At 61.9% G+C, this 56,282-nt stretch carries 53 protein-coding genes and 2 tRNA genes (1 of these 55 running past the window's edge); 23 read left to right on the plus strand and 32 right to left on the minus strand.

The window, feature by feature from the left end:
* Positions 1–618: helicase HerA-like domain-containing protein (locus tag AC2FME_RS00005; protein ID WP_496799270.1), on the minus strand; the 618-nt coding region annotated here is incomplete at its 3' end.
* A gap of 430 nt (positions 619–1,048) precedes the next feature.
* On the opposite strand from AC2FME_RS00005, the gene AC2FME_RS00010 reads away from it, so the two are divergent.
* The gene (locus AC2FME_RS00010; RefSeq protein WP_490360787.1) at positions 1,049–1,642 is read left to right on the plus strand and encodes an invasion associated locus B family protein; all 594 of its coding nucleotides are present in this window, start codon (positions 1,049–1,051) and stop codon (positions 1,640–1,642) included.
* A gap of 45 nt (positions 1,643–1,687) precedes the next feature.
* Here the strand turns inward: AC2FME_RS00010 and AC2FME_RS00015 are convergent, their stop codons facing one another.
* Genes AC2FME_RS00015 through AC2FME_RS00030 form a run of 4 tightly spaced genes read right to left on the minus strand, consistent with a single transcriptional unit; the run spans position 1,688 to position 5,932 of the window.
* A complete protein-coding gene (locus AC2FME_RS00015; protein WP_496799271.1) occupies positions 1,688–2,896 on the minus strand; it encodes a beta-ketoacyl-[acyl-carrier-protein] synthase family protein in 1,209 nt (402 codons plus the stop codon).
* A 9-nt stretch (positions 2,897–2,905) separates the two neighbouring features.
* Positions 2,906–3,163 carry an acyl carrier protein gene (locus AC2FME_RS00020; protein WP_149774345.1) on the minus strand — a complete coding sequence of 86 codons (258 nt, stop codon included), beginning with the start codon at positions 3,161–3,163 and terminating at the stop codon, positions 2,906–2,908.
* 32 nt (positions 3,164–3,195) lie between these two features.
* A complete protein-coding gene (lpxD, locus tag AC2FME_RS00025; protein WP_496799272.1) occupies positions 3,196–4,287 on the minus strand; it encodes a UDP-3-O-(3-hydroxymyristoyl)glucosamine N-acyltransferase in 1,092 nt (363 codons plus the stop codon).
* Positions 4,288–4,321: 34 nt separating this feature from the next.
* Positions 4,322–5,932 (minus strand): L,D-transpeptidase family protein, encoded by a 1,611-nt coding sequence (locus AC2FME_RS00030; RefSeq protein WP_496799273.1) that lies wholly within the window; start codon positions 5,930–5,932, stop codon positions 4,322–4,324.
* A 343-nt stretch (positions 5,933–6,275) separates the two neighbouring features.
* Here AC2FME_RS00030 and mepK point away from each other — a divergent pair, with 343 nt between their 5' ends.
* Entirely contained in the window at positions 6,276–6,845 is a 570-nt protein-coding gene (gene mepK, locus AC2FME_RS00035; protein WP_496678339.1) for a peptidoglycan L,D-endopeptidase MepK, read from the plus strand.
* A 139-nt stretch (positions 6,846–6,984) separates the two neighbouring features.
* Here mepK and AC2FME_RS00040 read toward each other — a convergent pair.
* The 10 genes from AC2FME_RS00040 to iscR form a co-directional block, all read right to left on the minus strand.
* Positions 6,985–7,061: transfer RNA gene (locus AC2FME_RS00040), tRNA-Arg, on the minus strand.
* A 77-nt stretch (positions 7,062–7,138) separates the two neighbouring features.
* Positions 7,139–8,359 carry a cysteine desulfurase gene (locus AC2FME_RS00045; RefSeq protein WP_496678338.1) on the minus strand — a complete coding sequence of 407 codons (1,221 nt, stop codon included), beginning with the start codon at positions 8,357–8,359 and terminating at the stop codon, positions 7,139–7,141.
* Positions 8,360–8,371: 12 nt separating this feature from the next.
* Positions 8,372–8,938, minus strand: a complete 567-nt coding sequence (locus AC2FME_RS00050; protein ID WP_496678336.1) for a Yip1 family protein — start codon at positions 8,936–8,938, stop codon at positions 8,372–8,374.
* Positions 8,935–9,420, minus strand: coding sequence for a YIP1 family protein (locus tag AC2FME_RS00055; RefSeq protein WP_496678335.1), 486 nt, complete (start codon positions 9,418–9,420; stop codon positions 8,935–8,937). Before AC2FME_RS00055 ends, AC2FME_RS00050 begins: the two co-directional genes overlap by 4 nt.
* Positions 9,420–10,700: a Fe-S cluster assembly protein SufD gene (gene sufD, locus AC2FME_RS00060; RefSeq protein WP_496678333.1), complete on the minus strand. Its 1,281-nt coding sequence runs from the start codon at positions 10,698–10,700 to the stop codon at positions 9,420–9,422. Before sufD ends, AC2FME_RS00055 begins: the two co-directional genes overlap by 1 nt.
* Positions 10,700–11,455 (minus strand): Fe-S cluster assembly ATPase SufC, encoded by a 756-nt coding sequence (gene sufC / locus AC2FME_RS00065; protein ID WP_496678332.1) that lies wholly within the window; start codon positions 11,453–11,455, stop codon positions 10,700–10,702. Before sufC ends, sufD begins: the two co-directional genes overlap by 1 nt.
* A gap of 48 nt (positions 11,456–11,503) precedes the next feature.
* Positions 11,504–11,701, minus strand: coding sequence for a hypothetical protein (locus AC2FME_RS00070; protein WP_496713544.1), 198 nt, complete (start codon positions 11,699–11,701; stop codon positions 11,504–11,506).
* Positions 11,701–13,221, minus strand: coding sequence for a Fe-S cluster assembly protein SufB (gene sufB / locus AC2FME_RS00075; RefSeq protein ID WP_496678328.1), 1,521 nt, complete (start codon positions 13,219–13,221; stop codon positions 11,701–11,703). Before sufB ends, AC2FME_RS00070 begins: the two co-directional genes overlap by 1 nt.
* An 18-nt stretch (positions 13,222–13,239) precedes the next feature.
* Positions 13,240–14,283: a cysteine desulfurase family protein gene (locus AC2FME_RS00080; protein ID WP_496678327.1), complete on the minus strand. Its 1,044-nt coding sequence runs from the start codon at positions 14,281–14,283 to the stop codon at positions 13,240–13,242.
* 51 nt (positions 14,284–14,334) lie between these two features.
* Positions 14,335–14,793 (minus strand): Fe-S cluster assembly transcriptional regulator IscR, encoded by a 459-nt coding sequence (gene iscR / locus AC2FME_RS00085; protein ID WP_496689335.1) that lies wholly within the window; start codon positions 14,791–14,793, stop codon positions 14,335–14,337.
* Positions 14,794–14,972: 179 nt separating this feature from the next.
* On the opposite strand from iscR, the gene AC2FME_RS00090 reads away from it, so the two are divergent.
* From AC2FME_RS00090 to AC2FME_RS00110, 5 genes are all read left to right on the plus strand, one after another.
* Positions 14,973–15,626: an alpha/beta hydrolase gene (locus AC2FME_RS00090; RefSeq protein WP_490360388.1), complete on the plus strand. Its 654-nt coding sequence runs from the start codon at positions 14,973–14,975 to the stop codon at positions 15,624–15,626.
* Positions 15,626–15,871 carry a hypothetical protein gene (locus tag AC2FME_RS00095; protein ID WP_490360389.1) on the plus strand — a complete coding sequence of 82 codons (246 nt, stop codon included), beginning with the start codon at positions 15,626–15,628 and terminating at the stop codon, positions 15,869–15,871. The genes AC2FME_RS00090 and AC2FME_RS00095 overlap by 1 nt, the downstream gene beginning before the upstream one ends.
* A 349-nt stretch (positions 15,872–16,220) precedes the next feature.
* Positions 16,221–16,556 (plus strand): DMT family transporter, encoded by a 336-nt coding sequence (locus tag AC2FME_RS00100; protein ID WP_496678323.1) that lies wholly within the window; start codon positions 16,221–16,223, stop codon positions 16,554–16,556.
* A gap of 74 nt (positions 16,557–16,630) precedes the next feature.
* Positions 16,631–18,448 (plus strand): translational GTPase TypA, encoded by a 1,818-nt coding sequence (typA, locus tag AC2FME_RS00105; protein WP_496799274.1) that lies wholly within the window; start codon positions 16,631–16,633, stop codon positions 18,446–18,448.
* Between the two features lie 302 nt (positions 18,449–18,750).
* Complete coding sequence (locus AC2FME_RS00110) at positions 18,751–19,704, plus strand: hypothetical protein (protein ID WP_496799275.1); 954 nt, start codon at positions 18,751–18,753, stop codon at positions 19,702–19,704.
* An 83-nt stretch (positions 19,705–19,787) separates the two neighbouring features.
* Here the strand turns inward: AC2FME_RS00110 and AC2FME_RS00115 are convergent, their stop codons facing one another.
* From AC2FME_RS00115 to recA, 4 genes are all read right to left on the minus strand, one after another.
* Positions 19,788–20,414 carry a transglutaminase-like cysteine peptidase gene (locus AC2FME_RS00115; protein WP_496712058.1) on the minus strand — a complete coding sequence of 209 codons (627 nt, stop codon included), beginning with the start codon at positions 20,412–20,414 and terminating at the stop codon, positions 19,788–19,790.
* Between the two features lie 346 nt (positions 20,415–20,760).
* Positions 20,761–21,048, minus strand: coding sequence for a DUF1330 domain-containing protein (locus AC2FME_RS00120; RefSeq protein WP_490360396.1), 288 nt, complete (start codon positions 21,046–21,048; stop codon positions 20,761–20,763).
* A 1-nt stretch (position 21,049) separates the two neighbouring features.
* A complete protein-coding gene (gene alaS, locus AC2FME_RS00125; RefSeq protein WP_496799276.1) occupies positions 21,050–23,722 on the minus strand; it encodes an alanine--tRNA ligase in 2,673 nt (890 codons plus the stop codon).
* 136 nt (positions 23,723–23,858) lie between these two features.
* Positions 23,859–24,923, minus strand: coding sequence for a recombinase RecA (gene recA / locus AC2FME_RS00130; RefSeq protein ID WP_496678314.1), 1,065 nt, complete (start codon positions 24,921–24,923; stop codon positions 23,859–23,861).
* Between the two features lie 303 nt (positions 24,924–25,226).
* On the opposite strand from recA, the gene AC2FME_RS00135 reads away from it, so the two are divergent.
* Complete coding sequence (locus tag AC2FME_RS00135) at positions 25,227–25,820, plus strand: gamma-glutamyl kinase (RefSeq protein ID WP_496799277.1); 594 nt, start codon at positions 25,227–25,229, stop codon at positions 25,818–25,820.
* Position 25,821: 1 nt separating this feature from the next.
* Here the strand turns inward: AC2FME_RS00135 and AC2FME_RS00140 are convergent, their stop codons facing one another.
* From AC2FME_RS00140 to guaB, 3 genes are all read right to left on the minus strand, one after another.
* Positions 25,822–28,113, minus strand: coding sequence for a hybrid sensor histidine kinase/response regulator (locus tag AC2FME_RS00140; protein WP_496799278.1), 2,292 nt, complete (start codon positions 28,111–28,113; stop codon positions 25,822–25,824).
* A 112-nt stretch (positions 28,114–28,225) separates the two neighbouring features.
* Complete coding sequence (locus AC2FME_RS00145) at positions 28,226–29,383, minus strand: RsmB/NOP family class I SAM-dependent RNA methyltransferase (RefSeq protein WP_496799279.1); 1,158 nt, start codon at positions 29,381–29,383, stop codon at positions 28,226–28,228.
* A gap of 33 nt (positions 29,384–29,416) precedes the next feature.
* On the minus strand, positions 29,417–30,865 hold the full coding sequence (gene guaB / locus AC2FME_RS00150; RefSeq protein WP_496678306.1) for an IMP dehydrogenase: 1,449 nt from the start codon (positions 30,863–30,865) through the stop codon (positions 29,417–29,419).
* 217 nt (positions 30,866–31,082) lie between these two features.
* Between guaB and AC2FME_RS00155 the strand changes: the two genes are divergently transcribed.
* The 4 genes from AC2FME_RS00155 to AC2FME_RS00170 all read left to right on the plus strand — a co-directional run bounded on the left by AC2FME_RS00155 (position 31,083) and on the right by AC2FME_RS00170 (position 36,159).
* Positions 31,083–33,125, plus strand: coding sequence for an ASKHA domain-containing protein (locus AC2FME_RS00155; protein WP_496799280.1), 2,043 nt, complete (start codon positions 31,083–31,085; stop codon positions 33,123–33,125).
* A gap of 24 nt (positions 33,126–33,149) precedes the next feature.
* Positions 33,150–34,007: a class I SAM-dependent methyltransferase gene (locus AC2FME_RS00160; RefSeq protein WP_496799281.1), complete on the plus strand. Its 858-nt coding sequence runs from the start codon at positions 33,150–33,152 to the stop codon at positions 34,005–34,007.
* Between the two features lie 110 nt (positions 34,008–34,117).
* Complete coding sequence (locus tag AC2FME_RS00165; protein ID WP_496799282.1) at positions 34,118–35,521, plus strand: sensor histidine kinase; 1,404 nt, start codon at positions 34,118–34,120, stop codon at positions 35,519–35,521.
* A complete protein-coding gene (locus tag AC2FME_RS00170) occupies positions 35,518–36,159 on the plus strand; it encodes a response regulator (RefSeq protein WP_496799283.1) in 642 nt (213 codons plus the stop codon). The genes AC2FME_RS00165 and AC2FME_RS00170 overlap by 4 nt, the downstream gene beginning before the upstream one ends.
* A gap of 63 nt (positions 36,160–36,222) precedes the next feature.
* Here the strand turns inward: AC2FME_RS00170 and AC2FME_RS00175 are convergent, their stop codons facing one another.
* The 3 genes from AC2FME_RS00175 to AC2FME_RS00185 all read right to left on the minus strand — a co-directional run bounded on the left by AC2FME_RS00175 (position 36,223) and on the right by AC2FME_RS00185 (position 38,559).
* On the minus strand, positions 36,223–36,999 hold the full coding sequence (locus tag AC2FME_RS00175; protein WP_496799284.1) for a hypothetical protein: 777 nt from the start codon (positions 36,997–36,999) through the stop codon (positions 36,223–36,225).
* Positions 37,000–37,190: 191 nt separating this feature from the next.
* Complete coding sequence (locus AC2FME_RS00180; RefSeq protein ID WP_496799285.1) at positions 37,191–38,084, minus strand: c-type cytochrome; 894 nt, start codon at positions 38,082–38,084, stop codon at positions 37,191–37,193.
* A gap of 7 nt (positions 38,085–38,091) precedes the next feature.
* Complete coding sequence (locus AC2FME_RS00185; RefSeq protein WP_496689585.1) at positions 38,092–38,559, minus strand: c-type cytochrome; 468 nt, start codon at positions 38,557–38,559, stop codon at positions 38,092–38,094.
* A gap of 86 nt (positions 38,560–38,645) precedes the next feature.
* Here AC2FME_RS00185 and AC2FME_RS00190 point away from each other — a divergent pair, with 86 nt between their 5' ends.
* The gene (locus AC2FME_RS00190) at positions 38,646–39,500 is read left to right on the plus strand and encodes a LysR family transcriptional regulator (RefSeq protein ID WP_496678288.1); all 855 of its coding nucleotides are present in this window, start codon (positions 38,646–38,648) and stop codon (positions 39,498–39,500) included.
* Positions 39,501–39,540: 40 nt separating this feature from the next.
* Here the strand turns inward: AC2FME_RS00190 and AC2FME_RS00195 are convergent.
* The 4 genes from AC2FME_RS00195 to AC2FME_RS00210 form a co-directional block, all read right to left on the minus strand.
* Positions 39,541–39,614 (minus strand) — tRNA-Gly (locus tag AC2FME_RS00195).
* 124 nt (positions 39,615–39,738) lie between these two features.
* A complete protein-coding gene (locus tag AC2FME_RS00200; RefSeq protein WP_496799286.1) occupies positions 39,739–40,803 on the minus strand; it encodes a methyltetrahydrofolate cobalamin methyltransferase in 1,065 nt (354 codons plus the stop codon).
* Between the two features lie 9 nt (positions 40,804–40,812).
* The gene (locus tag AC2FME_RS00205) at positions 40,813–41,739 is read right to left on the minus strand and encodes a methylenetetrahydrofolate reductase (RefSeq protein ID WP_496799287.1); all 927 of its coding nucleotides are present in this window, start codon (positions 41,737–41,739) and stop codon (positions 40,813–40,815) included.
* A 26-nt stretch (positions 41,740–41,765) separates the two neighbouring features.
* Positions 41,766–42,062, minus strand: coding sequence for a virulence factor (locus AC2FME_RS00210; protein ID WP_490360414.1), 297 nt, complete (start codon positions 42,060–42,062; stop codon positions 41,766–41,768).
* Between the two features lie 239 nt (positions 42,063–42,301).
* Here AC2FME_RS00210 and AC2FME_RS00215 point away from each other — a divergent pair, with 239 nt between their 5' ends.
* Together AC2FME_RS00215 and AC2FME_RS00220 are read left to right on the plus strand one after the other, a co-directional pair.
* The gene (locus AC2FME_RS00215) at positions 42,302–43,414 is read left to right on the plus strand and encodes a Ppx/GppA phosphatase family protein (protein WP_149774380.1); all 1,113 of its coding nucleotides are present in this window, start codon (positions 42,302–42,304) and stop codon (positions 43,412–43,414) included.
* Positions 43,414–44,130 (plus strand): RlmE family RNA methyltransferase, encoded by a 717-nt coding sequence (locus AC2FME_RS00220; protein ID WP_149774381.1) that lies wholly within the window; start codon positions 43,414–43,416, stop codon positions 44,128–44,130. Before AC2FME_RS00215 ends, AC2FME_RS00220 begins: the two co-directional genes overlap by 1 nt.
* Before the next feature lie 2 nt (positions 44,131–44,132).
* On the opposite strand, the gene AC2FME_RS00225 is transcribed toward AC2FME_RS00220, so the two are convergent.
* The 3 genes from AC2FME_RS00225 to AC2FME_RS00235 form a co-directional block, all read right to left on the minus strand.
* Positions 44,133–44,336: a hypothetical protein gene (locus AC2FME_RS00225; protein WP_496678283.1), complete on the minus strand. Its 204-nt coding sequence runs from the start codon at positions 44,334–44,336 to the stop codon at positions 44,133–44,135.
* Between the two features lie 97 nt (positions 44,337–44,433).
* The gene (locus tag AC2FME_RS00230; protein ID WP_496799288.1) at positions 44,434–46,353 is read right to left on the minus strand and encodes a multiheme c-type cytochrome; all 1,920 of its coding nucleotides are present in this window, start codon (positions 46,351–46,353) and stop codon (positions 44,434–44,436) included.
* Positions 46,350–47,216, minus strand: a complete 867-nt coding sequence (locus AC2FME_RS00235; RefSeq protein WP_496689576.1) for a YihY/virulence factor BrkB family protein — start codon at positions 47,214–47,216, stop codon at positions 46,350–46,352. Before AC2FME_RS00235 ends, AC2FME_RS00230 begins: the two co-directional genes overlap by 4 nt.
* A 170-nt stretch (positions 47,217–47,386) precedes the next feature.
* Between AC2FME_RS00235 and AC2FME_RS00240 the strand changes: the two genes are divergently transcribed.
* The 8 genes from AC2FME_RS00240 to AC2FME_RS00275 form a co-directional block, all read left to right on the plus strand.
* Positions 47,387–48,463, plus strand: a complete 1,077-nt coding sequence (locus AC2FME_RS00240) for an AI-2E family transporter (protein WP_496689575.1) — start codon at positions 47,387–47,389, stop codon at positions 48,461–48,463.
* Positions 48,464–48,603: 140 nt separating this feature from the next.
* Positions 48,604–49,581 (plus strand): AAA family ATPase, encoded by a 978-nt coding sequence (locus tag AC2FME_RS00245; RefSeq protein ID WP_496742273.1) that lies wholly within the window; start codon positions 48,604–48,606, stop codon positions 49,579–49,581.
* Positions 49,582–49,601: 20 nt separating this feature from the next.
* Complete coding sequence (locus tag AC2FME_RS00250) at positions 49,602–50,549, plus strand: DUF58 domain-containing protein (protein WP_496799289.1); 948 nt, start codon at positions 49,602–49,604, stop codon at positions 50,547–50,549.
* Entirely contained in the window at positions 50,546–51,019 is a 474-nt protein-coding gene (locus tag AC2FME_RS00255) for a DUF4381 domain-containing protein (RefSeq protein WP_496799290.1), read from the plus strand. The genes AC2FME_RS00250 and AC2FME_RS00255 overlap by 4 nt, the downstream gene beginning before the upstream one ends.
* Positions 51,019–52,002 carry a vWA domain-containing protein gene (locus tag AC2FME_RS00260; RefSeq protein WP_496799291.1) on the plus strand — a complete coding sequence of 328 codons (984 nt, stop codon included), beginning with the start codon at positions 51,019–51,021 and terminating at the stop codon, positions 52,000–52,002. The genes AC2FME_RS00255 and AC2FME_RS00260 overlap by 1 nt, the downstream gene beginning before the upstream one ends.
* On the plus strand, positions 51,999–53,501 hold the full coding sequence (locus AC2FME_RS00265; protein WP_496799292.1) for a VWA domain-containing protein: 1,503 nt from the start codon (positions 51,999–52,001) through the stop codon (positions 53,499–53,501). The genes AC2FME_RS00260 and AC2FME_RS00265 overlap by 4 nt, the downstream gene beginning before the upstream one ends.
* Positions 53,498–54,724, plus strand: coding sequence for a hypothetical protein (locus tag AC2FME_RS00270; protein ID WP_496799293.1), 1,227 nt, complete (start codon positions 53,498–53,500; stop codon positions 54,722–54,724). The genes AC2FME_RS00265 and AC2FME_RS00270 overlap by 4 nt, the downstream gene beginning before the upstream one ends.
* A 257-nt stretch (positions 54,725–54,981) precedes the next feature.
* A protein-coding gene (locus AC2FME_RS00275) for an arylsulfatase (protein WP_496712020.1) crosses the window boundary here: on the plus strand, positions 54,982–56,282 show its 5' portion. It continues 310 nt past the right edge of the window; the window shows 1,301 of its 1,611 coding nt (coding positions 1–1,301); the start codon lies at positions 54,982–54,984; the stop codon falls past the right edge of the window.

A 56,282-nucleotide genomic window follows, 5' to 3' on the forward strand; every position in this document is an offset into this window, starting at 1 on the left:
GAACAGGTTCGTGCCGCCCTGGTTCTCGAGCACCAGCAACCGGCGCTGGATCGCGCCGATCGAGGCTGTCGACACGTTGCCGTACCGCAGAGACAGCTGCGCGCGGTTTTCCCCGATCCAGACCAGCAGTGCCTGCAGGTCTTTCAGGTCAAGCAGGGGCATGCCCTCCTCGTCGGCGACGCGGAACGCGATGTTCAGGATGCCCTCCTGCGCCTCGCTCAGTTCCATCAGGCGCGACAGCAGCAGCGGCCCCATTTCGGAAACGGTGGTACGCACCGGGTGGCCCTGTTCGCCGAACAGGTCCCAGAACGTCACCGGACAGCGCTCATAGGCATAGTCCGAGAACCCGATCCGCGCCGCGCGATCCATGAAGGCCTGATGCAGCTTGTGATCGGGGCTTCCAGCCTTGGCCAGGCCAGACAGATCACCCTTGACGTCGGACAGGAACACCGGCACCCCGGCCTTGGAAAAGCCTTCGGCCAGGATCTGAAGGGTCACGGTCTTGCCCGTCCCCGTCGCACCGGCGATCAAGCCGTGCCGGTTGGCATATTTCAGGCGCAGGCCTTGCGGCTGCGCATAGTCTTTGCCACCACCGCCGATGAAAATTTCGTCTGTCATACGTTTTCAAACCCCTGAAACCTACCGATCTGAGGCCACCATACAAACTTAACCTTTGACTGCCATAGTTGATTTGCCATCCCTAATGGGATGCAAACTTCCTCCCTGTCGACTGGCTGTGCCTTCGGGCACAGCTTTTTTATGTCCGGTGGGGTTTTCTGTCTGATCCCACATTAAAAATCGACGATAGCAGTTGACCGCCGCGGCTGCCTCTCGTAACGTTCCCGCATAACTAAGTCGGCCAGTCCGACGGGGAGATACATCGATAGAAGGGAGCCGGACGAGCGGCTCCCTTTTCCGTTGATGATCATACCTGTACCAATCGGCGGAAATCCGTTTGGCATGCGCCGCCGGACGAGTTTTCCGCCTGACACCGCCGGTGTTGGATGCTAGACGAAGGCAAACGCTGTTTGAGCACCATGAGGCAGACATGATCAAGAAACTTCTTCCACTGACCCTGTTGGCGGGTGTCGCCCTGACCGGTTCGGCGCTGGCACAGGACGCATCGAGCGGGTCGGAAACCCCGGCCCCCGCCGGCTCGGACCTGGATCTGGGCGAAACCGGTCCGCGAGTGGGCGAACAGTACATCAAGGAAAAGTCCGGCGATTGGGAGGTGTCCTGCATCAAGGCGCAAGAAGGCAATGACCCCTGTGCCATGGTCCAGATCCTGAACGGCCCTCAGGGCGACCCGATTGCCGAGATCACCATCGGCAAGCTGCCCGAAGGCGGTGCCGCAGTCGCCTGGGCGAATGTCATCGTTCCGCTTGAAACCCTTCTGCAGGCGCAGTTGGCGATTTCGGTCGATGGCGCACCGCGCAAACTGTACAATTATCACCACTGCGTTCCGGTCGGCTGCGTGGCGCAGCTGGGGCTGACGCAAGGCGACATCGACGCGATGAAGGCCGGGTCGAAGGCCGTTCTGTCACTGGTTCCGGCCCGCGCGCCGGATCAAATCGTCAACATGGACATGTCGCTGTCGGGCTTCACCTCGGCCTTCGACGGCCTGCCGGTCAACCAGAACTGACCCGAACACGTTTGGATTGGGAAAGCCGCCTTTGGGGCGGCTTTTTCATATCCGCTTGAGGGCCAGCACCGCGTTCAGCCCGCCGAAGGCAAAGGCGTTGCTCAGAACGACATCTACCTTGGCTTCGCGCGCCTCGTTCGGCACCACGTCCAACGCACATTCGGGGTCGGGCTCTTCATAGCCGATGGTGGGCGCGATGATTCCATCGCGCAGCGCCATGATGCAGGCCAGAAGTTCCACCGCCCCGGTGCCGCCGATCAGGTGCCCGTGCATGGATTTGGTCGACGAGATCATAAGCTCGTCGGCATGCGGGCCGAACACATCGGCCACCGCGGCGCATTCGGTCTTGTCATTGGCGGCGGTTCCGGTGCCGTGGGCGTTGATGTAACCGACATCGCCGGCGTTCAGTCCGGCATCCTTCAAGGCTCCGGCCATGGCGCGCGCGGCGCCCTGTTTGCTGGGCATTACGATGTCCGAGGCATCCGACGTCATGGCAAAACCCGCGACCTCGCACAGGATTTCGGCGCCACGGGCGTGGGCGTGTTCGTATTCCTCGAACACGAAAACGCCGGCCCCTTCGCCCTGAACCATGCCGTTGCGGTTGGCGCTGAACGGGCGACAGGCGTCCTTGGACATCACCCGCAGCCCTTCCCAGGCCTTGACGCCGCCGAAACACAACATGGATTCCGATCCGCCGGTGATCATTACCGGCGCCGCCCCGCTGCGCACCAGCTGGAAGGCCAGCGCCATCGCGTGGTTCGAGGACGCACAGGCGGTGGAAACGGTAAAGCTGGGGCCCTTCAGGTTGTGTTCCATCGACACATGGCTTGCAGCCGCGTTGTTCATCAGCTTGGGCACCACGAAGGGATGCACCCGGTTCTTCCCGTCCTCGTAGACCGAGCGATAGTTGTCATCCCAGGTCGAGACGCCGCCCCCGGCCGTTCCCAGCACCACGCCCGACCGCGCCGCCAGATCTCCATGAAACGTGAGGCCCGCCTGATCGATCGCCTCCTTCGCGGCGGTCAAAGTGAACTGGGTAAAACGATCGTACAGCGACATTTGCTGCCGGTTGAAACGGCCCTCGGCCTCGAACCCGCGCACTTGCCCGCCGATCTTGATCGCCAGGCGTTCGACATCGCGGAATTCAAGCTCGGAAATCCCGCAGCGACCCTCGCGCATGGCCTCGAGCGTGTCGGGCACAGAGTGGCCCAACGCGTTGATCGTGCCCGCGCCGGTGATGACAACCCGTTTCATGGCCCCGTGTCAGACCTTTTCCGCCACAAGCTTTTCGATGCCGGCAATGATCGCCGCCACGTTCGAGATGTCGAAATCGCTGGCCTCGGGTTCATTGGCGTTGAAGGGGATCGAGATGTCGAACTCTTCCTCGATCGCGAAGATGCTTTCAACCAGGCCCAGACTGTCGATCCCCAGATCCTCGAGCGTGCTTTCGGGCGTCACGTCCGATGGCTCCAGCACGGCCTGCTCGGCAATGATTGCGATGACGCGGTCGCTGATGCTCATGTCATTCCCCTGATTGTCATGTTGGCGTTGATTTAGTCGCTCGGCGGCTGTTTGAAAACCGCCTTTTTCAACGCCTCGACGTCACGCGCGATGCGCGGCAGGCGGCGCTGTGCCTTGTAGATATCGGTATGCGTGGACATTTTCACGCCCGGATAGCCCATGATCACACGCCCGGCCGGCACGTTCGACAGGATCTTGGTTCCGCCGCCCGCGATTACCCCGTCGCCGATGAAGATATTGTCGACGACGCCTGTCTGCCCGCCCAGAACCACGTTGTTGCCGATCTCGACCGAGCCGGACACGCCGGTCTGGCCGCACAGCAGGCAGTCGCGCCCGACCCGGGTGTTGTGGCCCACATGCACGAGGTTGTCGAGTTTCGACCCGCTTCCGATCACGGTGTTGCGGATTGTGCCGTTGTCGACGGTGCAGTTGGCGCCGACCTCGACATCGTCGCCGATCTCGACCGCGCCCAACGAATGGATACGCAGCCAGCTTTGGGCCTTGGCGTCGCCGGCATCTCCCATCGTCTTACGCACGTTTTCAACGCCCGAGACCTCGGGCGTGACGAAACTGAACCCGTCGCCGCCGATCCGGGCGCCGGGTTGGGCGATGAAGCGGTCTCCGATCGCCGCGCGCGCGCCGATGCTGACCATCTCGCGCAGCAGACAGTTTTCGCCCAGAACCACATCCATACCCACATGGCATTGCGCACCGATCACGGACCCCGCGCCGATCCGCGCGCGCGGGCCGATGACGCAGAGCGGGCCGATCGAGACACCCTCGCCGATCTCGGCGGTCGGATCCACGACGGCCGAGGGATGCACGCCGGGCTCGACACCCTGCCCCCGGTCCAGCATCGTGGTGATGCCCGCCATCGCCATGCGCGGGCGGGTCACGAAGATTGCGCCCTCAAGGCCCATGGCCTTCCAGTCGGCGCCTTCCCAGACCACGGCACAACGCGCCGCACCCTTTGCCAGAGCCTCGGCATATTTCGGTGCCATCGCCATGGCCAGATCGGTCGGACCGGCGTCGGCCGGTTCCGCCGCCCGCAGGATCGTCAGGCTGGTGTTTCCTTCGGACGGCGCCCCCAGGGCGTCGGCAATCTGCTGCAAAGTAAACTGCATCGCGGGCTTCCTCGTGACAGGATCTGCCCCGTGATTACCCCTGAACGTCGGGCAGGACCACCCCCGCTTTTTGCAGCGCGTCCCAGATCTTGGCATCCCGGCCATAAACGTCGCGACGATACTGCACATCGCCCTTCGGCGCGATATAAGCAGTGCGGTAGATCAGATGCACCGGAACGGGCTGGTCTAGATCCACCTTTGTTTCCTTGCCGGTATTCAGGATCCGGTGGAAAAACGCCTTGGGGTCCTCTTCCTGCCGCGCCAGCAGCGCATAGGCGAACTCGAACGGTTGAGCCAGACGGATGCATCCGTGGGAAAAGGCCCGGACCTCCCGCGCGAACAGGCTTTTTTGCGGCGTGTCATGCAGGTAGATGTTGTATTGGTTCGGGAACATGAACTTGACCAATCCAAGGGCGTTGCTCTGCCCCGGCGGCTGGCGCATGGCAAAGGGAAAGCTTCTGGCCGAGAACTGGTTGAAATCTACGGCCCCGCGGTCCACCTGTCGCCCCCGCCGGTCGGTGATTTCCAGATGGCGTACGGCATTGGGGTTGGCCCGCAGTTTCGGCAGATACTCCTTGGTGATGATCGACCGTGGCACGTGCCAGCTGGGATTAATCACCATGTGTTCCATCTGATCCGAAAACTCGGGACTGCGGCGATCATGGGTGTTTTTGCCGATTACGGCGCGGGTTTCAAAGGTGACGCGCCCTTCGTCAACGATCTTGGCCGAGAAATCCGCCTGGTTGACCAGAATATGCCGCTCACCGCGATCAGCCGGCAGCCAACGCTCGCGCTCGAGCGCGACGATGACCGATTTCAGGCGGTCGGCGGGCGACCTGTTGATTTCGGCCACCGTGCCCTGCCCGGCGACTCCGTCGGGTTCCAGCCCATGCGCGCGCTGAAAGGCCTGCACCGCCGAAACCATCGCGTCATCGTAGACGGGGCTGGCCGTCGGCTTCATGAAGCCCATCGAAACCAGCCTGTTACGCAGTTTCAAAACCCCGGCCCCGCTTGCGCCGCGTTCGTATTTACCGTTGGGTACGGTCGGCCCCCAACCTCCATGGCGGATCAACTCCTGCAGAGCCAGCTTCTGCTTCATAAGAGCGCGATATTGGCTGGATCGTGGGGCAAGTTGCGATACGTAAGCTCCTTCGTCATCAGCCAGCATGGCCGACAGGTGCTCGGATGCCGGTCGCACGGCCACGGGACGCACCAAGCCGTCGTCGATCTCGGACGGGCGCAGAACGCCCGATTGCACGTCGCGTGCGTACCGGACAAATGCGAGGCTGAGCGCCGCTTCGACCGCACCAAGTTCGCGAGGCGTCCGCGCGTTCTTCATCCGCGCCAGCAGGCCTTCGACGTCATAGGTTCCGGTTGGCAGGCCGTGTAGATGCGCCGAGGACAGGGCCTTGATAAGCGCCGTACGCCGCGCGACATACTCGGGCCCGTCACCGACCCAGATCGAAGAAAACCCATTAGACCGATAAAACGCGGCGATTTCGTCCTGGCGAAGCGTGCTTTCCGCAACTGCCATCCGAAATGCGGTCTGTACCGCGTCCTGTGCCGTGGCCGGGGTGTGCCCAACCGCAAGCACGAGACCGGCAACCATCAGCAACCGACGTGTTTTCCCATGGATGAAATTCATTCCGTACCTCAATTCAATCAACAACTTGCGCAACCATTTCCCGAGCCGTCCAAGTATTGGTCAGCGGGTGGCGAATTGTCCATTCACAAAGCCCGGATCGGGCGGATCGGCTTCGGCGTGATGCGCGCTTGCATCTTTGAGGCATCGAAACACGCAAGCGGGTGAATTTTGCATCACGTGCGCAAAAATTTGCCGAAAATTCCCCGTGGCGTACCTGCGACCCAAAGACTTCTTGGCCACCGAATCCCGGTGTGGCATACATTTCGGCATCTGGGATGGAATTAAATTAAGAAAGCGCGCGTAACATCGTGTGCAGGCAGGAACAGTACGGGACGAACACGAAATGACCAAGAGCAGTGCATCGGGAATCACCCGGCGTGCCCTTCTGGGCGCATTTGCGGCAACGGCCGTAACCGCAGCACCGACCTACGCGAATGCAGCAGGATTTCTCCGCGGTGGCGGTGACATCCGTCGCATCCGCATGTATTCCGGGCGCACCGGCGAACGCATCGACATGATCTACTGGGTCGATGGGAAATACATCAAAGACGCCGTGAAAGAGATCAATCATTTCATGCGCGATTGGCGCACAGATCAGTCTACCAACATCGACCTGCGCACCATCGACATCATGGCCGCCGCACACAACCTGTTGGACGTAAATGAGCCTTACATGCTTCTTTCGGGCTATCGGTCGCCGCAGACAAATGCGATGCTGCGCCGCCGCTCGCGAGGTGTCGCGCGCAATTCACTGCATATGAAAGGCCAAGCTGCGGATCTGCGACTGGCATCGCGCTCTGTGTCGCAGATGGCCAAAGCGGCCATGTCCTGCCGTGCCGGCGGTGTTGGTCAGTACTACCGCTCGAATTTCGTGCACATGGATTGTGGTGACGTCCGCACTTGGCGCGGCTGAAGCCACAGCCCGGTGTTCCACCTGCCACCCCGGAGCCCCCGCGCCCGGGGCTTTTTGTTTTGCCCCCCCGCCCATTCGCCATACGAGACGGCAGGGGCACGCGTTCCGTTTCCGGATTTGCTATCATGGTTCTCGGAAGTGGCGCACCTGAGAGGATTCGAACCTCTGGCCTCTGCCTTCGGAGGGCAGCGCTCTATCCAGCTGAGCTACAGGTGCGTTGGCCGTTAGCTAACCTTGTTCCGATCCGGGTGCAACCGGATTTTGCACGGACCGGAATGCAATTTCCGGCCGGATCAGGCAAATAGATCATGCGCCAGTTCCAGCGCCTCGACCAGAGTGTCGACCTCGTCCTTTGTGTTATATAGGCCAAAGCTGGCGCGGCAGGTTGCGGTGACGCCCAGGTGATCCATCAACGGTCCGGCGCAATGGTGGCCGGCGCGGACGGCGACGCCTTTCTTGTCCAGAATTGTCGACACGTCATGCGCATGACCTGCGCCATCCAGCGTAAAGCTGAAGATCGCCGCCTTGTCCGGCACGGTTCCCTGCACCTGCAGCCAGTTGAGCCCACCCAGCCGCTGCATGGCATAGTCACGCAGGCCCGCCTCGTGCGCGGCTATGTTTTCCATGCCCAGATCCATCATGTAGTCCAGCGCGACACCCAAACCGATGGTCTGCACGATACCCGGCGTTCCGGCTTCGAACTTCATCGGCGGATCATTGTAGATCACTGCCTCCTTCGAGACCTCCTTGATCATGTCGCCGCCGCCAATGAAGGGGCGCATTTCCGCCATCCGCTCGGACTTGATGAAAATGGCACCGGATCCAGAAGGCCCATACAGTTTGTGCCCGGTGATGGCGTAGAAATCACAGCCGATGTCCTGCACGTTCACTGGCATGTGCACCGCGCCCTGGCTGCCGTCGACCAGCACGGGCACGCCTTTGGCATGGGCGCCTTCGGTGATCGCCTTGACGTCGACCACCGTGCCCAAAACGTTCGAGCAATGCGTAACTGCCACCAGTTTGGTCCTGGGCCCGATGGCGTCGATCACGGCCTGCGGGTCCAGCGCGCCGTTGGCATCCACATCCACCCATTTCAGAACGACACCCTGGCGTTCGCGCAGGAAGTGCCAGGGTACGATATTGGCATGATGCTCCATGACGCTCAGAACGATCTCGTCGCCGGCCTGCATCCGCGGCATGGCCCAGCCATAGGCAACCAGATTGATGCCCTCGGTAGTCCCCGAGTTCAGCACGATCTCGTTCTCGTCGGCCACCCCAAGAAACCGCGCGACAGTGCCGCGCACGGCTTCGTATTTCTCGGTGGCCAGGTTCGACAGATAGTGCAATCCGCGATGCACGTTCGAATACTCGTGCGCATAGGCGTTGGTGACCGCATCGATCACCACCTGGGGTTTCTGCGCCGACGCCCCATTGTCGAGATAGGTCAGGGGTTTCCCGTTCACCTGCCGCGAAAGAATCGGGAAATCAGCGCGGATTTTCTGGACATCATACATGGACAAGATTCCCTAGACCGGCCCGCTGGGGGTCATCATCAGAACGAACGGAATAGCCAGCAGCCCCGAGATCAGAATCACCACGAAGGATTTGCCCAACGAATGAAACTGATGCGCCTGATTCACGAAATGCAGGCTGATGTACAGGCTGTACAGGCTCATGGCGAGGACCAGCATCAGAAACATCGCGGGCATCACCAGAACCACCACGAAGATGATCAGCTGACCCAAAATCTGTAGAAATTGCAGCCAGATCATCAGAACCATGATCCCATCCAGACTGGCGGTTCCGCCCAACATCCGCCCGACAAATAGAAAGGCGAAAATGCTCAGCGCCAATGCCCCGGCCGAAGTCGCCAACGACTGCACGACCGGTTCAAAAGTCATGCTCAGCGACGGATCCAGCGCCGGGAAGACCAGCGTCGATGCTGACTGCGCCAAGGCGTTCAGAACCACGACCAGCGCCAGTGCGATCCACAGCACTTCGCGTGGAGGAATGGACGCCAGCAGCCGACGCGCGGCCTCGGCCGGATTGGCGAGGGTCAGAATGGCGAGGTTGCCCAGAAAGGCGCTGTTCATGTTGCAGTCCTCGATGCCTGTGCCAGACCCGAAAACCAGAACCACACGAAAACCGCAACCCAAAGCAGGCCGGCCCCCGTCAGTACCGGACCGGGGCCGATGAAGCCGGCAATCAAGCCATTCAGCAGAACCAGTGGCGACGACGCCAGAAGCGCCCAGAACAACGCAACCCGCGCCCTGTAGGATGTGATCGGCGCGCCCAGCAGCCGGGCGATTCCGCCGGATGCCCACGCAAGAGCGTAGAACATTAGCGGCAGCATAAATACCGAGCCCAGCAAGGCCCCGCCCATCAGCATGTTCAGATCCAGCCCCTCAAGATGGGCCCGACGCGCCAACCCCGGCAACTGGGCGACAAAGCCGATCACGCAGAAGGCCATGACGAAGACCAACGCACGGTCTTCGCGCGGACCCATCTCCAGAAGACGGCGCACCACGCGGCCGGGGCCGCGATAGGTGGCAACGATATCGGTGGTCACCGGCATCAGCTGTGCCGCGCCAACCAGCCTTCCAGCCGCGAGACGATGTCCTCGGCCAGCGCTTCGTCTTCGATCTCTTCCACGGCTTCGGCCAAAAAGGCCAGCGTCAACATATTCGTTGCGTCCTTGGCCGGAACCCCGCGCGAGCGCAGGTAGAACAGTGCGGTCTCGTCGATCGCGCCCGAGGTCGACCCGTGCGAACAGGCCACGTCGTCGGCATAGATCTCAAGCTCGGGCTTGGCGAGAAATTGACTGTCATCATCCAGCAGCAAAGACTGGCTGATCTGGTAACCGTCGGTCTTCTGGGCGCCTTCCTTGACGAGGATCTTGCCTTGGAACACGCCGGTCGCGCCGTTGCGCAGAACCTTTTTGAACACCTGGCGGCTTTCGCAGTGCACCGCGTCATGGGTGATGAACACCGTGTCGTCATGGTGGAAGTCGCCATCGCCCACACAGGCGCCGGCCACATGAGCCACCGCATCGTCGCCAGTCAGCTCAACCACCTGTTCATTGCGCGTCAGCACGCCATTCACGGTCAGGGTGAAAGATTTATAGACGGACTCCTTGCCCAGCCGGGTGAACATATGCGTAGCGGCGCGGCGCTGATGATCCCTGCCCTGCGCCCGCACATGGTGTAGTGTGCCGCCGTCGGCAATGTCGATCTCGATGCACTTGTTGAACCGCGAGGCAGCAGGACCATTCTCAAGGATTGTCACCTCGGCGCCGCTTTCCACGCGGATCACGTGGTGCAGGATCGCATCCGAGCTTTCGGATTCGTGGCGATAGATCAGGCTGATAGGCTTGGACGGCTTACCGGTCACGTGGATCGCCACGCCGTCCTGCGCAAAGGCGGTGTTCAGAGCCGCCAGCGGGCGCTGAACCGGGGTCTGGCCCCGCTCTTCGAGTACGCCATACAGCTGCTTGGCCCAATGGATGTCCTTGCAGCATATATCCTCAAGCCGGTCGATGCTCACGCCTTCCAGCGTCAGGTCATCGCTGTCCTCGGGGCTGAACACACCATCGACGAAGACGATCTTCAGGCGGTCGAACCCGTCAAAGACCATCGGCTCGTCGGTGTGGAACACCTCGGCCGCCGGGGCCTCGGGCGAGTTCAGCGTATCGGGACGCGTATATTTCCAATACTCGTCGCGCCGCCCGGGCAGACCCATGGCACGCAGTCGGGCCAAGGCCGCCTCGCGTGCCTCGCGGGTGCAGCCGGCTTCGGGCATGCGCAGCGTGGCCAGCCGCGCCTCGGTCGCGGTTTGTTTCACGTCGGGCAAAGCCATCAGTTCACCTCGGCAAGAATGTCGGCGTAACCGTTGTTTTCAACTTCCAGCGCCAGCTCGGGCCCGCCGGTCTTAACGATCCGGCCATCGGCCATGATGTGCACCACGTCGGGTTTGATGTGGTCCAGCAGGCGCTGATAGTGCGTGATCACCAGGAACCCGCGGCCTTCGTCGCGCAGCGCGTTCACGCCCTCGGCCACCAGCTTCATCGCATCCACGTCAAGGCCCGAGTCGGTCTCGTCCAAGATGCACATCTTGGGCTCCAGCATCGCCATCTGCAGGATTTCGTTGCGCTTCTTCTCACCACCCGAGAAACCAACGTTCACGGGGCGCTTCAGCATGTCGGCGTCGATTTTCAGCGACTTGGCCTTTTCGCGCACCAGCTTGAGGAAATCCGCAGCAGAGAGTTCTTCCTCGCCGCGCGCCTTGCGCTGGGCGTTCACGGCGGTGCGCAGGAAGGTCATGTTGCCCACGCCCGGGATCTCGACCGGGTACTGGAACGCCAGAAACAGACCCGCCGCGGCGCGCTCTTCCGGCTCCATCTCCAGCAGGTCTGCGCCATCCAGCGTGGCCGCACCCTCGGTCACCTCGTACCCGTCACGGCCCGACAGCACATAGCTGAGCGTCGACTTACCTGAGCCATTCGGCCCCATAATTGCATGTACCTTACCGGCCTCGACCGTCAGATCCACGCCCTTGAGGATCTGTTTTTCCTCTTCCTCAAGCTTGACGTGCAGGTTCTTGATTTCCAGCATTTTTTGTCCTTTTGCGTATCGTAGGGACGCGCCGGCCCCAATCTGTTCCTATCCCGGCACTCTGCGCAGCAACCGCGCCGCGATCCATCCCAGGACCGCCCCGCCGCCGATCGCCCAGACCGGGTTGATGAAATCGGTGTAGTTGACGTTGACATAGGTCGCGCCCAGCAAGCCGCCCAGAACCGGCAGCGCATAAAACGCTGCGGTCAGGACATCACCCCTGCGGTTGCGCGGCGAGCGGGCCATCAGCCGACCGAGCCTTCCAGCGAGATCGCGACAAGCTGCTGGGCCTCCATGGCAAACTCCATCGGCAGCGCCTGCAGCACGTCCTTGCAGAACCCGTTGACCACCAGCGCCACGGCCTCTTCCTCGTCCATGCCGCGCTGACGGCAATAGAACAGCTGATCCTCATCGACCTTCGAGGTGGTGGCCTCGTGCTCGACCCGGCTGCTGTTGTTCTTGACCTCGATATACGGAACGGTGTGCGCCCCGCATTTATCGCCGATCAGCAGGCTGTCGCACTGCGTATAGTTCCGGCTGTTCTTGGCCTTGGGGTGCATCGACACCAGCCCGCGATAGGTGTTCTGGGCCTTGCCCGCGCTGATGCCCTTGGACACGATGCGCGACTTGGTGTTCTTGCCCAGATGGATCATCTTGGTGCCGGTATCGGCCTGCTGGTAATTGTTGGTAATGGCGATCGAGTAGAATTCGCCCTGGCTGTCATCGCCGCGCAGGATGCAGGACGGGTATTTCCAGGTCACGGCACTGCCGGTCTCGACCTGGGTCCACATCACCTTGGACCGGTCGCCCCGACAATCGGCGCGCTTGGTCACGAAGTTGTAGATGCCACCTTTGCCGTTCTCATCGCCCGGGAACCAGTTCTGGACGGTCGAATATTTCACCTCGGCGTCTTCTTCTACGATGATCTCGACCACCGCGGCGTGCAGCTGCGCGGTATCACGCTGCGGCGCGGTGCAGCCTTCCAGATAGGACACGTACGAGCCCTTGTCGGCGATGATCAGCGTCCGCTCGAACTGGCCGGTGTTTTCGGCGTTGATGCGGAAATAGGTGCTCAGCTCCATCGGGCAGCGCACGCCGGGCGGCACATAGACGAACGACCCATCCGAGAACACGGCCGAGTTCAGCGTGGCGTAGAAATTGTCCGACACCGGAACCACCGAGCCCAGGTATTTTTTTACCAGTTCGGGGTGTTCTTTGATCGCCTCAGAGATCGAGCAGAAAATGACGCCGGCCTTCTTTAGCTCGGCCTGGAACGTCGTGCCAACCGAAACCGAGTCGAACACCGCATCCACGGCGACCTTGCGGCCCTCGGCCGGGGCATCCTCGGCACCTTCGACGCCTGCCAGAATCATCTGCTCTTTCAGAGGGATACCTAGCTTTTCGTAAGTAGCCAGCAGCTTGGGATCGACCTCGTCCAGCGACTTGGGCTTGGTCTCCATCGACTTGGGCCGCGCGTAGTAATACTGGTCCTGGAAGTCGATTTCAGGATAATGGACCATGGCCCATTTGGGCTCTTCCATCTGGGTCCAGCGCTCGAAGGCCTTCAGACGCCATTCGGTCATCCACTCGGGCTCTTCGTTCTTTTCCGAGATCAGTTTGACGATATCGGGGTTCACGCCCTTGGGCGCATACTCCATCTCGATATCCGTATCCCACCCATATTTATAGGTTCCGACCTCGCGCACCGCGTCAACGGTTTCCTGATCGACACCTTCTTTTACTTGGGTCTGGTCCAAAGCGGCCATGTTCCACCCTCCGTCAGATCACGCGGCCCGCGCGCGATGCTTTTTCTCTTTTTCCAGCCACGTTTCGGCGAAACGCAGCACGTCTTCTTCACTCGTCTCGGGGCCCAGCGAAACGCGTACCGCGCTGGCCGCCGTGGCCTCGTCATATCCCATCGCAGTCAGTACCGCGCTTGCCCTTACCTTACCGCTGGAGCAGGCCGACCCGGCGCTGATCGCAAAGCCCGACAGATCCATCTGCATCACCTGCGTTTCGCCCTTCCAGCCGGGCGTCGCAAAGCACAGGGTGTTGGGCAACCGATCCTGATCTTTCCCGACAAAAATAGTAGATTTAGAACCAGCCTCAAGAGCCTTTTCTAGAATATTTCTAAGTTCTGCAACCTTTTCCCAAACTCCGTTTGCCAGATCCCGCGCCGCCGCTTCAGCCGCAGCGCCGAACCCCGCGATTCCAAGGACATTTTCCGTCCCGGACCGGCGCCCCATTTCCTGGCCACCGCCCTTGATCCGGGCCTCCAAATCGGTGCCGCGTTTCATGACCACGGCACCAACGCCCTTTGGTCCGCCCAGTTTATGCGCCGAGACCAACGCCATCTGCACATCCAGCCAGTTGAAGGCGATGGGCAGTTTCCCAAACGCCTGCGTTGCATCGGTGACGGCCAGACCCTTGGGCAAGGCCTGAATGATACCGGTTTCGGAATTCGCGAGTTGCAAGGTGGAACGGGCCGGGTCGGCCACGTTGACGGCGCCTTTACTCGACACCGGCAAATCTTCGACGATCCAGGCCCTTACGGCATCATGTTCGATCGCCGCGCCATGCAGGTCGCGGCCTTCCAAGGCCAGCGCCGCCCCCTCGGTCGACCCAGATGTGAACACGATATCGGCCCCATCAGCCCCAATGGCCGCCGCCACCTGCGCACGCGCCTTTTCGATGATCGCCTTGGCCGCACGCCCCTCGGCATGGACCGAGGACGGGTTCCCGCAGACATCCATCGCCGCGATCATCGCGTCGCGCGACTCGGGGCGCAGCGGGGTCGTGGCATTGTGATCCAGGTAAACACGTTTCATGGAGTCACCTTTTCCGGCAGGCGTTCAGGTTGCATGGCCTGTCTCATCCGATCAATCATCCACGACAGAAAACAGGCTAGGCACGGCCGGACAAGGCGCCAGTTCGTTCTCGATGACATCCGACAGCCGGGTCTGGTGCAGAAAAACGTAGACATGGGCGCTCAGGCTTTCCCAAAGGCGGTTGGTCAACGACTGCGCCCGGCTGCCGGAAGACGCCCCAGACGCCCCAGCGCCCTTGTGCATGGCGTCCACGGTCTCATCGACGGCCGACAGAATCTCGACTACGCGAATTTCAGATGCTGGCCGCGCCAGACGATAGCCGCCGCCCGGCCCGCGCACCGATGCGACCAGATCGGCGCGGCGCAGTTTGACGAACAACTGTTCCAGGTAAGGAAGCGAGATGTCCTGACGCTCGGAAATCTCACCCAGCGTCACCAGGGTGTCGGCGGGCTGAAGCGCGATGTCGGCCAGCGCAACCATCGCATAACGACCTTTGGTGGACAGCTTCATTTCCTCGATCCTTCCGGCGTGAACCGCGTGAAAACATTGACGTCGCCGCAGTCAATGCGTATCTCCGTCGGACAGCGTGTTCACGCTGCGATACTCAATTAGAACCGTTCTAAGGTGCCTGACGATAACCGTCAAGTATATCGCGGCGCCCGCGAGAAAAAGACAGGACAACCGCACACATGCCCGAGGTGATTTTTCCCGGACCTGAAGGCCGCCTGGAAGGCCGCTACCACCCGCAGAAGGAAAAAGACGCACCGATCGCCATCGTGCTGCACCCGCATCCCCAGTTCGGCGGGACCATGAACAACAAGGTCGTCTACAACCTGCATTACGCGTTTTACAACATGGGCTTCACGGTCCTGCGCTTCAATTTCCGGGGCGTCGGCCGCAGCCAGGGCGAGTATGATCAGGGCGTGGGCGAGCTCAGCGATGCCGCGGCGGCGCTGGACTATCTGCAGTCGATGAACAACAATTCGAAACACTGCTGGGTCGCAGGCTTTTCCTTTGGGGCCTGGATCGGCATGCAACTGCTGATGCGCCGGCCCGAGATCACCGGCTTCATCAGCGTCTCACCGCCGGCCAACATGTATGATTTTTCTTTCCTCGCGCCCTGCCCCTCGTCGGGCCTGATTATCAACGGCACCGCTGATCGTGTGGCGCCGCCTGCGGATACCACCGCGCTGGTCAACAAGCTGCACGAGCAGAAAGGCATCACCATCACCCATACCGAGGTGGAAGGCGCCGACCATTTCTTCCAGGGCGAACACATGGATACGTTGATCACCAACGTCACCGACTATGTGAAACGTCGCCTGACCGAGAACACGCGCTGATGTCGGATACCATCACCACCTTGGCCGCCAAACTGGCCGAGGACACCATGAAGGTCATGGACGAGACAGGCCACGACCGTTTCTATGTCGAGGTTGGCGAAGTGCTGGGCGCGGCCTCGCAATCGCTGGAAGAGGCCTTCCTGACCGAGATCCGCGTGCGCCTGGCCGAGCGCAAGGCCCGTCAGTTTGTCATCCGCAAGCTGTCGGAACATCGCGCCAAATTGAAGGCCATCGAAAAGAAATAAGCCGCAAAAAAAGGAGCCCTCGGGCTCCTTTTTCATGGTCGCATCGCGATCAAATCTCAGTTTTGCTTGACCTCTCAGCCAAATAGGCTGCGTCGGTTTCGACGGACCCCCCGTCAGCAAGCCACCCAGTCGCCGCAATGAGTGCCGAAGCACAAAGGACGAACTTGACAAAAGTCGTCATCTGAAAAACTCGTAACAAAAACACCAATAACTATCACTACGATACATCAACTCACCGTTTGTCATAGTCTGGATTACCTGACCTCTGCGTCAACCCACGTCCCGGCCCTTGCCAGATCCGTTCCGGTTGTGGTCAACCTTCGCAAACTTCGAAACAAGGTGCCGCCTCATGCCCAAAGCCTATCTGATCCTTCTGCTGGCCGTCGTCGCTGAAACCATCGGAACCACGGCCCTACAGGCCAGCCAGCAATTCACGCGGTTTTGGCCTTCGGTTCTGGTCGTGGTCGGCTATGGTGTCGCCTTCTACCTGATGGCTTTGACCTTGAAGGTGATGCCCGTTGGCATCGTTTATGCCATCTGGTCCGGGCTGGGCATCACGTTGATCGCCCTGATCGGATTCCTCGTTTTCGGACAGCGGCTGGATTGGCCTGCGGTGCTGGGGCTGGCGATGATTCTGGGCGGAATCCTCGTCATTCATCTGTTTTCGCACACGGCGGTGCATTGATCTCGCGTTAGGGCTGGTAACTTGTGGCGTCCCGCGTTATGCGCGCGGCAACTTCCCGTTCAAAGGCTGACTTCATGGACCTGCGCAACATCGCAATCATCGCCCACGTGGACCACGGCAAAACGACCCTGGTGGACGAACTTCTCAAACAATCCGGCGCGTTCCGAGAGAACCAGGCCGTGGCCGAACGCGCCATGGACAGCAATGATCTTGAACGCGAACGCGGCATCACCATTCTAGCCAAGGCCACCAGCGTCGAATGGAAGGGCACGCGCATCAACATCGTCGACACCCCCGGCCACGCCGATTTCGGCGGGGAGGTCGAACGCATTCTCAGCATGGTCGATGGCGTCGTGCTGCTGGTCGATGCCGCCGAAGGCCCGATGCCCCAAACCAAGTTCGTGACCTCGAAGGCGCTGGCGCTGGGGCTGCGCCCGATCGTGGTGCTGAACAAAGTCGACAAGCCCGATGCCGAGCCCGACCGCGCGCTGGACGAGTGCTTTGACCTGTTCGCCAACCTCGGCGCCGACGATGACCAACTGGATTTCCCCGCCATGTACGCCTCGGGGCGGTCGGGCTGGGCCGACATGGAACTGGACGGACCGCGCAAGGATCTGTCGGCGCTGTTCGACCTGATCGTCGATCACGTTCCCGCCCCCAAGCAAATCGCGCGCAAGGATGAACCCTTCCGCATGCTGGCAACGACCTTGGGCAGCGACCCGTTCATCGGCCGCATCCTGACCGGCCGTGTCGAAAGCGGCACGCTCAAGGCGGGCGATGCGCTCAAAGCGCTTAGCCGCGACGGCACCCTGATCGAGAATTTCCGCGCCACCAAGATCCTGGCCTTCCGCGGTCTCAGCCAGCAACCGATCGACGTGGCCGAAGCGGGAGACATCGTGACCATCGCGGGCATGAGCAAGGCCACCGTGGCGGATTCGTTGGTGGCCCCGCACGTGACCGAGGCCCTGCCCGCCCAGCCGATCGACCCGCCCACCATCACCGTCACCTTCGGCATCAACGACTCGCCACTGGCGGGGCGTGACGGCAAAAAGGTCCAGTCGCGCGTCATCCGCGACCGCCTGATGAAAGAGGCCGAATCCAACGTGGCCATCCGCGTTACCGACACTCCGGGCGGCGAAGCCTTCGAGGTTGCGGGTCGAGGCGAATTGCAGATGGGCGTTCTGATCGAGAACATGCGCCGTGAAGGCTTCGAACTCAGCATATCGCGCCCGCAGGTTCTGTTCCGTGAGGAAAATGGCCAGCGGCTGGAGCCGATCGAGGAAGTCACCATCGACGTGGATGACGAATATTCGGGCGCCGTGATCGAAAAGATCACCGGCGCGCGCAAGGGCGAACTAGTCGAGATGCGCCCCGCCGGTGCCGGCAAGACCCGCATCATCGCGCATGTCCCGTCGCGTGGGCTGATCGGCTATCACGGCGAGTTTCTGACCGACACCCGCGGCACCGGTGTTTTGAACCGCGTGTTCCACGGCTGGGCGCCGCACAAGGGCCCGATCCCCGGCCGCCGGGCCGGCGTTCTGATCTCGATGGAGAATGGCCAAGCCGTCGCCTATGCGCTGTGGAACCTCGAGGAGCGCGGCCGCATGTTCATCGGCCCGCAGGCTGATGTGTATCAAGGCATGATCATCGGTGAGCATTCGCGGGACAACGACCTCGAAGTGAACCCGCTCAAGGGCAAAAAGCTGACCAACGTGCGCGCCAGCGGATCGGACGACGCGGTTCGGCTGACCCCGCATGTCCAGTTCTCGCTGGAGGAGGCCATCGCTTATATCGATGACGATGAACTGGTCGAAGTGACCCCGAACGCGATCCGCCTTCGCAAACGATTCCTCGACCCCCACGAACGGAAGCGGATGGCCAAATCCGCCTGATCCGAACGGCAAACCGACCTGACTCGGAAGCAATGACGTCAGCTTGACGTCATTGTTTCCGCTCTGATTTCGTTGGGGAAAAACGAAAAAGACACGCTTTCCCCAACGGCCATTTGTTTCAACTGTACTTTTTCGGGAACACGGTCTGAATACTCTCCCGTCACCCTGGCCTGAACCTTGCGATTGTGGCGCATCGGGGGTGTAATCGTGGCGTGAATGTGGCGCCGATTCTGTATGCTCTGCCAAGCCGTGGCATCGCAGTTGGCGTGTTTTTTGAGTAACCAGTGCCGAGGAGCTTGGTCATGGTAGTATTTTCCCGCGTTTTCATTGTTTTTTCACTTTTTTTCACGTCCGGGATTTCGGCCGGAACTGAGGCAAGCGCGGCGTGTACCGTGAAAACAGCTCGTCAATCAGGGGCGTCCGCTCAAGTACTGTGTGAATGCGATCAAGTCACAAGAAGTATGCTGAGATACATCCAGCGCCGCGCGGACTTTGAACAAATTCTGACGAGGCTAGGAGCCGAATGTCCGCAACTTGCCGTGCTCTTAACCGATATACCGACAGCCTCGATCGGCGTTCAACAACAGAAAAGTGGCGACGGACCGTCCGAACCTGAAACTGGCAGCTCTGGCGCGCAGGGGGCAAGCACGACCGTTGGCAATGGTGGCATCACCGGCGGTGACGATGGGGGCAATACCGACGGCCGCGATGGGGGCAATACCGACGGTCGCGACGGGGGTAATACCGGCGGCGGCGATGGGGGCAATACCGACGGCGACGGTGGGAGCAATTCCGGCGGCGGCGATGGGGACAATACCGACGGTGACGGTGGGGACAATACCGACGGTGACGGTGGGGGCAATACCGACGGCGACGGTGGGAGCAATACCGGCGGCGGCGATGGGGACAATACCGACGGTGACGGTGGGGGCAATACCGACGGCGACGGTGGGAGCAATACCGGCGGCGGCGATGGGGGCAATACCGACGGCGGCGATGGGGGCAATACCGGCGGTGACGATGGAGGTTGCACCTGTTCAGGCCCCCCGGACGCCGACGACGACAAGCCTGATCGCGACGGAAAAGGCAAGAAAAGCGGAAAAGGTACAAAGGGCGACAAGGGTGGAAATGGAAAAAATAGTGGAAACAAGTCCGGCGGTGGTCGCAAGGGAAGCACGGGCAACAATGGTGGTGGCAATGGGCCCGAGGGAAGCAGCCCAGGCCAAGGCCACAATGCTAATAACGACGAGAGCTGACGGGGCTTGAACTCGGATGCAGGGCTTCAATTTGAGGCCTTGCATTCAACCATTTCGTCAATCGATTCGCGCCAGACGCAAATTCAGCTGCGCCGAAAAACCCCGACCCAACGATGGGGTTGATTGGGATCTTGCATGCGCAGGAATAGGTACCTAGTCGATGCCCACGGCTTGATCTGGTTGGTTTGATTGTCCAGAATCATATCGCCGCGCGGCGACCGATAGACCAAAACCGCATGGCCCCGGCGTCTCGTGTCCAGTACGGTCGCGATAAGAAGCCGCTTGGGATCAACGCCAGCTTCGATCAGGTTTCTCTTTTTCAGCAGAACGAAGTCTTCGCAGTCCCCACCCAACTTTGTCGGCAGCGCCCATTTTTCCTGCAGCCGGTATTGTGACTGGTCAGAAACCTCCCTGGTCGAGGCGTTCACGTGGCGATTGATCTGCTTCACGACCAATAACTCTCGGTGACCATCAATCGTTCGGCTGGATCCTTCCGAGCATGCCCAACTGTATCGTTGGCAGAGTTGAGACGCGCCCGATGGCGGCTGAGCAGGGGTGGCCCCGGTAATGAAAGCGCTGTCAGCCAAGGCTGTGGAACTGAACGCCGCCATGGCAACAGCCGCCAAAATACCCAATGCGCGACACCGACCAGCCGCCACTACAGGTCCGGATCGCAATTTCAGTGCAGAAGATTGGGTCGCCTTCTTCATCTCAACCTCCGGATCCTGACAGCACACTGGTCACCGGATGAAAATCTAGGTGTCTGCAATCAACTAAGTGTCATGCAAATACCCAAACACGGCAACCTTCCGCCAAATTCGGGTCGAAAAACGGCGAAAATCCGTCTGTCAATCAGGCAATTTGGGATCAAGATGATGGCAGAAATGGGCATCAAGAGGCCGGCAGGCCGTTTATCGCTAGGCGCGAAACGCCGGCATTTGCGGGTGGCGCAAAATCCTACTCAGCCCCACAAACCAAGTCAGTTAGCGTCGCAAGACACAAGGTTTGCGTTGTCTGGACGTTTGAAAAGGGCGGCCCGTGCCTCGGGCCACCGGGTCATTCGGTCGTTTCGACCACGATCAACTCGCGTTCACTTGCCCCGCGCGCATGATCCAGCGCCTGCTGGTATTCCGGCGAGTTGTAGCAGGCCACCGCGTCTTCGACAGACGGGAACTTGGCCACGACATTGCGCGGCCGTTCCTTGCCCTCAAGCTGAACGTACCGCCCTGCCCGGGCGATGAAATGCCCGCCATGCTTGGCAATTGCAGGGCCTGCCAGTTCGGCATATTTTCCATATGCTTCGGCATCGGTTACCGTGACATGAGCAATCCAGAGTGCAGGCATTCTAACCTCCCAATACCAGTTCCGCCGCCTTGATGGCCGCGGCTGCATTCGACGGATCGCGTCCGCCGCCCTGAGCCATGTCGGGGCGTCCACCGCCGCCCTTGCCGCCCAGTTCCTGCACGGCCGCCCGAACCAGATCGACCGCCGAGATCTTCTGCGTCAGGTCGTTGGTCACGCCGGCCGCAACCGCGGCTTTTCCACCGCTGTCGGCAATCAACAGAACCGCGCCCGAGCCGAGTCGACTTTTATGTTCGTCGATCAAGGCCGGCAGGTCCTTGCCCGAGACCCCGCTCAGGGCCTGGGCCAGGAACTTGATTCCGTTGACGTCCTTGGCCACGGCACCGTTCGCCTGCCCCGCGCCTCCGGCCATGGCCAGTTCGCGGCGCAGCTGTGCAACCTCGTTCTGCAGGGCCTTGCGTTCGTCCAGCAGGGCCTTGACCCGACTCACCACATCCTCGGGCTGCGCCTTGAGTTCGGACGCGACCTGCACAAGACGGCGATCCTGGGTCGAGAGGTATTCGAGGGCGGCATCCCCCGTCAAAGCCTCGATCCGGCGCACGCCGGCGCTGCTGGCGCTGTCGCCCAGGATGACAAAGGTGCCGATGTCACCCGTCTGGCGCACATGGGTGCCGCCGCACAGTTCGATCGACCAGGTCTCGCCGTCATGACCTTTGCCCGTGGGCGCCTTGCCCATCGAAACCACTCGCACCTCGTCGCCGTATTTCTCGCCGAACAGCGCCTGCGCGCCCAGCTTACGGGCATCGTCCGGCGTCATGATCCGGGTTTCCACGGGCGAGTTCTGACGGATGAAGGCGTTGACCTCACGCTCGACCGTTTCGATTTCCTCTGGCGTCATCGCCTTCGTGTGGCTGAAATCGAAACGCAGACGGTCTGCGGCGTTCAGAGAACCGCGCTGCGCCACATGCGCCCCCAGCGTTTCGCGCAGGGCCTCGTGCAGCAGGTGCGTGGCCGAGTGGTTGGCCCGGATCGCGCCGCGACGGGCGTGATCAACCTCAAGCTCCACCGCCTCACCCTTGGCAAATGCGCCACGCTCGACCGTAACCTTATGCGCGATCACTTTGCCGTCGGCGAACTTCTTGGTGTCTTCGACCACGGCAACCTCGTCGCGGTCCTCCAGGCGCCGAATGACGCCGGTATCGCCGACCTGACCACCGGCTTCACCATAGAACGGCGTCTGGTTCGTGACGATCCAACCGCTTTCACCCGGCTCCAGCTTCTCCACCAGCGCCCCGTCGCGGATAACGGCCAAGACCTGGCCCTCGGCTTTCTCGGTCTCGTAGCCCAGGAAATCGGTCGCACCGGCGGCGTCCAGAACGTCGAACCACACGGCCTGATCGGCGGCTTCCCCCGATCCCGCCCAGGCGGCCCGAGCCTTGGCCTTCTGTTCGGCCATCGCAGCATCGAACCCTTCGGTGTCCACGGTCCGGCCCTTCTCACGCAGGGCGTCCTGCGTCAAATCCAGCGGAAAGCCATAGGTGTCATACAGTTTGAACGCAGCCTCGCCGGGCAAGGGCGCACCGTCGGGCAGGCCCGCCACTTCGTCATCCAGCAGCTTGAGGCCGCGGTCCAGCGTCTGCTTGAACCGGGTTTCCTCCAACAGCAGCGTTTCCTCGATCAGCGCCTGCGCCCGGCCCAGCTCTGAATATTGCGCGCCCATCAGTTGCACCAGCGTGGGCACCAACCGGTGCATGACCGGATCCTTGGCGCCTAGCAGATGCGCGTGACGCATGGCCCGGCGCATGATCCGGCGCAGCACATAGCCACGCCCGTCATTCGACGGCATCACACCATCCGCAATCAGGAACGAGGTCGACCGCAGGTGGTCGGCGATCACCCGGTGATGCACGTTCTGATCGCCGTAGGGGTCGACATTGGTCACATCCGCCGACGCCTCGATCAGAGTTTTGAACAGATCCGTATCATAGTTGTCGTGGCTGCCCTGCAGCAGCGCACCGATCCGTTCCAAACCCATGCCGGTATCGATCGACTGCATGTCCAGTTCACGCATCGAGCCGTCCTCGAACTGCTCGTTCTGCATGAAGACGATGTTCCAGATCTCGATGAATCGATCGCCGTCCTCTTCGGCCGATCCCGGAGGACCGCCCCAGATGTGATCGCCGTGATCATAGAAGATCTCGGTGCAGGGGCCGCAGGGGCCGGTGGGGCCCATCTGCCAGAAATTGTCGCTGGTGGCGATGCGGATGATCCTGTCCTCGGGAACGCCGACCTTTTTCCAGATTTCGAACGCTTCGTCGTCGGTATGATAGACCGTCGTCAGCAGCCGGTTCTTGTCGATCCCGAACTCCTTGGTGATCAACTCCCAGGCGAAGGGAATCGCCGCTTCCTTGAAGTAATCCCCAAACGAGAAGTTGCCCAGCATCTCGAAGAAAGTATGGTGGCGGGCCGTGTAACCGACATTGTCCAGATCGTTGTGCTTGCCGCCGGCACGCACGCATTTCTGCGCGGTGGTAGCGCGTTTGTAGTCGCGGGTCTCGAGGCCGGTGAACAGGTTCTTGAACTGCACCATGCCCGAGTTGACGAACATCAGGGTCGGGTCGTTGCGCGGCACCAGCGGGCTCGACGCAACCACCTCGTGCCCTTGTTTGGCAAAGTAGTTAAGAAAGGTTGAGCGGATATCGTTCAGCGTGGGCATTGGGCTCTCTCAGCGCGCAGTCATGATCTGTCGCGACGGTTTAGCCCCCCGCCCGCCGATAGTCCACAGGATTGCTGCACCGTAAACGAAACAGGGCGGCCCAAAGGACCACCCTGCCTGTCTTTGACCCGGTCGATCACGCTTCGAGGATGTCGTCCTCGTCCGCCCCGGGCGGCATGTCGAACTCCAGCCCGTGCGCGGCACGGATCTTGTCTTCGATCTCCAGCGCAATCCGGCTGTTCTCGCGCAAGTACTGCTTGGCGTTTTCCCGCCCCTGCCCGATCCGTTCGTCGCCATAGCTGAACCACGAGCCCGATTTCTCGACCACGCCGGCCTTGACGCCCAGGTCCAGCAATTCGCCCATCTTGCTGATGCCTTCGCCATACATGATGTCGAATTCCACCTGCTTGAACGGCGGCGCCACCTTGTTCTTGACCACTTTCACGCGGGTCTGATTGCCGACCACCTCGTCGCGGTCCTTGATCGCGCCGATGCGGCGGATATCCAGGCGGACCGAGCTGTAGAATTTCAGGGCGTTGCCGCCGGTCGTCGTTTCCGGGCTGCCGAACATGACGCCGATCTTCATGCGGATCTGGTTGATGAAGATCACCATGCAGTTGCTGCGGGCGATCGAGCCAGTCAGCTTGCGCATTGCCTGGCTCATCAACCGGGCCTGCACGCCCACATTGCTGTCGCCCATGTCGCCTTCCAACTCGGATTTCGGCGTCAGCGCCGCCACCGAGTCCACCACGACCATGTTGACCGCCCCGGAACGCACCAGCGTATCGGTGATTTCCAGCGCCTGTTCACCCGTATCGGGCTGCGAGATCAGAAGCTCGTCCAGATCCACCCCTAGCTTGCGGGCGTATTGCGGGTCCAGCGCATGTTCCGCATCGACGAACGCACACACACCACCGCGTTTCTGCTGTTCTGCGATGCAATGCAGGGTCAGGGTCGTCTTGCCCGAGCTTTCCGGGCCGTAAATTTCGACGATCCGACCCATCGGCAAGCCGCCGATGCCCAGGGCGATGTCCAACCCCAGAGAGCCGGTCGAACTGGCCTCGATCTCCTGTCGGGCGCCGTCGCCCAGTTTCATGATCGACCCCTTGCCGAACTGCCGCTCGATCTGGGCCAGCGCGCTGTCGAGCGCCTTTTGCTTGTCCGCGTTTTTCTTGTCGCTCATTGTCAGAAGATCCGCCATTGTCCTGTCGCCTTCCCTTTTGTCACACCCGAAACCGGGCGGCAATCGCTGCTTTGTTCGCCTCTTGTTCCTTATGAGATCAAAAAGTGAACATTTCAACTAAAACTTTCAGTATTTACTTTCGACAAAAGATGTTAACGAGACGTTTACAAGAGGCGTGGGTCGCGGCATGATCGCGCAAAGCGCTGAGAAAGAGCGCTTTTTCTGCAATTCGCGCTGCGAATCCGGCCGCATCATTGACCTTGCGGACAAGCCCGGCCAAACGTTGTCCCATAAACAGGTTTAGCGTCGGGCAGTAGTTTCATGCTGATATTCTTCAAAGAACGACTGGCTTTGCTGTCCGTCCCCAAGACCGGCAGCACCGCGTATTTCAAATCGCTGCGTGATCGGGCCGATATTGTTGTGTCCGGCCCTCCCGATCTTAAACACGCGCCGGTGCGCCGGTTCGACCGGTTCTTTCAGAACATTTTCTTGAAGATGTACGATACCGAACTCGAGGTCATGGCCGTTGTCCGCGAGCCCCTGGATTGGCTGGGCAGTTGGTACAGGTACCGATCGCGGCCTGAATTGCAGGGTCACGAAAAGGCGACACATGACCTCAGCTTCGACGCCTTCGTTCAAGGCTACTTGCGCACACCGCGCCCAGCCTTTGCCGACGTGGGCAGCCAATCTGAATTTTTCAGAACGCGCAGCAATGGCCGCGGTGCGACCCATATTTTTCGCTATGACAACCAGCAAGCAATCCTCGAATTCCTGCAGGACCGTTTGGATACCGAAATCAACCTGACCCAGGAAAACGTGTCGCCAAAACGCCAGATGGACATCGCGCCGGAGACCGAGCGACGGTTTCGCAAGATCCACGCGGCCGAGTTCGACCTGTACGGTCGGGCCAGATGACTCAGCTCAGATGCTGCTGCACCGATTCGGCCAGTTGCGTCAGCGAAAACGGCTTGGGCAGGAAACTTGCGTCGGGCATTTCCGGACCGGACTCGCCAAAGGCGCCCTCGGTGTATCCCGACATGAACACCACCCGCACGTCCGGCCTGTCGATGCGCGCCTTGGAGACCCAGGTCGGGCCGTCCATACCCGGCATGACCACATCGGTCACAAAGACATCGACATGCAGATCCGGGTCTTCAAGGAGTTTCAGCGCTTCCTCGGCGGAACCGGCTTCGAGCACAGTATAGCCCTTCAGACGCAAGGCGCGGGTCGCAAAGGCCCTGACCGGCGCCTCGTCTTCGACCAGCAGAACCACGCCCTCGCCGGTATGGTTGGCGCCCTGTTCCTCGGCCTTGTGTTCCGGCGGCTTTTCGGTTTCGGCCGTACTGCACACCGGCAGCAGTACGTTGAATTCAGAGCCGCGGCCTTCGACGCTGTCCACGAAGATGAACCCGCCGGTCTGCTTGACGATCCCGTAAACCGTTGACAACCCCAGCCCGGTGCCTTCGCCGGTGCGCTTCGTGGTGAAGAACGGCTCGAACACCTTGTCCAGCTTGTCCCCCGGTATACCGATTCCGCTGTCGATGACCTTGACCGAAACATATTCGCCGGGCGCGACGGTTGCCCGGTCACGTCTGAATTCTTCGGTCAACACGACGACTTCGGTCTCTATGCGGATATCGCCCCCCTCTGGCATGGCGTCACGCGCGTTGACTACGAGGTTCATCAACACCTGTTCCAACTGACGCTTGTCCGCCCGCACGGGCTTCAACACCGGGTCGTGGCTGAGGACCAGCCGGATCTTCTCGCCCACCAGTCGGTTCAGAAGGTGGATCAGGTCGGAAATGGTGTCGCGCAGGTCCAGGACTTCGGGCCGCAACGTCTGTTTGCGGGAAAACGCCAGCAACTGCCCCACAAGGGCGGCCGCGCGGTTGGCGTTCTGGTTGATTTGCACCAGGTCCGCATAGTCAGGATCACTCGCCTCGTGCCGCAGCAGCAGCAGATCGCAGTGACCTGAAATCGCGGTCAGCAGGTTGTTGAAGTCATGCGCGACGCCGCCGGCCAACTGCCCGACGGCCTGCATCTTCTGGCCCTGAACGAACTGTGCTTCCAACGTCTTCAATTCCGTCGCATCATGCAGTACGGCCAGCAGACCGACCTCACCATCATTAACGACCCGGGACAGGGTGACCTGAACATAGATGTCCTTGTCCTTCCGACTCAGCCGCAGAAACTCGGAACATGGGGGGGCCTCGCGCTGAGCCACATCCGTCAACAATGCGGATACCGGGCGGTTCAATCCCTGCATAATCTCACCGATGTTGGTCTGGCCGACAGGAAAGTCACCCAACAGTTTCGCAGCAAGGTGATTGGCCTCGATGACATCTCCGGTCAGCGACAACCGCAACAGCGGCACAGGCAAGTCGTCCACCGCCGGCGCCCATTGGGTCGGTTTGGTGTCGTCGATCTCGATCAACGCCAGGTCTCGGCCCGAGTTCGTCCTCTTCAGTTCGGTGACACAGATGCGGCGCACTGCATCGTTTCCTTCGATGCGAACCATGCTAGCGCCCTTCGAAGTCCTGGCTGAAAGGATCTGTTGCAGCGCATCGGGGGCCCGGCTCAGCAGTTCTTGCGCAGGCGGATTTGCCGCAAGCACACTGTCCTTGTGCCCCAAAGTGACCACCGGAACCGACACATGCGACCACAGCTGGCGTCCCGATGCCTTGATTCGCCACAAGAACAGGCCGTAGCCGAGATCGACGGTCAGGACCGGAATGCTGGCGCCCTTGCTCACGATGTCTTCGGCCGCCCGGCCATGGGCCACGGCCCGAGAATGCATGCGCAGCAAAATGGGCGACGGGTTGGCGAAGACGGACCGCAGACACCGATCCAGCCGGACGCCAGGACCGGCGTTGAACCGGCTTCGGGCCGCTGAATTGGCGATGACAATGGTCCCGTCGGAATCGGAGATAAAGCCAGGCGCGGGTTCCTTTTCCAGAAAGGCAGCCAGTATCGCCCTGACCTTGCTGTTCGCGCGTTCCTCAAGCAAGCCACGAAGCGACACGAAGAAAAATACCGCCAGAAAAGACCCGCCGACCGCCAGAATGCCGGGCGTCCATTCATCAGGGACTGCCGACAGCATCGGCAGCATGCATACGCCCACGGCCGCCCCCAGCAAAGACAGCATCCGCGACCAACTGGGCAATGATCTGTCGTTCAGCCTGGGTACCGCCCCAACCGTCTGAGTCATAAAATAGCCTGTTTCAATTCGCCCCGTGTGCAGTCGGGCACACGGATGGTAAATATGAAGTTAACGCAAGCCTCGGCGCTAACTTCTACCTTGAGTTGTTTTCAGCCCGTGGCTATCTCGTCAAGTGAGCAGTGAAGAACCCATCGGTTCCGTGTGCAACCTGCCACAATTTTCGGAACCCGCACGTCCAGTTTGGGTGTTCCGCCAGAAACCGGTCGACGCGCCGGTCATTCTCGACATCCAGCAGCGAACAGGTGGCATAGGCCAGCACACCCTGTCCGGTGACCAACGGCGCCACCTGGTCAAGAATGCTGTCCTGAATGCCGGACAGCTCGGTCAGTCGGTCCGGTGTCAAGGCCCATTTGCCGGCAGGTGCGCGGCGCCAGGACCCGCTGCCCGAACAGGGCGCGTCCACCAGCACCAGGTCGAAAGGCCCGTGTCGTGCGACCTCATGCGATGCCAGTGGTGTCACGCTTACCCCGGCCCTGCCCGCCCGCACCGGCAAATCCCGCATCCGGGCCGGGTTTGCGTCATGGGCAAACACCTGAACCCCCGTGTAGGCAGCCATCGCCAGGGCCTTGCCGCCGCCGCCTGCACAGAAGTCCAGAACCCGCATGCCGGGCTTTGGGTCCAACTCGGCAACCACCGCCTGGCTGGCCGCGTCCTGAAGTTCGACTAGCCCGCGCGCATAGGCCTGGCCGTTCGATACACGACGCGCACCCGAGACGACTTCAAGCGCGGTTGCGCAGGCTGGATGCGGGACCACCTCGACACCATCGGACAGCAGCGTCGAGACGGCGGTTTCCACATCTGCCCGGGCAAGATTCACCCTCAGATGGACCGGCGCCCGCCGCTGCAAGGCGACGGCGGTGGGGCGCGCCAGATCACCGAGGGACCGCTCGAAGATCGGCCACAGCCATTCGGGGAAATCATGTTCCTCGGCCACGGTGGCAAAGGCGCGTCCGACCTCGTTGTCCTGCACCGGCGCCGGTGCGTGCCGATCCCCAGAGAAAAAATCGTCCGGCTCTTCGCCCGCGGCGCGCAGCGCACCCAGCATCAACCCACGCCCGGTCATCGCTCCGCCGCGCGCCGCGTAGGACCGCATGCACCGGACTGCATCGAACACGTGGTCGCGGATGGCAGCGCGATCCTTGGACCCGGCGAAGCGGCTGCGCCGCGCCCAGCCGGTCAAAGCCTTTTCGACGGGCGCACCCGATAGGATGTCGTCAAGGATTTCGATGGCGGCCTGAACCCGCGCGGCTGGTGTCATCTGCTGATCCGTTCGGGCAACCCGTTGGCGCCTTTACATGATGCGGTAGTTGGGGCTTTCGCGGGTGATCTGCACGTCATGCACATGGCTTTCCTTCAGGCCCGCGCCGGTGATCTTGACGAACTGACAGTTGCGCCGCATCTCTTCGATCGTGGCACATCCGGTATAGCCCATGGCCGCACGCAGGCCGCCCACCAACTGGTGCACGACGGCGCTGGCCGAGCCTTTGTAGGGCACCTGCCCCTCGATCCCTTCGGGCACCAGCTTGTCATTCGCGGCGTCTTTTTGGAAATAGCGATCAGCCGAGCCGCGCGCCATCGCGCCCAGGCTGCCCATGCCGCGATAGGACTTGAACGAACGGCCCTGATACAGGATCACCTCGCCCGGGCTTTCGTCGGTGCCCGCGATCATCGAGCCAACCATGGCGCAGGACGCCCCCGCCGCGATGGCCTTGGCGAAATCGCCTGAGAACTTGATACCACCATCGGCGATGACCGGAACGTCTCCGGCCGCCGCTGCGCAATCCATGATCGCGGTCAGTTGCGGCACGCCGACACCGGCCACCATGCGCGTGGTGCAGATCGAGCCTGGCCCGATCCCGACCTTTACCGCATCGGCACCGGCGTCGATCAGCGCCTTGGTCGCGTCTGCGGTGGCGACGTTGCCTGCGATGATCTGCACTTCGTTCGACAGGGCCTTGATCCGCTTCACCGCGTCCAGCACCCCTTGGGAATGGCCGTGCGCAGTATCGACCACGATGATGTCGACACCCGCATCCACCAACCGCTCGGACCGTTCGAAACCGGCATCGCCAACCGATGTGGCCGCCGCGACGCGCAGCCGGCCCAGATCGTCTTTGCAGGCCGTTGGATTCAGCACCGCTTGCTCGGTATCCTTCAGCGTCAGCAGTCCGGTCAGCTTGCCGTTGGCGTCCACAACCAGCAGCTTTTCGATCCGGCGGGCCTTCATCAGGCTGATGGCTTCTTCCCGGTCGGCCGGTTCTTGCAGCATGGCCAGGTTGTCCGAGGTCATCATCGCGCGGATCGGCTGGTCGTCCGAGGTGGCAAAGCGCATGTCGCGATTGGTTACGATGCCGACGACGCGGCCTTCGTCATCCACCACCGGGAACCCGGTGAAGTTGTAGCGCTCGACCAAGGCCTTGGCATCGGCCAGCGTCTGATTGGCGCGCAGGGTGACGGGATTGTAGACAATGCCGGATTCGAAACGCTTGACCCGGCGCACCTCGCGGGCCTGTTCTTCGACCGTCAAGTTTTTGTGGATCACCCCGATGCCGCCGGCCTGCGCCATCGCGATGGCCATGCGCGCCTCGGTCACAGTGTCCATGGCCGAGCTGAGCAGCGGTATGTTCATGGTGATCGCGCGCGTCACGCGCGTGGACGTGTCTGCCGTTGCCGGCAGCACCGACGAGGCCGCCGGAACCAAAAGAACGTCATCAAAGGTGAGTGCCTCACGAATCTGCATCTGCTAACCCCATGCAAAACCCCGTTTGGCGGTGACCCTATTGCATGGTTTCGACCAAAGGAAAAGCCCCTGCCCCAACTTGTTCGCCCACAAACCGCCGCGATGGCGCGGAAAACGACGCAAGCCGCGCAAAACCTGCCGCGGATTGGCCTTTCCCTTTGCCGCGAAACCCATATCTTGCCGCCATACGCGCGAATATCGAAAAGGCAGGCCATCCATGACCACCGATCCCCTTGTCGTCTTTACCCCTTCGGGCAAACGCGGACATTTTCCCGTTGGCACTCCGATCCTGACGGCGGCCCGGCAGCTAGGGGTCGATCTGGATTCGGTCTGCGGCGGGCGCGGGATCTGCTCGAAATGCCAGATCACGCCCAGCTATGGCGAGTTTCCCAAACATGGCGTCACGGTCCGCGAAGACGCGCTGAGCGAATGGAACGCGGTCGAGCAGCGCTATGACGACAAGCGCGGTCTGAAACCGGGCCGGCGTTTGGGCTGTCAGGCCACCGTTCAGGGTGACGTGGTGATCGACGTTCCACCCGAAAGCCAGGTTCACCGCCAGGTGGTGCGCAAGGCCGCCGCCGCGCGGGCCATTACCATGGACCCGGCCACGCGCCTTTATTTCGTGGTGGTCGAGGAACCGGACATGCACTCGCCCACCGGCGATCTGGAACGGCTGGAGCGTGCCCTGCGCGAGCAGTGGCAGATCGACGCCGTCACCGCCGACCTATCGCTTCTGTCCAAACTTCAGCCGACCCTGCGCAAGGGCAAGTGGGAGGTTACGGTTGCCTTGCACACGGGGCACAAGGACAGCGTGGCGCGCATCGTCGAAATCTGGCCCGGCCTGCACGAAAACGGGCTGTACGGGCTGGCCATCGACCTCGGCTCGACCACCATCGCCGCGCATCTGACCGATCTGGAAACCGGCGAGGTCAAGGCCTCCTCCGGCCTGATGAACCCGCAAATCCGGTTCGGCGAGGACCTCATGAGCCGCGTCTCTTATGCCATGATGAACCCTGGAGGTGATCAGGAAATGACCCAGGCCGTGCGCGAGGCGATCAACGATCTGGTCACCTCGATCGCCGACGAGGCCGGGATCGACCCGGCCCTGATCGTGGAAACGGTATTCGTCTGCAACCCGGTCATGCACCACCTGCTGCTGGGTCTGGACCCAGTCGAGCTGGGCCAGGCGCCCTTCGCGCTGGCCACATCCGAAAGTGTCTCGCTGCCCGCGCGCGAGATGGATCTGACCACGATGAACCCGCGCGCGCAGGTCTACATCCTGCCCTGCATCGCGGGCCATGTGGGGGCCGACTGCGCCGCCGTAGCGCTGAGCGAAGAGCCGGGCAAGTCGCAGGACCTGGTGTTGATCGTGGACGTCGGCACCAATGCCGAGATCCTGCTAGGCAACACGACCCGCGTGCTGGCATGTTCCTCGCCCACCGGACCGGCGTTCGAGGGCGCGCAGATCAGTTCGGGCCAGCGCGCCGCGCCCGGCGCGATCGAGCGCATTCAGATCGACCCGGTGACCAAGGAACCCCGGTTCCGCGTGATCGGCTCGGACAAGTGGTCGGACGAAGACGGGTTCGAGACGGACATCGCCACCACCGGCATCACCGGCATCTGCGGGTCGGGCATCATCGAGGCGGTGGCCGAAATGCGCTTGGCCGGCCTGCTGGACGAGAGCGGCCTGATCGGCTCGGCCGAACAGACCGGCTCCAGCCGCTGCATCCCCGAGGGCCGCACTCATTCCTACCTGATCCATGATGCCAGCGCCGAAGGTGGCCCACGCATCACCGTGACCCAGGGCGACATTCGGGCGATCCAGTTGGCGAAATCCGCGCTCTATGCCGGGGCTCGGCTGCTGATGGACGAGATGGGCGTGGACAAGGTGGATCGCGTGGTGCTGGCCGGGGCGTTCGGCGCCCATATCTCGACCAAACATGCGATGGTTCTAGGCATGATCCCCGACGCGCCGCTGGACAAGGTCTCGAGCGCGGGCAACGCCGCCGGTACAGGCGCGCGCATCGCGCTGTGCAACATCGCCGCCCGGGCCGAGATCGAGCGCGTGGTGCGCGAGATCACCAAGGTCGAAACCGCGATCGAGCCGAAATTCCAAGAGCATTTCGTCGCCGCCAACGCGATCCCGCACAAGACCGACCCGTTCCCAGAACTGGCGAGGGTCGTCAGCCTGCCCGCCCCGTCCTTCAACACCGGGGGCGATGCGGAAAAAACTGGCCGCCGTCGCCGCAGAAAGGCATAGTCGAGCGAAACGCGGAGGGCGTCCTTGCAACTGGCGAATGAAGACCAAGCTGAATACTGGGGAAACTCGGCGTCAGGCACCAAGTGGTTGACCTTCGAGGACAAACTGGACCATATGCTGGCCCCGGTTCTGGACCTGGTTCTGGAGCGCGCCGAACTGACGTCCGGCCTGCGGGTGCTGGACATAGGCTGTGGCACCGGTGCCAGCACGGTCGCTGCGGCGCGCGCAGTCGGACCCGAGGGGCACGTTCTGGGTGCCGATATCTCGGGCCCGTTTCTTGACCGAGCCGCACTGCGTGCCGACGCGGCCGGCCTGCCCAACACCGCGTTTCAACTGGCCGATGCCCAAGTCGCACCGTTCGAGCCGGAATCCCGCGACGTGGCTATTTCGCGTTTTGGGGTGATGTTCTTCGACGATCCAGGCGCCGCTTTTGCCAATATCGCAAGGGCACTGGTTCCGGGCGGACGGATGATCTTTGCCGCCTGGGGGCCGCTGTCCGACAACCCGTGGTTTCGGGTGCCGCATGTGGCCGCCACGGCGCATCTGGGCCACCCACCCAAATACGGACGCCACGCGCCCGGCCCGCTGGCCTTTCAGGACATTGACCGCGTCACCCGCCTGATGACCCAGGCCGGGCTGCGCGATGTTTCCGGCGAACCTGTGACCCTGCGCCTGCCCGGCCTGAACAGCGTCGAGGAAACGGCCAGCCTGTGCACCCGCGTTGGGCCTGCCGCGCGGGTCATCGCGCATTTCGACGGGTCCGAGGACGACGCCCGCATCATCCAGCGCGCCGTTAAAAGCGAATTTGAACGCTTCGTCGTCGACGGCAATCCCGGGCTGCCCGCGGTCATCAACCTGTTTCAGGCCCGCCGCGCCGCCTAAGGCGGCCCCTGGCCGTTGCACCCATTGCGGCCAATCCCGCATCCTGGGGCGACCTTTTCCGACCAAGGTCCGTGGCAAAGGGCGATAGGCCGGGCAATAGTGGGGGCAGCATGAAACTACCAAAGCCCGATCTCAGTTCAGGAAATTGGTCCCTGTCCCGCGCCTATCTTGCGGCCAGCGTCGTGGTTATGGGGACCGGCGCTATCGTAATCGGCGGCTGGGTCACGGGCCGGATCGAAGATGCGGTCGTACAGAACTCTGCCAATTCCGCAGCCCTCTACATGGAAAGCATCCTGTCGCCGCTCAGCCAGGAACTAGCCCACGGCGACAGCCTTTCGGACCCAGCAGCGCGGGCCGTGTCCGAGCTGTTCGATCAGCAATCGATGCAAGAGCGGATCGTCTCGTACAAGATCTGGAAAAAGGACGGGCTGATCGCCCATGCGTCAGACCCCGACATCATCGGACGCACGTTTCCCCCCACCGACGATCTGAAACGCGCCTGGTCGGGGCAGATCTCGGGTTCGTTCGAGAAACTAGACCGCGCCGAGAACCAGGCCGAAGCCGCGATGGGCATTCCGTTGCTGGAAGTCTACAGCCCCATACGCGAGATCTGGTCCGGCGAGATCATCGCCGTCGGCGAGTTCTATCAGCGCGCGGATCAGTTGCAGACCGACCTGATGCAGGCCAGACGCACCAGTTGGCTGGTGGTGGCCACGACCTTCGGGCTGAGCACGCTGATCCTATACCTGATCGTGGCGGTCGGCGACCGGACGATCCGCACCCAGTCCGACCTGTTGAAGACCCGTCTGGCCGACAGCCTGAAAATGTCGCAACAAAACGCCGACCTGCGCGCGCGGGTGATCGAGGCATCGGACCGGTCAACCGCCCAAACCGACCGCTTTCTGCGCAAACTCGGTGCCGAGCTGCATGACGGCCCGGCCCAGTATCTGGCGCTTGCGGCGTTGCGGTTGGATTCAGCCTTCCCCCAGGACGGGTCCGGCAACAAGGTCGCCCACGAGGTTCACCAATCGATACAACGCGCGCTGACCGAGATCCGCGCCCTGTCCCGCGGGCTGGCGGCCCCCGACATAGAGGCGCTGGAGCTTGAGGACGTGATCGTGCGCGCCGCCAGCGACCGGTCGGTTCCCGACGCGCCCGCCCCCGAGTTGTCGATCAGCGGCGACGTGATGCCCGCGTTGTCCTACGCCGAAAAGCTGTGCGTTTTCCGTTTCGTGCAGGAGGCCCTGTCGAATGCCGCCCGTCACGCAAAAGGGGCGAAATGCACCGTTACCTGCACTTCAAGCCCCGACGAGCTGTCGGTGGCGGTCGCCGATGATGGTCCGGGGTTCGATCCGTCAGATGCCATCAAGCTGGGTACCGAGGGCGGTCAGGGCCTGATGGGGCTGCGCGACCGGGTGGAAAGCATCGGAGGGCGTTTCGAGCTCAAAACCGCCCCCGGTGCGGGAACAACGATCAAAATGACTCTGTTTCACAGGCAAGCGAGGCCGAGATGACCACGACAATCGTATTGGCAGACGATCACCCGATTTTTCGGGACGGATTGCACAGGACATTGGAGGATTCGGGTGAATTCAAGGTGCTGGCGGCCGGCGAGAGCGCCGATGAGGCCGTGCAACTGACCCAAAGCCACAAGCCCGACCTCGTCATCCTGGACCTGTCCATGCCGGGCGGCGGAATCGCCGCCACGCGGCAGATCGCGGCCATGGAGGATCCACCCCGCATTGCCATTCTGACCGTCTCCGAGGACAGCAACGACGTCGCCGACGCGCTGGAGGCCGGGGCGACGGGTTACATCCTAAAGGGCGTCACGGCCAGCGCCTTGACCGGATCGCTGCGCAGCATCGCCGCCGGCGAAGGGGTCGTGTCCCCCGGGCTGGCCGCGCGGGTCCTGTTCTCGATCGGAAAGAGCAAGACCAAGGTCGCCGAACCTGACGGGCTGAGCGACCTGACGCATCGCGAAGAGGAAATCTTGCGTCGCGTGGCCAAAGGGCTGAGCAATCGCGAAATCGCCGAAGAGCTGACGCTTCAAGAAAAGACCGTAAAGCATTATATGACAAGCATTCTGTCCAAGCTGCATGCCCGAAATCGGGTCGAGGCGGCGCTGATCGCCCACGACGCCTGGAAAACCTGACGCCCAACTGAAAACGGCCCCCGGAAATTCCGGAGGCCGTAATTGGTTTGCTCGACGGCTTGCTCAGTACGTGATCGCGTTCAACCGCTGCATATCGGCCGAGGTTGCCGGGCGTTCGACCACTGTCCGGTTGTATGGATCCTTCAACTCGTACCGGCCGGCCTCGATTTCCTCTTTCCAGCCATTGGTATAGCGCACCTCGATATTGCTGCCCTGGCGTTCCACCTTGGCTGGCCGGCCACCGGCACTGTTGCCACCAGACGGCACGCTGTTGATGGTCACGCTGTCGGCCAGCGAACGCAGTCGGGTCAAGTCAGAGCCGGTCGCCGGTCGCTCCTCAACCGTACGGTTCTGCGCGTTCTTGCGTTCATAGCGCCCGTTCTCGATTTCTTCCTTGGTGCCGTCTGAATAGCGAATCTCGACGCCGCTGGCGCTGGTTTCAATCTTGGTCACGCGCACCGGGCCATTGCCCGATCCCGACGCGGCAGCGGATCCGCCGCGCTTGCTTTTGCCGCTGCGGGACTTGTCGTCGTCGTCATCATCGTCGTCGTCCCGGTCATCATCGCGGTCATCATCCCGATCGTCGTCTCGGTCATCGTCGCGGTCATCATCCCGATCGTCGTCTCGGTCATCGTCGCGGTCATCATCCCGATCGTCGTCCCGGTCATCGTCGCGGTCGTCGTCACCATCCTTGCCTTTGCCGCTTTTTGCAAAAGCATAGGAGGGATCCACATGGAAACCGGAGTCAAAGTCAAAACTCAGCGAATAGGGGCTGGCGGCGAAGGCTGACGCCAGGGCTGCGGTGCTCAACAACCTTGCGATTTTCGTTTTCACGCTCATCTCGATATCCTTTCCTGTCAAAACGCCCTTCCTGACGCTATTGGGAAAAGGCTAACAGGCTGGGGACACGGCAACATCGGCCCATGGTCGGGCGAATTTTCGGCCCTTGGGACCCTGCCCCACAGGTCTTTCATCCGATCAGGATGCAAACGTACCGGCCTGACGCCGAGACAACACGATTTCGATGTCAATCAATCGCGCAATTGGGGGATGGCCTTGAGATAGCTGGCAATGGCCAGACGATCTGCGTTGCTCAGCTTCGCGGTATTCAGCACCACCTCGGCCATCTCGCCCCCGGCGCTGTCATAGTCCGGCGTGAACCCGGACCTCAGATACTCGGCAATATCCGCTTCGGACCAGTCCAGCTGATCGGGGGCCAGCCCCGGGATGCGCCCCTTTCCGCTGGGATTCGGGGCGCCCTGCAGCCATTTCGACAGGATCAACCCGCCCAGGGCATTGCGCGGGGTATGACATTCTCCGCAATGGCCCAGAGCCTCGACAAGGTAGCGGCCGCGCTGCTGCTGGCCGGACAGATCTCCGTCCATGATCCAGCCAGACCGCAGAAACAGCAGCTTCCACCCTCCCAAGGCCAGCCGCAGATTGAACGGAAAACCTACCTCGTGGGGTGCATTGGGCGTGGCGTCGGCTGGAAGGCTCATCAGGAAGGCATGCAACGAGACGACATCCTGCGGCGCCATCCTGACGTAGGACGCATAGAGGAAGGCTGGGTAATAATGCTGTCGGTCCGGGCTGCTGCCATGCCATAGCGCGCTTGCCAGATCGACGGGCGTCCAATCGCCGATCCCGTGAACCGGATCACTGGATATGTTGGGCGCGACGAAGGTACCGAACGGCGTCGAAAACCTGCGTCCACCGGACAAAACCAGGCGGGTATCGCCCTCGGCCCCGGGTGCCGAATGGCAGGCCGCGCAGCCGGCGGCATGAAACGCCTGTTCACCCTGCGCAATGTCGGGAGCCAGACCGCTCAACCTCGCCGGATCAGCCAAACGCGGGCGGGTCACGAAAAGTCCCGCGCCCACGATCACGGCCGCGAAGGCAGCGGCCGTGAATCCCCATTTTCGCATTCCACCCTTACTCCTTGGGGGCGCGATAGGCCTTGTGGCACGCCGAACACGCCCCACCCAGAGGCCCCATCGCGGCCTTCAGGGCATCAAGATCCTGCCCGGCGGCCGACTGCATGGCAACAGCGGCTTCGGCCAGGGCCTGCCCCTTGGCGCTGACATCAGGGAAATTCTGCCAGATCGCCGGCAAAGCACGCGAAGACGGATCGCCCGCATTGTCGGTTCCGGCCGGCCACATCGCCGACTGATCGACTTGGGTCAACGTGGCCAGATTGTTAGCCGCCGCTGCCGCGGCCTTGGCATCGTATTCCGCCTCACCCTTGGCCATGGCGCCCAACTGACCGATGTTAAACGCATAAAGCGACATCAGAGACTGCCGCGCCTTAACTGCGGGGTTCTTCGCCTCTTGCGCCATGCTGGTACCTACGATCGCAACCGACAGAAGACCGGCCGCCGCAAAAGAAAGATATTTGGTCATAATTCTGCTCCCTTGTTGAACACACAAAGACTAGCTTGAATAATTTTTCTTGTAATTGTTTGATATTTTGCTGAGCCTGTTCATTTATGAACAAGACAAATTGGGACGACATCCGCTTCGTGCTGGCCGTCCGTCGCCATGGTTCATTGAACGCTGCCGCGACGGCCCTGAACGTTACGCATGCCACGGTCCTGCGCCGGGTCGCTGCGTTCGAGCAGCGCCACGGTTGCCATCTGTTCGGCAAAGCCACGTCCGGCTATGTACCCCGCCCCGAGGCACAGCAGATCTTCGCCGCAATGGAGGATGTCGAAAACGCGGTTCTGGCGCTGGATCGTACGATTGCAGGGGCCGACCGGTCGCCGGTCGGAAAAGTGCGGATCGCTTCGACGGACAGCCTGTGCCAGATCGTGCTACCATGTATCTTGCGCCGTATCTCGGAACGGTTTCCGGGGCTTGAATTCACTTTGCTCAGCAACAATACGCATCACGACCTGACCCGCCTGACGGCGGATATCGTGGTGCGCCCGTCCCCGGGATTGGATGGCGGCCTGACCGGCCAGATGGCCGGCACACTGCGCTTTGCCGTCTATTACGATGGCACGCCCGGCCAGAAATGGCTGGCCCTGCAAGGCGCGCTGGGCAAGTCGATGCCCGCGCAGTGGATGGCGGACAACATCGCGCCCGCGGCCATCATCAGCGGTGCCGACAGCTTCCTGGTCCTGCGGCAGATGGCTGCTGAAGGAGCGGGCAGGACGTTCCTGCCGACCTTCGTCGGAGACGCCGACCCCAGACTAAAGCGCGACCCCGAAACACCCCCCGGAATGGCCGTGCCCCTTTGGGTCGCCATGCTGGAAGAGATTGCCCACACTCCCCGGTTCGCGCTGGTGCGTGACCAACTGCTGGCACGGCTTAGACCGCTGTTTGCAGCAGAGCACGCCTGACGCTCAAACGAGCGCAACACATTGCAATGTGAGAGAAATCTGGAGCGGGTAGCGGGAATCGAACCCGCGCGTTCAGCTTGGGAAGCTGACAGGCTACCATTACATCATACCCGCCGCAGGAGCTGAAATAGCACCGGATGCGCACCGGGATCAAGCGGCGATCTGCTGGAAAGACGCGTTATTGCCACAGAAAAAGGCCGGGCTGAACACCCGGCCCCGGAACAGCGTCAAACCCCCATCAGGCCCGGCGGCGGCGGCCGCCACCCCGACGGCCACGCGCGCCCTCGCTTTCGGCGCCTGCCGCATCGGCCGGCTTGTTGAACTTGATCCATTCGCCGCCATGCGGGTCGTTGTTGGTCAGCAGGTTGGCGGCGCGGATGGCCTCCATTTCCTTGCCGGCGCGCGGCATGGTCGAGCCCAGACCGAACATCTGAACGAAGGTTTCGTCGTCCATGCCCTCGGGCAGGATGATGCCCGCCGCCGCAACCTCGGCCCTTTTCTCAGCAATCTTCTTCTGCGTCACCGGCAGCGCCACCGGGTTCATGATGGCCGAGGTCATGCCCGCGCCCATCGCCATCGGCAGGAAGGCGTTGTTGATGCCGTGACGGTTCGGCAGACCGAACGAGATGTTGGACGCACCGCAGGTGGTGTTCACGCCCAGCTCTTCGCGCAGGCGGCGCACCAGGGCAAAGACCTGAAGCCCCGCAGTTGCCATCGCACCGATCGGCATCACCAGCGGGTCCACAACGATGTCGTGGGCCGGAATGCCATAGTCGGCGGCGCGCTGGACGATCTTCTTGGCAACCTCAAAGCGCACGTCGGGATCTTCGGAAATGCCCGTATCGTCGTTCGAGATCGCAACGACCGGCACGTTGTATTTCTTGACCAGCGGCAGCACCAGTTCCAGGCGATCCTCTTCACCGGTGACCGAGTTCAGCAACGGGCGGCCTTCGGCAGCCTCGAGCCCGGCCTCCAACGCGCCCGGAACCGAACTGTCGATGCACAGCGGCACATCGACCAGACCCTGCACCAGTTCGACGATCTGTTTCATCAGCGGCGGTTCGGTCTCGTTCGGGTTGGGGTTCGAGTTGTAAACCACGCCCGCGTTGATATCGAGCACGGTCGCCCCGGCCGCCACCTGCGCCAGCGCGTCCTGCTCGACGGTCGAAAAATCGCCCGCTTCCAGCTCGGCCGCCAGCTTCTTGCGGCCGGTGGGGTTGATCCGCTCGCCGATCACGCAGAACGGCTGATCGAAGCCGATGATCGCGGTTTTGGTCTTTGATTCTACGACTGTACGGGTCATGTCCGGTCCTTAAGCGTTTGCAGGCTTCGTCGAGGCGCCGCCGTTTTCGATGGCCCAGTTGGCATTGGTCTTGATGCCGCCAAGCGGGAAGAAGTGCACGTTGGTGATGTTGAAGTCGGGGTTGGCCGCCTTGTGTTCGGCCAGCGTGGTGATCACGTCGGTCGGCTCGTAGGGCAGCAGCAGCTTGGACACGTCCATGGCGCGCTTCTGCAGCACCTTCAGCGAAGGGCCCACGCCGCAGGCGATCGCGAACTTGATCAGGGTCTGCAGCTTGGCCGGACCGGCGATGCCGATGTGGATCGGCAGGTCGATCCCGGCCGCCTTCAGGCCGTCGGCCCATGCGATGATCGGCTTGGCGTCAAAGGCAAATTGGGTGGCCAGCGCCATTTCGGCGTCGGTGGTTTCGCTGAATTTCTGCTTCCAGCGCAACGCCTCGTCCACGTTTTTGGTCGAGCCGTCCGGGTCGATATCCTTGTTGCCCTCGGGGTGACCTGCGACGTGCAGACGCTTGAAGCCCGCCTTGTCGAACAGTCCCGTCTCAAGCAACTGCATCGAGCTGTCGAACTCGCCATGCGGCTTGTCCACGCCCCCGGCCAGCAGCAACGCCTGATCGACGCCCGCCTCGCCCTGATACATGGCGATCCAGTTCTCCAGCGTCGCCCCGTCCTTGATGATGCGGGCCGGGAAATGCGGCATGACCGGGTAGCCCTCGGCCGAGATCCGCTTGGCGGTCTTGACCATGTCCTCGATCGGCGTGCCCTCGATATGGGCGATGTAGACGCGCGTGCCTTCGGGCAGCAGATCGCGAAAATCTTCGACCTTCTCGGCGGTGCGCGGCATCACCTCGATCGAATACCCTTTCAGAAAGGCTTCGACGGCAGGGTTCACCGGGGCCTTTTCGGCCGCATCACGTTTCTTGAAGTTCAGCAAAGCCATCGCGGCCTCCCATAAAGATCTGGGGCTCATGCCCAACCGTCATTTCCGATCAGGGCCTTGAGGCGATCCTGATCGTATTCCGTTTCCAGGCGCAGCGCCTGGGCCTCGGCGATCTCGGCCGGGTCGCCCTCAACCTCGAACGGCTCGGCCTTGCGCCACTCGGCCAGGTAGGCGTCGCTGTCCTTGGCGTTCACCTTCATGGCGGCGCGGTCGATGGCCTGTTCGAACCGTTCCGACAATTGCCGCTTGGCCCCGCGCCGGCCCTTGCCGACGATGACCTGAGCGGGAATGTCGCGCCAGTATACGATGGTGACGTCAGGCATTGATCGTGATTCCTCCTAACCAGATGGTCCGGTTCTAAACGGCAATGTGGGTCCGGGTCGGTCGGATTTCGACACCCGGCGCTTTTCCAGCGACCTTTTCGCCCCCTTGGGATACAGCGCCTCGGGTCGTCTCTCCAGTGCCGATGGGCATCAAAATCCTCATGACCTTAATGAGCATCTTGCACGTCGGACGCCCGCAACCTAATGTCGGGGTAACTCGTAAATCGGAGGGCGTGACGATGGCGCCCAAGCGTCCCAAAGGTGCGGGCGCGTTCCCGAAAGTGGTCGAAAGCCCCGCGCCGGCAAGACCCGATCCAGATGCGCTGTATGCGGCGCTGGATCTGGGAACAAATAGCTGCCGCATGTTGATCGCCCAGCCCAAGGGCAGCGGGTTCCATGTGGTGGACAGCTTCTCGAAGTCCGTGCAACTGGGCTCGGGGCTTGAACGGACCGGACGTCTGTCGCGGTCCTCTATGGCGCGCACCATTCAAGCCTTGCGCATCTGCCAGCAGAAGCTGAAGCGCAACAAGGTCAAGCGCATGCGGCTGGTGGCGACCGAAGCCTGCCGTCGCGCCCGAAACGCGCGCGACTTCATCCGGCAGGTGAAACGCGAAACCGGCCTGACCTTGGAGATCATCCAACCCGAGGAAGAGGCGCGCCTGGCCGTGATTTCATGCGCGCCGCTGGTCAGCACCAAGACCGAGCAGCTGCTGGTGGTCGATATCGGCGGCGGCTCGACCGAGCTGGTCTGGATCGACCTGTCCTCGGTGCCGCGGCGCGACCGGCCGTCGGCGATCATGCGGTTGCACAACGGGTTCCACACTGCCGACAGCCCCTTTCCTGCGGCCAAGGTGGTGGACTGGATCAGCGTGCCGCTGGGCGTGGCCACCCTGCGCGACCAATTCCACGATGTCGAGGACGACGCCGCCCGGTTCGCGCTGATGAGCTGGTTCTTCGAAGAAAACCTGGCCGATTTCGCCCCCTACAAGGATGAACAGGCCCGCGAGGGGTTCCAGATCGTCGGCACCAGCGGCACAGTCACGACGGTCGCGGCCTCGCATCTGGGGTTGAAGCGTTATGACCGCACCAAGGTGGACGGGCTGCGCATGACCAGTGATCAGATTGACAAGGTGATACGCGGCTATCTAGAACTCGGCCCTCAGGGTCGGCGCCGCGATCCGCGCATCGGCGAGGACCGGCAGGCCCTGATCATGTCCGGCTCGGCCATTTTGCAGGCGCTGCTGCGCTGCTGGCCCACCGACCGCCTTTCGGTTGCGGATCGGGGGCTGCGCGAGGGTCTGCTCTATGCCCAGATGAGCGCGGACGGGGTATTGGAAGACGGACCGTTCTGATGGCGAAGACACCAACTGGCAAAAACACCTCGGGGCGCGGGCAGCGTGACCTGAAGGTCAAGGTCAAGACCGCACGCGGGCGCAAGCTCAGCTCGACCCGTTGGTTGCAGCGGCAGCTGAACGACCCCTATGTGAAACGGGCGCAGGCCGAGGGGTATCGCGGGCGCGCGGCCTACAAGATCATGGAGCTAGACGACAAATACCGGTTCCTGGTGCCGGGCGCGCGGGTCGTCGATCTGGGCTGTGCGCCGGGGGGCTGGTGCCAGGTCGCGGTCAAACGCGTGAACGCGCTGGGCGAGAAATCGGGCAAGCGGATCGGCACCGTTCTGGGCATCGACCTGCAAGAGGTCGAACCCATCGCCGGTGCCGAGATCCATCAGTTGGACTTCATGGAAGACGACGCTGACGAGAAGGTCAAAGCCTGGCTGGGCGGCAAGGCCGACGTGGTCATGTCGGACATGGCCGCTGCGTCGTCGGGGCATAAGCAAACCGACCACCTGCGCATTATCGCCCTGTGTGAAACCGCCGCCTATTTCGCCTTCGACGTTCTGGAACAGGGCGGCACCTTCGTCGCCAAGGTTCTGGCAGGCGGGGCCGAGGGCGACCTGCAGAAACTGCTGAAACAGAAGTTCGAGAAGGTCGCGAACGTCAAGCCGCCGGCGTCTCGGTCGGACAGTTCCGAGAAATTCGTGGTCGCCACCGGGTTCCGGGGCTGAGCTTAAATGTCTTCCGCGGTTTTTGCGCCCGCGAACTGCTGTTCCCGCAGGGATGCGGTAGCCAACCCCAGCAGCATCAACGCGTCGCCATGCCCGAGATAGACGACGGGACGGCTGCGCAGGGATTCGATCCGTTGAACCAGCGCCGGGTCGCGTGGCATCGCGGCTTTCTCGGACCTCGTGGGCGGGAATGTCGAATGCAGCATGGTACACCCATCACCAAACGGGCCTTTTGCCCTCGGCGAAGGGATAGGTCGGAAATCTGCCGTCAAGATGGCAGGATCGGGGAAGTTCGGTGCCGGGTCAGCGGCCCAGTTGATCGGCCAGCGCCCCAAGCGCCGCGCTGTCGGGCAGAACCTTCAGCCCCTCGCGCAGGACGGCGCGCGCGGCCTCGACGCCGCGATTGATCTGCGCCAGTTGGACCAGCATCGGCCAGGCCTCTTCGCGCTGGGGGTCCAGGGTCACCACCTGACGAAAGGCCTGTTCGGCCGCCGGCGCGTTGCGCAGCGTCAGCGCCATGCCACCCAGGACCAGATGCGTTTCGGGGAAGTCCAGCCGGTTCGACAAAGTGCGCTGCCAATCAGCCATGGCTTCGCGCGCGTTGGTGCGCTGCAACGGGGTCAGCGCCTGCCCGGGAATGGTCAGGAATTCCTTGGCGGCCGACAGCCGGACGGACCGGACCGGGTCGGACAGCAACGGGGACAGCCGGTCGATCCGGTCCGGCAGGTCGGCGGACCGTTGCAGCGGAACCGCATTGGCCCGCACCAGCGGGTCGGCATCCGCCAGCAGACCGGCAGTGGTCGCCGCCAGATCCGCCGACCCATGCTGTTGCAGCAGATAGGCCGCAGTGGCCCGCACGATGCCCGGCTGATCCGCGTCCAGCGCGATCGTCATCAGAGCTTTGGGGTCGGCGCCCTGACCGGAAAAGGCCGGCGCGAAGGCCGTGCCGAAATGCGGCCGGCGGTGGGCCGGGTCCGGGTACCACGCGTCGATCGTGGCAGCAGCCCACGGCTGATCCCGATCGCTGTGGCAATCGGTACAGGCGTCCGCGCCGAGGCCCAGATCGGGGCGCGGCACACGGAAACTGTGGTCGCGCCTGCCATCGACACCCATGTAGACCCGCTCGATCATGTGGCAGCTTTTGCATTGCGCCCCCTCGCCCCCAGGCGTGTGGCGATGGTGCGCGGGATCGTCGTACAGCGCCTTGCGCAGGGTCGGAAAATCGGGATTGCCCGCCGGGGAATGGCACTGCGTGCAGACGGCGTTGCCCTCGGCCGTCAAGGTTGCGCCGTGCGCCTGGTGGCAATTCAGACAGCCAACGCCCTTCGCGTACATCTTTGATTGCAGAAACGAGCCGTAGACATAGACCTCGTCCATGATCTGGCCATCGGGCTGGTAAAGACCGGGCCGCAGAAGGGCCAGATTGTAGGCATCGTGGAACGGTATGCCCGGCAGCGGATTTCCATCCGCGAACGCCTCGCGGCGGGAATGGCAGGAGGCGCATTGCTGAATCTCGGCCTCGGTGTCCCCCCTGCCCCAGCGCATAGAAAACCCGAACGCGTCCAGCCCGGCAGGCATGGTCTGGCCACGGGTCCACTCCAGATGGGCCGAGCCCGGACCGTGGCAGGCCTCGCACCCCACGCCGATCTCGGACTGGGTCGAGGCATAGCTCTGCGTCTGCACGTCAAAGTTCTTTTTGAACTCGGTCGCGTGACATTCAGCGCAGCGGGCGTTCCAGGTCTTGTAGGAGCCCGTCCAGTGCAACCCGTCGTCCGGGGGCAGATCCTGATCCGGGTAGAGGTGGTACCAGCGTTTTTCCACCGTGTCCCAGACCACGTCGAAGCTCTGCAATCGGCCGGGTTCGGTTTCGAACAGATATTGCTGCAACGGCTCGATGCCCACGACGGAGTGGACCCTGTATGTCCGCGTTTGGCCGTCCTGCTCGGTCACGTCTGCGATGTAGACGCCATCTTCCTGTCGGAACTCGACTGCCATGCCGTTGTCCGCGAATGTCGTGCCGTCGAAATCGGCCACCACGTTTTCAGGCGTGGGCGCGGTCCAGGCCTTGGCGTGATGGGAACCGATCCACGCTTGCACTTGTTCGTCATGGCAATCGCGGCAGGCTTCCGAGCCGACATAGTCCTGCGCCACCGTTGGCCCGGCAAGCAGGATGCAGGCCAAGGAGATTGCGGATGCCCATGCGGCGTGCGGCCAAATCGTCATACGTTTCCGACCTCGTCATGATTGTCGATATCCATCAGCGCACCGTTGAATTCGGCGCCAAAGATCATGATGGCCGCGCTCAGATACAGAAAGATCAATGCGGCCATGGCGCCGGCCAGCCCCGCATAGGTGGCGCTGTAGCTTGCGAACTGACCGATATAGAGCGAGAACGCCAGCCCGCCGGCCAGCCACAAACCCAGCGTCAACAGCACGCCAGGAAGGATCTGGCGCAGCGAATGCCGGCCGACCGGCAGAACCAGATGAGCCAGCAGCACCGTCAGTGCCGGGACCGCCACGGCGAAGGTCCACCGCAGGCGTTCGACCGACAACCAGTCAGCGACATTCACTGACGTCTTCTCGGACATCAGGCGGGAATAGATCGGCAACAGCAGTTCAACCGCCGCAACGATCAAAATCGCGGCGCCACCCAGAATGACCAGCCCCAGACAGAACAGGCGCGTTTTCCAGAACGGCCAGCTGTCGGTGTCGTGATAGGCCTGATTGATGGCCGCCCGAACGGCTACTACTCCGTTCGACGCGAAATAGACGGCAAGCACTGCACCCAAGGTGATCGTTCCCGACCCTGCCCCGTTCAAAACCGCGCGAAGTTCGGCCACGATCGGCTCGGCCACGTCCTTGGGCCAGACGCCGAAAATCAGGCCAATCATCTCGTCGGTGACATAGTCCTGCGACAGCAGGCCGGCCAGAGACACGGTGAACAGGGCAAAGGGAAACAGCGCCAGCATCAGAGACATGGCGACATGGCTGCTCATGACGAACCCGTTCTTGTCGTCGAAGCGCCGGACGGCCAGCCAAAGCGCCCGAACGAAACGGCCCAAAACGGGAATCAGGACTTGTGTCATGTGGAAACCCTAGCCTGCAACTCACGACGAAAGAACCGGCCAATGCGTCAATTGCACGAGAATTTTCCGAATAACTGTCTGGCCCGATTGCACAAAGCCTGCCGTCCGTGCAGGATCGCCATTGGACAATACCGTTGCACCCAGCTCGCGCTGGAACAGCCGAGGCCCGAATGACGAAATCCGCTCCGCCGACCCGCACACCGCTGAGGTTGAGTGTCGTTCGCGACGTCACCATCGTGCTGACCCTAGTGGTGCTGGGGCTTTACGCAGGTGCAAGTTTTCTGGTTCCGCTGACCATGGCGCTGTTGATCAACGTGCTGATCATAGCGCTCAGCGACCGTGTGATCGCTCTGACCCGCGCGCCGGTGTGGCTGGCAAATCTGGCTGCCGTCACGGTGGTTCTGGCCGGCCTGTTCATGATCACCTACATCCTGGGCAGTCAGGCCACGCAGTTCGCACGGACCGCGGGCGACTACGAAAACCAGCTCGACGGCGTTATCAACCGCGTGACCGGCCTGGTCGGGAACGATGTGACCGCCTTTGTGCGCGACAATCTGATCAGCATGGACATGGCCTCGGTCGCGCGGGTTCTGCTGGGCAGCGCCACCTCGATGCTGAACCAGTTTTTCCTGATCAGCCTGTATGTCGCCTTCCTGATGGCCGAGCGGCTGGCCTTCCGCAAAAAGCTGAAGATCGCGGCCGGAAATCCCGTCACCGGGGGCGACCTTTCCACGGTTCTGGATGCGATAACCTTCAGTCTGCAGCGCTATGTCGGGGTCAAGACCTTCATCAGCCTTGTCACGGCCGGGATCAGCTATGCCATCTTTCGGGCTCTGGGGCTGGAATACGCGGAAACCTGGGCCGTTCTGACCTTTGCGCTGAACTTCATCCCGTCGATCGGCTCGATCATCGCGGTTGTCTTTCCGGCGATGATCGCCCTTGTTCAGTTCGAAACGCTCGGCCCCTTCCTGGTGATCGTGTTCGGGTGCGGCACGATCCAATTCCTGATCGGCAACTTCCTGGATCCGGCCCTGCTGGGCCGTTCGCTGAACATGTCAACCTTTCTGGTGATTCTGGCGCTGACCTTCTGGACCACGGTCTGGGGTCTGATCGGCGCGTTTCTCAGCGTTCCGTTGACTGTGTGCATTCTGATCATCTTCAGCCACATACCGGCCCTGCGCCCCGTAGCCGTTTTGATGTCGTTGGACGGGCGCCTGGCCGAGGACGTCAAGTCGCCGCGTGCCTGACTTCGGCTGAACGCCCTGAAATCGGGGGTGGATCGGCCATCAATGCGCTGTTAGCGTTCAAATATTGCAATGGCTTGGCCGAATGATCCACCGGGTCCGGCGCAAACGCATGATTGACCGTTTCTGACGATTGGACCGCCATGACACCGCTTGACCAAATCAACGATCTGAAAGCCCGGATGGCCCGATCGATCATCGGACAGACACAGGTCATCGACCGCCTTCTGATCGGCCTGCTGGCCAACGGGAACCTGCTGATCGAAGGTTTGCCCGGCCTCGCTAAAACTCGTGCGGTAAAGGCGATGGCCCGCAATCTTGATGCCGAATTCAGCCGCATCCAGTTCACGCCCGACCTGTTGCCGTCCGACGTCACAGGGACCGAGGTCTATACCCAGACCGAAGCAGGCGGCACCTTCCGGTTCGAGCCCGGCCCGATCTTCGCCAATATCGTCCTGGCGGACGAGATCAACCGCGCTCCGGCCAAGGTTCAGGCCGCGCTGCTTGAGGCGATGGAGGAACGGCAGGTCACCGTGTCCGGCACCACCCACAAGATGGAGCCGCTGTTCATCGTGATGGCCACCCAGAACCCGATCGAGCAGGAAGGCACCTATCCGCTGCCCGAGGCGCAGATGGACCGGTTCCTGATGCATGTAAAGATCACCTACCCCCCGGTCGAGGACGAGGTGCTGGTGATCCGTCTGGTCCGCGGCGAGGACACCGCCGCCAATTCCGGGACCACTGCCGAGAAACCGTCACCAATCCCGCAAGATGCCGTTTTTGCCGCCCGGCAGCAGATCGGGCAAATCCATGTCTCGGATGCGATGGATCGGTACATGGCCGATCTTGTTCAGGCGACCCGGACGCCGTCCGCGCTCAGCGATGACCTCGCCGCGTGGATCGAGATCGGCGCCAGTCCGCGGGCATCGCTGGCGCTGGACAAGTGCGGCCGGGCCCATGCCTGGATGAACGGGCGCGATTATGTCGACCCGGCCGACATCCGTGCCATTGCCCATGACGTGTTCCGCCACCGTATCACGCTGAGTTTCGAAGCGCAGGGCGACGCCAAGACCGCCGATGACGTGATCGACGAGATCCTGAAGCTCGTCGCCCTGCCCTGATCGTAACAAAGGAGAGCCGCGTGTCCCCGACCGCAGCGACATCCCGCGACCCACGATTCCAGGTCGATGCCCGCCACCTGCTGAGCCTCGGCGGGCGCACCGGCGCGCTCAGCCTTCTGCCCCGGCAGCCGGCCCGTTCGGTGCTGAACGGCCGCCATGCCTCACGCCTGCGCGGGCGCGGCCTGAATTTCGAGGAACTGCGCACCTATCTGCCCGGAGACGACATCCGCACGATCGACTGGAAAGTGACGGCCCGAACGGGCGAGCCACATGTGCGCGTCTACACCGAAGAGCGTGACCGCCCGGCTCTGCTGCTGGTGGATCAGCGGGTTTCGATGTTCTTCGGCACACAAGTCTACATGAAATCGGTAGTGGCGGCCGAGGCCGCGGCCATCGCCGCCCATCGGGTTTTGGCACAGGGCGATCGCGTCGGCGGTATCGTGTTCGGTGATACCGACCTGGCCGAACATCGACCGCAGCGCCGCCCGGCGGCTTTGCGGCGGTTTCTGTCCTCGCTCGGCGCACTCAATTGCAGCCTGAATGCCGGGCTGCGCCCACAGACCACGGTCTCGCTGAACCAGGTGCTGCAACAGGCTGCGCGCATCGCACATACCAATGCCTTGGTCTGTGTGTTCTCGGACTTTGACGGCCTGACCGACGGGTCCGAACGGCTACTGCTCCGCCTGGCCCATTCCAATGACCTGATCCTGTTCGACATTTCCGACCCGATCTCGCGCCACATGCCGCCCGAGCTGCGGCTGACGGTCTCGGACGGCAACCAGCAGATCGAACTGGACGCGTCTGACAGACAATTGTCGGACCGCGTGACAAGGGCGATGGAGCAGAGGTTGGCGCAGCTACAATCCTGGTCGCGCCGATACGGGTTTCCGATCGTCCCGCTGACCACGGCCGAGCCCGCATTGGCCCAGATACTCCGGCTGTTCGGCCACCAAGGGGGGCGGTCATGACCCCGGACACCGAAGGCAAATCGCTGGTCGAACTGCTGGACATGCTGAAACCGGCGCCCGAGCCGGCTCCGATTTCTATGGTGCCGCAGACCTGGGGCTGGGTTGTTCTGGCGGTGGCGCTGTTGCTCGTGGTTGGTCTGATCCTCGTGACGATCTGGCGGCACCGGCGGGCAAATGCCTATCGGCGGCTTGCGCTAAAGGAATTGGACCGGTGTCAGAATGACCCGGCCAAAGCCGCCGAGATCGTTCGCCGTGCCGCCCTTGCCGCCTTTCCCCGGTCTCAGGTCGCCGGTTTGACCGGTGAAAACTGGACGAATTTTTTGGGCCAAACCGCTGACCTGTCGGGGTTTTCCGCCTCTGCCCTCGGCAACCTGGCAGCCGCCCCCTACCGCAAGGGGATCTCAGACCCGAATGCCGCCGAACTGGCGCGGCACTGGATCAAGTCGCATCGGACCAAGGGGGCGGTCTGATGTTCAGTTTCGCCGCGCCTTGGGTGTTTCTTCTGCTGCCGCTGCCGGCACTGGTCTATATCCTTGCTCCGCCGCACCGGCAACGGGTCGATGCCATTCGCATCCCGTTCTTTCGCCACGTCGCCCAAGCGGCCGGGGCCGAGCCGCAATCCGGTTCGGTAACCCTCAGACGGACGCGGCTGCAAACCGGTCTGGCGATCCTGATCTGGGTGCTGCTGGTTCTGGCCATGGCCCGGCCCGAACGGTTGGGCGACCCGATCGTCATCGAAAAATCCGCCCGCGACGTGGTGCTGGCCGTGGACATCTCGGGTTCGATGGACCAGCGCGATTTCAAGGCCGCGGATGGCACGCCCAAGCAGCGGCTGGAGGCCGTCAAGGACGTTCTGCGCGCCTTCATCGCCGCGCGCGACGGTGACCGGATGGCGCTGATCATCTTCGGCACCCGCGCTTTCGTTCAGGCCCCGTTCACCGAGGATTTGCAAAGCCTCAACGGCTTTCTGGACCAGACCGCCGTCGGCATGGCGGGTCCGAACACGGCGCTGGGCGATGCGATCGGGCTGGGCATCCGCACCTTCGAGTCGAGCGAGGTGGACCAACGCCTGATGATCGTATTGTCGGACGGTGCCGACACCTCAAGCCGCATGACGCCGGTCAATGCCTCGTCGATTGCGGCGGACAAGGGTGTCGAGATCTACACGATCGGCGTCGGCGACCCGGCTGCCACGGGCGAAGACCGGGTCGATCTGGACGCGCTGAAAGACATCGCCAACAAAACCCAAGGCCAGTATTTCTTTGCTGATGATGAGGCCGCCCTGACAGAGGTCTACCAGCAGATCGACGCCCAGAACCCCCGCGTGGTGGAAACCCAAAGCTACCGCCCGAGGATCAGCCTTGCACATTATCCGCTGGCGGCAGCGCTCCTCCTCATCCTCGCCAGCACCCTGGGCTTTCGCCTTTCACAGGGTCGGAGGCGCGCGGCATGATCGACGCTCTGGCCCAGTTTCATTTCCTGCGCCCCTACTGGCTGTTGCTGTTGCTGCCTATTGCCGCTGTCTGGTGGCTGACCCGGCCACGCAGATCCGGCAGCTCGGAACTGCCTGCGGGCATCGCGCCCCACCTGGCGCAGGTACTGCGTCTGGGTGCCGAGGATCAACGGCGGGTCGGTCCGCTGGACCTCGCAATGCTCGCCGCCAGTCTTCTGACCCTTGCCGTGGCAGGGCCGACATGGTCACGGGCGCCGAACCCTCTGATTGCGGACACCGCGCCGCTGGTGATCGCGCTCAAAGTCACCGACAGCATGGAGTCGGCCGACCTCGCGCCGTCAAGGCTGGACCGTGCCAAGTTGAAGATTACCGATCTGATCAACACCCGCGCAGGTGCGCCCACCGCCCTGATCGCCTATGCCGGATCCGCACACCGGGTCGCGCCGCTGACCGAAGACGCCAACATCCTGCGCCCCTTGCTCGAAGGGTTAACCCCGGCGGTCATGCCGGTCGCGGGCGATGCCGCCGGTGACGCGCTGACGCTGGCGCAGGACATTCTGGGCGATCAGATGGGCACAAGTGCGGTTCTCTTTGTACTCGACGATGTCGATCCGCAGCAGGTTTCCGCATTGGGACAATCTGATATCCCATTGTTTTTCCTGACGATGCTTCCGAATGGTCGCCAGATTCCGCAACTGGACGGCCTGCGCAATGCCTCGATCGTTCCGTTCTCGGGCGATGACCGCGACATCATCCGACTGAACCGCGGTATCACCAGCAGTTTTTCCGCGGCTTTGGGTGAGGACGATCGCGTTGACTGGCAGGACCGCGCTTGGATTTTGGCCTGGCCCGTCGCCTTGATCGCACTGCTGTGGTTCAGACGTGGCTGGGTCATTCGCTGGGGATTTGTGGCATTGCTGTTTCTGCCGCCGACCGGCGCGCGCGCAGACGCTTGGCGGGACTGGTTCCTGACGCCGGACCAGCAAGGCCAGATCGCCATGAACCGGAAGGACTACGCCGCAGCCAGCACGCTGTTTCAGGATCCGTATCACCGAGGCTACGCCCAGTTGAAAGCCGGGCAATATGCGGAAGCGTCTGAGACCTTTACCCAGCTTTCCACGCCCGAAGCGGCGTTTGCCGAAGGCATGGCCCGCATCCGAAATCGACAGTATCGTCCGGCCATCGCGGCCTTTGAAACCGCGCTGGAGCGCCGCCCGGATTGGCCAGAGGCCGCGTACAACCTGGCCGTCGCCAAAGCCATTCTGGCCGAGGTCGAATCCACCCGTGAGCAATCCGACACCGGCGAAGCGTCGGGCATCGGGACTGACGACATAGTGTTCGACAACGAAGCCGGTCTGGGCGCGGACACCACGCAACCGGCCGAGACCGGGGACGCCGCGACCCTGTCGGCCGACCAGTGGATCAGTGCCATCGACACCGACATGCAGGACTTCCTGCGCAGCCGGTTTGTTCTAGAAAATCAGGAGCGATCCCAATGAGGTACCTTGCGCTCTTGATAATGCTTCTATGCCCCGCTCAGGTTTTGGCGCAAGCAACAGACTTCCAGCCCCGCGTCACGATCGAAGTGCCTCCGGATCCGACAATCGTCGGCCAACCCGCCATCGTTCGCCTGAAGGTGCTGGTGCCGACCTACATGCCAAATCCACCGGTCTTTCCATCGCTTGAACAGGAAAACCTTCTGGTGCGCTTGCCCGATCGCGCTTCGGGGCCGGTCAGCGAGAGCGTTGAGGGCGAAACATGGTCTGGGGTTCAGCGCAGCTATCGGCTGTATCCGTTGGCCCCCGGTACGTATGAATTTGCAGCGGCCGCGGTGCAGGTGACCTATGCCGATCCCGAAACCAACGATCCCGTTCAGGTCTCGGTTCCCCTGCCCGCCGTTCGCCTGACAGTCGAGGTTCCTGACGCAGCCCGAGGACTGGATCCCCTGATAATCGCTGACAGGTTCGAACTGTCTCAGGAGATTGAGGGCGATACCAGCCTTCAAACCGGAGACGCACTGACCCGCGCCATCACGGCCAAAATCACCGGAACGACCCCGATCATGATCCCGCCTTTGTTACCCGAGATCGAGGACCCGTTGTTGCGAGCCTATCCCAATGAACCCCGATTGTCGGAAACCGAAGACCGGGGCGTCCTGTCCGGCCAACGTACCGACCGCGTGACGTATGTGGCCCAGGACGGCGGACAGACCCAATTGCCGGCTGTCGAGATCGATTGGTTCAACCTCAAGACCAACAAGATCGAAACTGCGCGCGCCGATCCCGTCGACCTCGTTCTTGCGCCGCCGCCGTGGCAACCTCCGGACCGGGAAACGGTGATACGTCTGATCGGCTATTTCACCATTGGGGCCGCAATATTATGGCTTATTTTCCGAAATCTATATCCGGTTTTTAATGTACATTTGGAAGCGACCAGACAAAGCAGGCTGGCCTCGGCCGCGCATGCATTTTCGGAACTCAAAAAAGCTGTGCGCCAACAAGACATCGCCCGCGTTTATCAGACGTTGGAAGACTGGAAACGGCGGCTGGCCGACCCACCAGACACTGCTGAATTCGAGGCTTCTCTGGCCGAAATCGGAGCGTCCAGATATGGAAGAGGTAATCTCCAACCGGAAAACTGGCGCAAGGTCCGCGATTGTCTTGACCGTATCACCCGCCCGCGGCGTCACTCTCAATCCGGCTTGCCTCAGCTCAATCCCTGACGCGGTTGCCACCCTCTTACCCAACGTCAACCTTATTGGAGCCGAATCCTTGGGAACTATCTTCTAACATAAGTATTTTTGGATTGGTCTTTGTGATAGTTTTCAATTGCCTAGAGGGGCTTGTCTTGATTCCCCTTTTTGCCGAACCGCCTGACCTGGAAAGGGCGTGTTGAATGATTGACGGATCGGGGGGCGTATTTTCCCCCTTTTGACTTTCCTGCAAGGCCGTTTTTGCCTGACCACATAAGGAGAAAAAGATGTCATCACAGGGAAATTTAACGCATTTATGGCGCAGAGGGTTACGGCGACTGGCCGTGGCCACGGTGTCCCTTGCGCTGGCCGCACCGGCTTGGGCACAGGATCAGAAACCGAACATTCTGGTCATCTGGGGCGACGACATCGGTCAGTCGAACATCTCGGCCTATACCATGGGTATGATGGGGTATCGCACGCCGAATATTGACCGGGTTGCGAATGAAGGCATGATCTTCACTGATTATTATGGCGAGCAATCCTGTACCGCAGGCCGGTCGTCCTACATCATGGGTCAGTCAGTGTTCCGCACAGGGCTGTCGAAGGTCGGCCTGCCGGGTGCGGATCTTGGTATGCAGGTCGAAGATCCGACCATTGCTGGTCTGTTGAAGGACCACGGCTATGCCACCGGTCAATTCGGCAAGAACCACTTGGGCGACAAAGATGAACATCTTCCGACAAACCACGGATTTGACGAATTTTTCGGCAACCTGTACCACCTGAACGCGGAAGAGGAACCCGAGAACGAGGACTATCCGGGCGATGCGGTTCTACCCGATGGCCGGACCTTCCGCGAAGCCTTTGGCCCGCGTGGCGTCATAAAGTCCAAGGCCGACGGAACCATCGAAGATACCGGACCGCTGACCAAGAAGCGGATGGAAACCGTGGATGACGAAACCGTGGCTGCGGCGATCGACTTCATCAAGCGTGCCCACGAACAGGGCCAGCCCTTCTATGTCTGGTGGAACGGAACGCGCATGCACTTCCGCACTCACGTCAAAGACGAGATGCGCCAGCAGGCCAATGACATGACCGGTCGTGTGATGGACGAATACTCGGCCGGCATGATCGAACATGACATTCATGTGGGCCAGCTGCTCGACCTGCTTGACGAGTTGGGCATCGCAGACAACACGATCGTCCACTACTCGACGGACAACGGACCGCACTACAACACCTGGCCTGATGCCGCGTCTACGCCCTTCTGGGGTGAAAAGAACACCAACTGGGAAGGCGGCTGGCGCGTACCCTCGATGGTGCGTTGGCCCGGCAAGATCGAACCCGGCTCGGTCACCAACGAGATCGTGCATCACATGGACTGGCTGCCCACCTACCTGGCGGCGGCCGGAGATCCCGAGATCAAGGAAAAACTGAAGCAGGGCTACAGTTCGCCGGCCATGGGTCGCGACTATAAGGTACATCTGGACGGCTACAACATCCTGCCGCTGTTGACCGGTGAAACCACCGAAAGCCCGCGCAAGGAAATCTTCTATTTCTCGGATGACGGCGACCTGACCGCCCTGCG

Source organism: Ruegeria sp. BHSC026 (assembly GCF_059613065.1).

Excerpts from the sequence above, each read along its gene's own strand:
- AC2FME_RS00010 (WP_490360787.1), top strand. The coding sequence starts at position 1,049 with ATGATCAAGAAACTTCTTCCACTGACCCTGTTGGCGGGTGTCGCCCTG.
- AC2FME_RS00015 (WP_496799271.1), bottom strand. The coding sequence starts at position 2,896 with ATGAAACGGGTTGTCATCACCGGCGCGGGCACGATCAACGCGTTGGGC.
- AC2FME_RS00020 (WP_149774345.1), bottom strand. The coding sequence starts at position 3,163 with ATGAGCATCAGCGACCGCGTCATCGCAATCATTGCCGAGCAGGCCGTG.
- lpxD (WP_496799272.1), bottom strand. The coding sequence starts at position 4,287 with ATGCAGTTTACTTTGCAGCAGATTGCCGACGCCCTGGGGGCGCCGTCC.
- AC2FME_RS00030 (WP_496799273.1), bottom strand. The coding sequence starts at position 5,932 with ATGAATTTCATCCATGGGAAAACACGTCGGTTGCTGATGGTTGCCGGT.
- mepK (WP_496678339.1), top strand. The coding sequence starts at position 6,276 with ATGACCAAGAGCAGTGCATCGGGAATCACCCGGCGTGCCCTTCTGGGC.
- AC2FME_RS00045 (WP_496678338.1), bottom strand. The coding sequence starts at position 8,359 with ATGTATGATGTCCAGAAAATCCGCGCTGATTTCCCGATTCTTTCGCGG.
- AC2FME_RS00050 (WP_496678336.1), bottom strand. The coding sequence starts at position 8,938 with ATGAACAGCGCCTTTCTGGGCAACCTCGCCATTCTGACCCTCGCCAAT.
- AC2FME_RS00055 (WP_496678335.1), bottom strand. The coding sequence starts at position 9,420 with ATGCCGGTGACCACCGATATCGTTGCCACCTATCGCGGCCCCGGCCGC.
- sufD (WP_496678333.1), bottom strand. The coding sequence starts at position 10,700 with ATGGCTTTGCCCGACGTGAAACAAACCGCGACCGAGGCGCGGCTGGCC.
- sufC (WP_496678332.1), bottom strand. The coding sequence starts at position 11,455 with ATGCTGGAAATCAAGAACCTGCACGTCAAGCTTGAGGAAGAGGAAAAA.
- AC2FME_RS00070 (WP_496713544.1), bottom strand. The coding sequence starts at position 11,701 with ATGGCCCGCTCGCCGCGCAACCGCAGGGGTGATGTCCTGACCGCAGCG.
- sufB (WP_496678328.1), bottom strand. The coding sequence starts at position 13,221 with ATGGCCGCTTTGGACCAGACCCAAGTAAAAGAAGGTGTCGATCAGGAA.
- AC2FME_RS00080 (WP_496678327.1), bottom strand. The coding sequence starts at position 14,283 with ATGAAACGTGTTTACCTGGATCACAATGCCACGACCCCGCTGCGCCCC.
- iscR (WP_496689335.1), bottom strand. The coding sequence starts at position 14,793 with ATGAAGCTGTCCACCAAAGGTCGTTATGCGATGGTTGCGCTGGCCGAC.
- AC2FME_RS00090 (WP_490360388.1), top strand. The coding sequence starts at position 14,973 with ATGCCCGAGGTGATTTTTCCCGGACCTGAAGGCCGCCTGGAAGGCCGC.
- AC2FME_RS00095 (WP_490360389.1), top strand. The coding sequence starts at position 15,626 with ATGTCGGATACCATCACCACCTTGGCCGCCAAACTGGCCGAGGACACC.
- AC2FME_RS00100 (WP_496678323.1), top strand. The coding sequence starts at position 16,221 with ATGCCCAAAGCCTATCTGATCCTTCTGCTGGCCGTCGTCGCTGAAACC.
- typA (WP_496799274.1), top strand. The coding sequence starts at position 16,631 with ATGGACCTGCGCAACATCGCAATCATCGCCCACGTGGACCACGGCAAA.
- AC2FME_RS00110 (WP_496799275.1), top strand. The coding sequence starts at position 18,751 with ATGGTAGTATTTTCCCGCGTTTTCATTGTTTTTTCACTTTTTTTCACG.
- AC2FME_RS00115 (WP_496712058.1), bottom strand. The coding sequence starts at position 20,414 with ATGAAGAAGGCGACCCAATCTTCTGCACTGAAATTGCGATCCGGACCT.
- AC2FME_RS00120 (WP_490360396.1), bottom strand. The coding sequence starts at position 21,048 with ATGCCTGCACTCTGGATTGCTCATGTCACGGTAACCGATGCCGAAGCA.
- alaS (WP_496799276.1), bottom strand. The coding sequence starts at position 23,722 with ATGCCCACGCTGAACGATATCCGCTCAACCTTTCTTAACTACTTTGCC.
- recA (WP_496678314.1), bottom strand. The coding sequence starts at position 24,923 with ATGGCGGATCTTCTGACAATGAGCGACAAGAAAAACGCGGACAAGCAA.
- AC2FME_RS00135 (WP_496799277.1), top strand. The coding sequence starts at position 25,227 with ATGCTGATATTCTTCAAAGAACGACTGGCTTTGCTGTCCGTCCCCAAG.
- AC2FME_RS00140 (WP_496799278.1), bottom strand. The coding sequence starts at position 28,113 with ATGACTCAGACGGTTGGGGCGGTACCCAGGCTGAACGACAGATCATTG.
- AC2FME_RS00145 (WP_496799279.1), bottom strand. The coding sequence starts at position 29,383 with ATGACACCAGCCGCGCGGGTTCAGGCCGCCATCGAAATCCTTGACGAC.
- guaB (WP_496678306.1), bottom strand. The coding sequence starts at position 30,865 with ATGCAGATTCGTGAGGCACTCACCTTTGATGACGTTCTTTTGGTTCCG.
- AC2FME_RS00155 (WP_496799280.1), top strand. The coding sequence starts at position 31,083 with ATGACCACCGATCCCCTTGTCGTCTTTACCCCTTCGGGCAAACGCGGA.
- AC2FME_RS00165 (WP_496799282.1), top strand. The coding sequence starts at position 34,118 with ATGAAACTACCAAAGCCCGATCTCAGTTCAGGAAATTGGTCCCTGTCC.
- AC2FME_RS00170 (WP_496799283.1), top strand. The coding sequence starts at position 35,518 with ATGACCACGACAATCGTATTGGCAGACGATCACCCGATTTTTCGGGAC.
- AC2FME_RS00175 (WP_496799284.1), bottom strand. The coding sequence starts at position 36,999 with ATGAGCGTGAAAACGAAAATCGCAAGGTTGTTGAGCACCGCAGCCCTG.
- AC2FME_RS00180 (WP_496799285.1), bottom strand. The coding sequence starts at position 38,084 with ATGCGAAAATGGGGATTCACGGCCGCTGCCTTCGCGGCCGTGATCGTG.
- AC2FME_RS00185 (WP_496689585.1), bottom strand. The coding sequence starts at position 38,559 with ATGACCAAATATCTTTCTTTTGCGGCGGCCGGTCTTCTGTCGGTTGCG.
- AC2FME_RS00190 (WP_496678288.1), top strand. The coding sequence starts at position 38,646 with ATGAACAAGACAAATTGGGACGACATCCGCTTCGTGCTGGCCGTCCGT.
- AC2FME_RS00200 (WP_496799286.1), bottom strand. The coding sequence starts at position 40,803 with ATGACCCGTACAGTCGTAGAATCAAAGACCAAAACCGCGATCATCGGC.
- AC2FME_RS00205 (WP_496799287.1), bottom strand. The coding sequence starts at position 41,739 with ATGGCTTTGCTGAACTTCAAGAAACGTGATGCGGCCGAAAAGGCCCCG.
- AC2FME_RS00210 (WP_490360414.1), bottom strand. The coding sequence starts at position 42,062 with ATGCCTGACGTCACCATCGTATACTGGCGCGACATTCCCGCTCAGGTC.
- AC2FME_RS00215 (WP_149774380.1), top strand. The coding sequence starts at position 42,302 with ATGGCGCCCAAGCGTCCCAAAGGTGCGGGCGCGTTCCCGAAAGTGGTC.
- AC2FME_RS00220 (WP_149774381.1), top strand. The coding sequence starts at position 43,414 with ATGGCGAAGACACCAACTGGCAAAAACACCTCGGGGCGCGGGCAGCGT.
- AC2FME_RS00225 (WP_496678283.1), bottom strand. The coding sequence starts at position 44,336 with ATGCTGCATTCGACATTCCCGCCCACGAGGTCCGAGAAAGCCGCGATG.
- AC2FME_RS00230 (WP_496799288.1), bottom strand. The coding sequence starts at position 46,353 with ATGACGATTTGGCCGCACGCCGCATGGGCATCCGCAATCTCCTTGGCC.
- AC2FME_RS00235 (WP_496689576.1), bottom strand. The coding sequence starts at position 47,216 with ATGACACAAGTCCTGATTCCCGTTTTGGGCCGTTTCGTTCGGGCGCTT.
- AC2FME_RS00240 (WP_496689575.1), top strand. The coding sequence starts at position 47,387 with ATGACGAAATCCGCTCCGCCGACCCGCACACCGCTGAGGTTGAGTGTC.
- AC2FME_RS00245 (WP_496742273.1), top strand. The coding sequence starts at position 48,604 with ATGACACCGCTTGACCAAATCAACGATCTGAAAGCCCGGATGGCCCGA.
- AC2FME_RS00255 (WP_496799290.1), top strand. The coding sequence starts at position 50,546 with ATGACCCCGGACACCGAAGGCAAATCGCTGGTCGAACTGCTGGACATG.
- AC2FME_RS00260 (WP_496799291.1), top strand. The coding sequence starts at position 51,019 with ATGTTCAGTTTCGCCGCGCCTTGGGTGTTTCTTCTGCTGCCGCTGCCG.
- AC2FME_RS00265 (WP_496799292.1), top strand. The coding sequence starts at position 51,999 with ATGATCGACGCTCTGGCCCAGTTTCATTTCCTGCGCCCCTACTGGCTG.
- AC2FME_RS00270 (WP_496799293.1), top strand. The coding sequence starts at position 53,498 with ATGAGGTACCTTGCGCTCTTGATAATGCTTCTATGCCCCGCTCAGGTT.